Source organism: Amphibacillus sediminis NBRC 103570, assembly GCF_001552275.1.
Lineage (GTDB): Bacteria > Bacillota > Bacilli > Bacillales > Amphibacillaceae > Amphibacillus_B > Amphibacillus_B sediminis.
In genome coordinates, this window is record NZ_BCQW01000024.1 from 1 (window position 1) to 46,433 (window position 46,433).

Here is a 46,433-nt window from a genome sequence, read left to right on the forward strand (position 1 = left end):
TGCGACACGATGTCGCAAACTTAGTCAGCTTCCTCTCTCCCTCACTGAACGTTAGTTGAACCAATCGGGCCGTTACTGGCTGTTGGATCTCCCATCTAGAAATAACATGTTCCCTTATTTCTTGAAGTGGGAGGTTAACAAAAGCCCTTCGATGGGGCGAGTAATCGCAGCCCCAACCAGTTACACTGCGATAAATTAGATCTTAGACGATCGAAAATGCTGTTCAACATTTAAGTATAGATTAAATTCTCTTCCTCTAGCATAATCGTTAACATTCAATTGTTCAAGCTAGCAAGAGGCAAAACTATAAATAAAATGAAACTTCGTTCAGTGGGGGTTTCAACGCATAGGATGTGCTCGTGCAGACGTTGCGACACGACGTCGCGAACTTAGTCAGCTTCCTCCCCCCACTGAACGTTAGTTGAACCAATCGGGCCGTTACTGGCCGTTGGATCTCCCACTTAGACATGACGTGCTCCCTTATTTCTTGATGTAGGAGGCTTACAAAAGCCCTTCGATGGGGCGAGTAATCGCAGCCCCAGACAGTTACACTGTGATAAAATTATAATCAAGTTAATTATGAATTCACTTGATAGATATTGAATTCTTAGCATTCCTGAAATTTTTGTTAGATATCAGATAATTTCCACTTCTTATCGGCTCTTTTACATACTGTTTTTCAGCAAGCTAACCATCATTAAAATACTCGTTTTCTTCATTTCTTCGTTAAGTCTTTAAAAATTCTACCATCGACTAATGTTATTATTCTATCTTTATGGTTTTAGACTATCGTCAGTTTCATTTTTAAAACAACAGCTATAACTGAAAAAAGAGCCGTTCTGGCTCATTTTTCGGGTTTATCAGAATGTTGAATTAAATCCTTTAATTCATCGAGAAAAACATTGATGTCCTTGAACTGTCGATAGACTGAGGCAAACCGAACATAGGCTACCTCATCAATGGTAGCTAATCCATCCATGACTAGTTCTCCTACATCCTTACTTTCAATTTCTGCAACTCCTCGACTACGCAATTCTCTCTCCACATCAAGGGCTAGTTCTTCTAATTGCTCCAGTGAAACAGGTCTTTTTTCACAGGCTTTAATTAAACCACGAATAAGCTTTTCTCGACTAAAGGTTTCACGTACTCCTTCTTTTTTAATAACGATTAGAGGAATTTCCTCAACACGCTCAAAGGTTGTAAATCGGTAGTTACAGGTCTCACATTCACGTCGTCTGCGAATGGCACCACCTTCTTCAATCGGGCGTGAATCTAATACACGAGTATGCTTATGTTGACAACTTGGGCATCGCATTTTCTTCCACCCCCATCTCATTAACTTATCTTAGATCAACCCATGCTTTAACTTTTCATATCGATAAGTGTCATATGATTTTTTAAATCCTGATAAAGCTTTTTAATTAGATTATGACTAAAGCCCAAATCAAGAAAACTTCCCTCAGTTGTTATTGAGAAATCAACAGCCGTTCTTAATGGCTTTACCATGATAACTGTCACTATGATAAAGGCACGGCGTTTGCCACGGTAATTAATACTTATTTCACCATGTGGCTCTGAGGTTGCTAACACCTGACAGCCTGGTTTTCTTTTAAAATAATCTACTAACGTATCAAACGCTTTATCCTTAGTCGTTTTAAAATAGTGGGTTCGAAGCTCTGGATCCCAATGCTTTTCACCTGTTTCTGAATGATTGTTAAAATACTTGTTTAATGTTTCCTTAAAGCCCATTACTACACCTCATTATTATAAAATAGATTCCCTTTATGTATAGCGATATCGTGTGTTTACTTAGGGCTATTTTAACATATTTTAGCTAAGAAAACGATAACAATGCAAAAGTTCTTGGAGAAACGACTAAGTCTAATTTGTTAGCTTCACGATAGCAAAAGACCTATCTACTCATCTTATCGATCACGAGTAGATAGGTCATTGTTACGAACTTTATTATAAAGCAGCCTGTTGTTTAGGCACTTGAATCGGACCTATACCACGAGGTACTTCAATTTTTTCACACTTTTTTGCCTCAATAGCCTCTGAAATATAATTACATGCCACATTCGGGTCTATTACATCACCACATGTATAAACATCTATACTGGCATAACCATGCTCTGGAAAGCTATGAATGGTTAAATGCGACTCTGAAATAATGACAACTCCACTTACGCCCTGTGGCGCAAATTTATGAAAAGCAACTTCTCTAATCTCTGCACCTGCCTTTAAGGCGGCATTGACAAAGATTTGTTCAATCTTGCCCATATCATTCAGAATCTCAATATTACAATCCCACATCTCAGCAATAACATGTCTACCCATTGTATCCATTTTGAAACTCCCCCTACTTTTACTAATTTTAAAAATGGTTGCCTGATATGCCACGGGGGAAAGTTAGTCCAGAGAGGTCCTAACCCTTTAAGCAAATCATGTGCACACTTTTGCAGCTATATTCCATAAGATACACGTTCTAACTAAAATTATGCTCGTGCAGAAAAAGTATATATCGAAATGATAGCTTTGGCAAGATTTTTCGCGAATTTTTTCAAGAATTTTATTGCTTTAACCAAGGCAAAACCTCTACCTAGAAAGGTAGAACCATTTCTAAGCAGAGGAGTCTCTTTTCTAAAAAGCGTGATAGTAGCATAATAAAGTGAAACTTCGTTCAGTGAGGGTTTCGACGCATAGGATGTGCTCGTGCAGACGTAGTGACACGATGTCGCGAACTTAGTCAGCTTCCTCCATCCCCCACTGAACGTTAGTTGAACCAATCGGGCCGTTACTGGCTGTTGGATCTCCCCTCTTAGACTTGACATGATCCCTTATTTTAGAAGGGGGCGTCTTACAAAAGCCCTTCGATGGGGCGAGTAATCGCAGCCCCAGCCAGTTACACAGCTTAAACCTTTAATTGCCCTATGATTTGATCATATTGGTGCTCAGTTTGTTCGAGTGCACCACTATTATCAATGACAAAATTAGCCCATTGGGCTTTCAATTCAATCGATATTTGACTATTAATCCTTGCTTCAGCTTCTTGCTTGGTTAACTGATTGCGCTTCATAAGTCGTTTGACTTGGACATCCACAGGTGTATAAACAACGATAACCTGATCAACAAGGTGAGTTAACTCATTCTCATATAATAACGGAATATCCAGCACAATTAAATGAGGTTGTTGCTTTATTAAGGCATCACGCTCCGCTATTATTGCATCAGTGATCGCTGGATGGACAATCTGATTTAAGGCTTGTCGTTTGATCGGATCATTGAAAATAAGCTTAGCTAGCTTTTTTCGATCCAAGGTTTGGTCGGCTTTAAGCAAATCATGTCCAAACGTTTTGATAATTTGTTTATAGGCATCCCGATCAGGTTCAACAACTTGACGTGCAATCTGATCAGCATCTACTACTGGGATTCCGTCATTGTTAAATAGAGTTGCTACTGTACTCTTACCAGTAGCAATACTCCCTGTTAATCCAATTATCTTTGTCATCTATCTTCACCTTCGTTATCAAAATCAAATCTGCCTTGGCGTATTGGCGCCCAGATTTTATCGAGCTTCGTCCGCTAAAAACTGTCGTATCCGCCGAGCCTTTAACTTTACTCAGCAGGGATAAACAGACAAACAGACATTTATCTCACCACTTTAAAAGTGACTTTTGCTGAAAGTTAAAAAAATAAACGGCTGAGGCCCAATAAAATTAATAATAGGCCTGGTAAGTATCTTATTTGGTTAGGCATCACGACGGACGAGCATTTACACCCTACGTACAGCCCTAATCTAAGAAAAAGGATGGTCATTAATGTGATTAATCCAGCTGCTAACCAAGATGTTCCGGTCAATGCCGCCCCGATCCCTGCCGCACTTGCATCTAATGATAATGCTAAGCCAAGAAATAAGGCTTCCATACCGGAAATATGACCAGAGCGATCAAGGTCAGCTAGAATGGGCTTCTTTAAAATTTCTATAACTAAGCCTAATTTCTCCAATTCAAAGCGATAACGCATCGTTCGCTCTGCTTTTTGAACCGGTCTATCAAAGGTATAAACACTATATATGCCTAAACCTACTAACAAAAAGGCACCTAGGTAGTTAGTAAACTGTTCAGTTACAACCAAGGCGATAAGCTCACCAATACTCATCGCTAAGGCAAAAACAATTCCTGAGCAACACCCAATAATGATCATCGTCTGCCGAGATAATTGGAGTTGCTTCAAGCCATAGCCAAACGCAACCATAAAACTGTCCATACTAACTGCAAAAGCCAAAACAAATAGGGAGAGTATATTTATCATCTCCATATGCACCCTCTCCAAGCTCAATTAGTAAACCTGGGATAGTATATGGGCTTTATGGCAAGATGTGAATGTTGGCTTGGATAGTTAGACTATTTGAGAGGCTGACAACTTGGACAAAGGTGAGTGCCTCGATTTGATACTTTAATTTTAATAATGGTATCGCCACATCGTTTACATGGTTTATCGGTTTGTCCATAAGCAAAAAGCTGCTGTTGAAACATACCAATCTGGCCTTGGCTATTAACATAGCTTCGAATGGTCGTCCCACCCTGCTTTACTGCCTCTGTAATGGTAGCTTTCGCCTCCAGCAAAATCGTATTCACTTGGTCTCTTGTTAGGTCTTTCCCTTTTGTAAGTGGGTGGACTTTGGCACGATATAGTGTTTCATCAACATAGATATTGCCTAAACCAGCAATCACATACTGATCTAATAAAATATTTTTGATCGCTCGCGTGCTTTGCTTAATTTTAGGAAAGAGTTGATCAATATGATAGCTTGGCTCAAACGGATCGGGCCCTAATACACTTAATGGCTTTGTTAAATATTGCTCTCCCTTGCGATATAAGTGCATGGTGCCAAATTTACGGACATCATGATAATGTAGTGCTTTCCCACTTTCAAATTGAAAAATGACATGTGTATGCTTGTCTATTGGTTCAGTATTCGGGTAGACACCATATTTCCCCTCCATGCGCAGATGGGAGACCAGTGCATAATCCTCTAATTCAAAAATGAGAAATTTACCTTTACGTTGAATATCTAAAATAACTTGATCAATCAAGGCATGCCTAAATTGTTCAGTATCTGATGGTGTTTTAATAATTTTGGGCCAACGAATTGTAATGTCCTTAATACGCTCATTTATAACGAGTTCTTTTAAGGTTAGTCGAACGGTTTCGACCTCTGGTAATTCTGGCATGTTCTCTATCTCCCCTACTTAGCATCATACCAGGTTGATCCATAGGCATAGTCAACCTTTAATGGTACATCTAGCTTAACTGCATTCTCCATAATCTCTGGTACAAGCTGTTTTAATTTCTCAATCTCTGATTTTGGTGCTTCTAATATTAATTCATCATGTACTTGTAATATAATCCGAGCTGATAACCCCTGATACGCCAAGGCAAAATCAAGATCAATCATTGCTTTTTTTATAATATCAGCTGCACTACCCTGTATTGGTGTATTCATTGCAGTCCGCTCAGCAAAGCTACGTTGATTAAAGTTCCGACTAGTAATTTCAGGCAAGTAACGTCTACGTTGCATCAAGGTTTTCACAAATCCCTCTTGTTTAGCCTGTAGAACAATACGATCCATGTAATCCTTTACTCCTGGGTAGCTAACGAAATATCGATCAATAAATGCTTTGGCCTCTTTTCTTGTAATACCTAAATTTTGTGATAATCCATAATCACTAATGCCATAGACAATACCAAAGTTGACGGCCTTTGCTTGTCTCCTCATTAAATCATTGACTTGGTCCATCTCTACATGGAAAACATCCATTGCTGTTTGAGTGTGAATATCACGATCTTCTTTGAATGCCGCAATTAATTTCTCATCACCCGCAATATGGGCAAGGACACGTAGCTCAATTTGCGAGTAGTCTGCTGCAAACATGACCCAATCTTGTTCACTTGGAATAAAAGCTTTTCTAATTTTACGTCCTTCTTCCAATCGAATTGGGATATTTTGAAGATTAGGATCAATTGAACTTAATCGCCCAGTTTGTGTTAAAGCCTGATTAAAACGTGTATGAATTTTATTATCATCATGAATAACTTTTAACAGACCTTCAATATAGGTAGATTGAAGCTTCCCTAATTGACGATAAAGTAATAGCTTAGCAATGATCGGATGTTTATTCTCTAATTGTTCTAATACATCAGCTGAGGTAGAATAGCCTGTTTTTGTTTTTTTGATTACGGGTAAACCTAGTTTCTCAAACAAAATCGGACCAAGCTGTTTAGGTGAGTTTAAGTTAAAGCGCTCGCCTGCCAGCTCGTGTACCTCCTGCTCAATTGTTTCTAAACGTTCCTTAAGTTCAATCTGCATATCTTCAAGTTGTTGTTGATTGACACGAACGCCTTGAGCTTCCATTCGACCTAAAATTATCGCTAATGGCAGTTCTAACTCATTTAATAATGCTTCTTGTTGATTTTCTTTTAAGGCCTGTTTAGCCTTGTCTTTTAAAAGATAAAGTGCCTTGGTCTTTCTAACCACATGCTCTGCTAAAATAGGTAAATCTGGTATTTTGAGCTTTGCCCCTTTTCCATATATCTCTTCATCAAACAAAACATTTTGATAACCTAGACGATGACTAATCGCTGGAATGTCATGATTATTCTCAGATGGATTAATTAAATATGAAGCTAACAATAAATCAAATCTTATTCCTTTTACCTTTATTCCATGACGTAGCAGTGCCACGGTAACTTGCTTTGAATCAAAGCTGATTTTCGTTTGTTTCGGATCTTCTAGCCAAGTCTTAAGTGAATCTGAATTTAAGGCAATGTCAGCTGGAATAAAGTAGTGGTGATCAGCATTAACAATACCAATCCCTTCAATATTAGCAAGATGATAATTATCATCTACCATTTCAACGACTAACGCTTCATGACCTGAGAACTGAATATCTTCAACCTGTTCAATGATCTCAACTGGGATATCCGTTAACTGATTAGATTTATTGGCGTCAGCCTCTTCACTAGAACCGATGGTATCTAAGAGTGATTGAAAGCCAAGATTCTTAAATAACGAGCTTAGGCGATTAGAATCATAACCCTGGTAATCAATATCATCTACCTTTATCGTAATTGGAGAAGCACAATTGATTGTAGCAAGCTCTTGACTCATAAATGCTTCATCTTTATGCGCCATTAATTTTTCTTGAAGCTTTTTCCCTTTTACCTGATCTATATTCCCATAAATATGCTCAAGGGTTTCGAATTGATTTAATAGTTTAATCGCTGTCTTTTCACCTACTCCAGGTACACCTGGAATATTATCAGAACTGTCTCCCATTAAGGCTTTCATATCAATAATTTGTTCCGGCTTCAATGTTAACTTTTCAAGCAATAACTCGGGGGTGTAGACATCCACTTCGCTTATGCCTTTACGTGTAATGTGTACTTGGACATGGTCTGAGACAAGCTGCAGCATATCCTTATCTCCAGAAATAACACGAACATCGAACCCTTGTTTAGTGGCTTCATGTGACAATGTACCAATAATATCGTCGGCTTCATATTGGTCTAACTGATAATACTTAATCGAACTTGCATCAAGTAATTCACGGACAAGATTAAACTGTTCCGATAATTCTGGTGGCGTCTGTTGTCGCCCCCCTTTATAATCCCCATATGTTTGATGACGGAAGGTTGTCTTCCCTGCATCGAAAGCAACCAGTATATGGGTCGGCTGCTGTTCCTCTAATACACGTAACAACATTTTAGTAAAGCCGAAAACCGCATTTGTATATACCCCTTTATCATTACTTAGTAAAGGTAAAGCAAAAAAAGCACGATATAGGATGCTATTTCCATCAATTAAAATCAGCTTGTTTTTCTGCGTCATTAAAAAATTCCTCCATCTTTATTACTTTATAGTTTATTCTATCATGTTTCTTTATCATTGCCTAAAAAAAGTACGGTTCCAAATATAGTCAAAGCATAAGCAAGTAGTTATAATGAACAATTTTTCGATATCCTTTCCAGTAACTTGAATGACTCGTTCTTTTCTTAATTGACAAATATAAGATTTTCAAGCAAAAAAAAAAGCCCTTAAAGGGAGTTAGATCAAAAAGGGTTATATGAAAGGAATTTCCTCCCCCACCTTCATTATCAGGAGGTAGGGGCATCTTTTACTGATTCCAAATTATAGTACAGTTACAGTGATAGGCACTTTTTAAATCATTAGTCGATCATCCCGTAATAGTCTTCTTTTTTAGTGATTATTTAGTGTGAGGGGAATAGAAACGGTAAATGTCGATCCCGCATCAAGCTCACTTTCGACTTGGATAAGTCCATCATGAGCCTCGAGAATATGCTTAACAATAGCTAGGCCTAGACCTGTACCGCCGGTATTTCGACTACGTGCTTTATCGACACGATAAAAGCGCTCAAAAATTCGATCAATGAGTGCTTTAGGAATTCCAATACCTGTATCAGAAACTTGAACTTCTAACCACTGATCCGTCTGCTTAGCTCTAAGCAAGATGGTTCCACCTTCACTCGTATAATTTATCGCATTATAAAGTAAGTTCAGAAAAACCTGCTTTAATCGTGGCGCATCACCTGTCAAAAACAATTCATTGGCAACCTCAAACTTAATTTCGATCGCCTTTTGCTCTGCTTGACTACGGACAATTTCAACACTATCTGACAATAATTCAGTCATATTTACTTTGGCAATTTTTAAACGAAATTCTTCCTTTTCTAGTTTAGAAAGCTCAAGTAAATCATGAATGAGTGCCTGGAGACGATCACTTTCCTTATAAATGATCGTTAAAAACTTACGTTGCAACTCAATATTAGTCAGCTCGTCATCCAATAGCGTTTCAGCAAAACCTTTAATGGAGGTAATCGGTGTTTTTAACTCATGTGAAACGTTTGCTACAAAATCCTTACGCATTTGTTCAACCTTTTTTAAATCCGTTATATCATGGAATACGAGGACAACGCCACGTAGTTCTCTTGATTCATTAAAGAATGGCGCACCGACAAACTCTAAATGGCTAACTTGTCCATCCTTTGATTGGGTAATCGATCCTTTTACTGTCTGTTCGTATAAAAACGCCTCTTGTACTGCTTGGTATACTTTTTGCTGATCCATCACATGATAGTAAATTTTATTATGGTAGGCTTCTTCAGTTTTACCAAATTGCTCGATAAACTTCCGATTCACCAAATGAACATAACCTTGCTCATCTATCAGCATAAGCCCACTCTCCATATGGTCAATAACCGTATGGAGTTGGCGACCGTGCATTTTTTCCTGGCGATTTAAGTATTGTAGATTGCGAGCCAGCTGATTGACTGACTGAGCTAATCGACCGGTCCCATAATGATAGCTCTCAAAAGCTCTTGCTTTATAGTTTCCCCTAATTAATTCTTGTAATGTACCAGTTATTTGATGAACAGGCTTAATATAATTTAAATATATTTGGTAAAACAAGACAACAACAACAGCTAGTCCCCCAACCAGTATCAAGGTTGCAATAACCCGATCACCACCACTTGTCAGCGGTAAAATTAGGGTAAGTAAAATAAGAAATAATAAGGTCACAATCAAGCTATAAACAAAGAACAAATTTGCTCTTGTTTTTTTCATTTAGCAGGTTCCTCCATTTTATAACCCAGCCCTCTTATGGTTTTGATATAAATAGGTTGCTTAGTATCTGGCTCAATCTTTTCTCTTAAATGACTGACATGGACATCAACAATTCGGGTATCACCACTAAAGTCATAATTCCAGACGGCACTTAACAACTGATCTCTTGAGAGCACTTTGCCTTTGTGACGAGCTAGATATAAAAGCAATTCGAATTCTTTTCGGGTAAACGTTAGCAGCTCATCATTAATCATAGCTTCATACTGTTCAGGATAAATAGTCAAGTTACCAATACTTAAGTGAAGTGGATCTGTGTCAGATTTTTTATTCGTTCGTCTTAGAATCGCTTTAATGCGTGCCACGACTTCTTTTGGACTAAACGGCTTTGTTAAATAATCATCAGCACCAAGTTCTAAGCCTAGTATTTTATCAAATTCATCATCTTTGGCCGTCAGCATAAGAATAGGCGTGTCTACTTTTTGCTGACGAAGCTGCTTACATACCTCAGTTCCCTCCATCTCCGGAAGCATAAGATCTAATATAATAAGATCAAAGGTCTGCTGAGTGGCCATTTTCAAGGCTTCAACCCCTGTTTGAGCAACCGACGTTTTAAAGCCAGCTTTCTCAATATTATATTGTAATAAGGTTACAATTGATTCTTCATCATCCACAATTAATACCTTCTGATTCATATGAAGCCCCCCTTATCTGTTCTATTCCAATCATACCGTGAAGCAATCAAATTGTGAATAGAAATCAATTATAAATGTAACGCCCTCTCTGTTAATTTTTCTTTACAATATAAATTGTATGTAAAAATTGTTCAATTATTTTTGTTATTAACCAAATCCAACCTATCATTTCCTTATATTTTATACCGATGTTTTTTAAACAGATAATTGAAGCTACGTTAATTATTTGGACTTTTTCTAAATTAAAGTTATCATTTAAGCGTCTTTGGCTGAATGATTAGGTCTTGATTGGCCACAAACGTCTAATCCTAGTTGACTTAGTTACAAAACAAAGGTGCTAGTCTAAAACAGCTTAATACACTTGCCGATACTTATCATCTAGTATTATACATAAAGTGAAACTTCGTTCAGTGGGGGTCGCGCATAGGATGTGCTCGTGCAGACTTTGCGATACGACGTCACGAACTTAGTCAGCTTCCTATCCCCCGCTGAACGTTAGTTGAACCAATCGGGCCGTTGCTGGCTGTTGGATCTCCCACTCAGACATGACGTGTTCACTTATTTCTTAAAGGAGGAGGCTTACAAAAGCCCTTGGATGGGGCGAGTAATCGCAGCCCCAGCCAGTTACACTGCGATAATTTATTCTCTCACCACTTATAACAGTGGCAGACTTCTGCTGAATGAAGTTAAGAAACCCCCAAAAGTTAGCTTTTTTTCAGTCTAACTTTTGGGGGAACTGATATTGTCGACAGTTTTGCATTCTTTTAATTCATATTGTTAATTAAAGCATCTGCAAATTCAGATGTTTTGACTTCTGTTGCTCCTTCCATTAACCGAGCAAAATCATAGGTCACTACTTTTGAGCTAATTGTCTTGTCCATTGCAGAGGTAATTAAGTCAGCCGCTTCCTTCCAGCCTAAGTGCTCAAGCATTAATACACCAGACAAAATAACAGAAGAAGGATTCACTTTATCAAGACCAGCATATTTAGGTGCTGTACCATGAGTTGCCTCAAAAATAGCATGGCCTGTCTCATAGTTGATATTAGCACCTGGTGCAATTCCAATTCCTCCAACTTGAGCAGCAAGAGCATCCGAAATGTAGTCACCATTTAAATTCATTGTAGCAACTACATCAAACTCTTTTGGACGTGTTAGTATTTGTTGTAAGAAAATATCAGCAATTGCATCTTTAATAATGATTTTTCCAGCTTGTTCAGCTGCTTTTTGAGCTTCGTCTGCTGCTGCGCGTCCTTCTTTTTCAACAATCTTATCATATTCAGCCCAAGTAAAGACTTGATCACCATATTCTTGTTCTGCTAATTGATAGCCCCAGTTTTTAAAGGCGCCTTCAGTAAATTTCATAATATTACCTTTATGAACAAGCGTTACACTTTTACGACCTTCTTTAATCGCATAATCGATAGCTGCTCGAACAATGCGCTTTGTTCCTTCTTCAGAAACAGGTTTAACGCCGATACCAGAGGTTTCAGGGAAACGAATATTCGTTACACCCATCTCTTTTTCAAGAAAGTCAATCACTTTCTTTACTTCTTCTGAGCCTTTTTCCCACTCAATCCCTGCATAAATATCTTCCGTATTTTCTCGGAAGATCACCATATTTGTATCTTCAGGACGCTTTACTGGTGAAGGAACACCATCAAAGTAACGAACAGGGCGAAGACAAGTAAATAAATCCAACTTTTGACGTAAAGCAACATTTAATGAACGGATACCACCGCCGATCGGTGTAGTCAAAGGCCCTTTGATTGCAATTTTGTAATCACGGATTACCTCTAATGTTTCCTCAGGTAGCCATTCACCTGTTTGGTTAAATGCTTTCTCTCCTGCTAATACTTCTTTCCATACAATACTTTTTTCTCCATGGTAAGCTTTCTCTACTGCAGCTTCTAGGACACGACTAGAAGCAGCCCAAATATCAGGACCGGTCCCATCCCCCTCAATAAACGGAATAATGGGATGGTTAGGTGTTTTAACTTTTCCATTTTCTACAGTAATCTTTGTTCCATTAGTCATCATTGTTTCCTCCTATATCTATAATGTAAATGTTTTCTAACCAAGATTATCGGTTAGAAATAGGTTGATAGATTTGATCAGCTGGACCAACATATTCAGCTCTTGGTCTTATTAATCGATTATTGTTGTACTGTTCAAGCATATGGGCAACCCAGCCAGAAGTACGACTCATAGCAAAAATGGGGGTAAACAAATCATGATCAATACCCAGACTATGATAGGCAGAGGCAGAATAGAAATCAACGTTTGCCGGCAAACCTTTCTCACGCTTAATATAGTCTTCTATCTTAACCGATATCTGATACCATTTCTCTTGACCTGCACGCTCCGATAATTTCTTTGCCATCTCCTTCAAATGCTTCGTCCGTGGATCTCCTGTTTTATAAACTCGATGTCCCATCCCCATAATTTTTTCCTTATTCGCTATTTTTCGCTCAATATACGGGATGGCCTGATCAATCTCACCAATTTCCATAAGCATATTTATAACTTGTTCATTAGCCCCACCATGCAAAGGTCCTTTTAATGCTCCAATGGCTGCGGTTAATCCAGAATAGAGATCGGATAATGTTGCGACACAGACACGAGCAGTAAAAGTCGAAGCATTTAATTCATGATCTGCATGTAAGACTAGTGCTTTATTAAAGGCCTCTACTTCTAGTGGATCAACCTCTGATCCCTTTAACATATATAAGAAATTCTCAGCATAACCCAAATTCGGCTTAGGCTTGATCAACTCTTTTCCAGCTCTCAACCGAGCAAAAGTGGTAATAATCGACGCAATCCTTGCCTGTAGTCTAATCGCTTTGCTAAAGTTAGCTTCGGTCTCTATTTTGTCTGCTTCGCTATCATATAAGGCTAAAAGTGAAATGGCTGTGCGTAACGCTGACATTGGGTGTACTTCTTTTAAGTTCATCTGTTTAAAGTGTTCCAACATTTGTTCTGGTAAAGCCATTTCCTCAAATAGCTTATTTGAAAATTCAGCTAATTCGCTTTGTGTTGGCAATCGCTTGTGCCACAATAAATAAATGACTTCTTCAAAGCTAGCTTGTTCCACTAGCTCATCGATATTATAACCGACATATGCGAGTTGATCATCAATGATTGAAGTAATATCTGATTCGGCAACAATAACACCTTCTAATCCTTTAGATGTTGTCATATAGCTTCTCCCCTTTACCCAGAAAATTAATAACAGTAACTCTAGTTTTCACACGGTAAGTTTTATCTTTTTAAGTTGTTGGTTTTCAAAAGTTTCCAAATGAAAAGTATGCTAAAACCTATTATTTGGTTGGCTCTCTTAACAACCTTGTATCGTTAAGGTTGATAGGACGATTTCCTGTTTAAAAACGGTCATAGCTTATTTCTTTGACAACAAAGCTCGTGCCTACTGCCGTTTAAAGCCATCTTTAATCTAGAGATTTAATCAGATCATATACTAACCTTTATAGGTTAGCTGTTTAAACAGCACCGATCTTCTGCACTCCTATTGAGCACATTAATGAGTGTTTTCATTCCTGACTAGTTTGAGTACAAACCTTGGATAATTAACGGAACCATTTCAGGTCAATCTTGGCTTGTATGTATAATGGACGATCGTCCACCGTACCTATAGTCTATCGACAGCATGTTTGTTTTAAACAAGTGAAAGTAATAGATTAGCAGTACGTTGACCATTTCCTGATATGAAGTGAGGTATGCGATTATGGTGTGGTATTATGTCTAAAGTCACAATAAGCGATTATCAACTATATTATCATAAAAGTCACTATTAGCAAACTTTTAACATGAATAATGCGATTCAGACATAGAATGCTATATAAACCGTATGAGACAAGCAGGTGATCTCTCTGCAAAAAGAATATAAAAATAGAGTCAATCGATTTTTTCTTGTATTAGCTGTTGTATTACTGCTCTGTTTTAGTTTTTTTCTTGTCATTCGTTATTTATTCCCGATTGTCATCATTATCATCCTAAGCGCTTTGCTACAAAAACCTATACGTATCTTTCAAAAAATGTTCCATGTATCTAAACTGTTAGCGGCTATTTTAAGTCTCTTCTTGATAATTACTCTAATATCTGTCATTACAACTGTAGCCGTCCATTATTTAATTGATACAGTTAGTTCCTTTTCGCAATTTATTCCTATCTTTTTAGAAGATACTTTTGCAGCATTAACGGAATTTGTTAATTATCTCGGTGATACCTTATTTATAAGATTGGAACGCCTTTTGAATCGCTTCCATGTTAATTTAAGTGGACAATTGAATCGAAGTATCTCCAATTTTTACACAATCGCCTTAGAATGGGCACAGCAATTGTCAAATCAAATTTTTCCATTATTATCTAAATTACTCATTCAAGCTGCTCAGGTGACCTCACAGACATTTGTCATCCTAATCGGAACTTTACTTATGAGCAAGGATTGGGAATCGTATAAAGGCCGACTCACTAAATGGATGCCTGCTTATCTTTATCAAACGACGATAACGATTAAAAACAATCTTACTAAAACAACTTTTGCTTATTTTAAAGCACAGTTGCTCGTGTCAGGTATTACAAGCATTATTATGATGATTGGCTTTAGCTTCATAGGAATAAAAAATAGTATTTGGTTAGGTATTTTATTTGGAATGATTGATCTAATTCCTTTTGTAGGTGTAGGTTTACTTTTGTGGCCGTGGTTAAGTTATACCCTAATAAGTGGACAGTTCTCACTTACGATTAAACTGGCAATCGTTTACATTATTGTCGTTTGTCTACGACAATTGACAGAACCACGCTTAATTTCACAGCATGTAGGTATTAATCCTTTATATGTTATCTTGATTGGTTATTTTAACTATACCATAATGGGATTATTAGGTATTATTCTTACACCGTTCCTTCTCATTACACTTCAAGCACTTAAAGCAAGTCAACTGGACCGGATTATTTGGACATACATTAAAACAGGGACTCTTATTCGTTAACTAAAACCGCCGTATAATTGTCACCTTTCCTTTATTGAATTGATGACGGATCAGCCCTTTTATCCCATTCTTTAAGGGTAAGCGAGTTACGGGAATCAACAAGCAGAATCCTACAGCATCTGTAATAAAGCCAGGAGTTATTAATAATACAGCACCAATTAAAATGCAAATCCCGTCAAAAATTTGATCGGTCGGAAACTCGCCTCTGTCCAAGCTATGCTGAGCACGAGCTAAAACACCGAGTCCTTGTTGCTTGGCTAGAGTAGCACCAATAAGTCCCGTTAAAACGATTAAGCCAATAACAGACCAGCCACCAACCTTGGCTCCAATCCATACTAACAGACCCATTTCTAGTGCTGGCAGTAAGATAAACAGTAGTACGATCCATCTTAGCATCGGATTCACATCCTTATAGAGTATAAAAAGAGAAGGGACCAATATCCCTTCTCTATATTATAACAGATAACTATATGAATTTGCTATATCTTATAAGATACTAGCTCGTCCTGCGTATATGTCGCCTTTCTTAGCATCCATGGTTACTTCTTTACCTTCTTCAATTTTCGCCATCGCATCATCAACTCCAACAATAACTGGAATGGCTAAGTCTAGTCCTACTACAGCAGCATGAGAGGTTAAGCCACCCTCAACCGTAATAATACCACTTACTTTTTCAAGAGCTGGCATCATGTCTTTATCTGTGCCTTGTGTAACAAGGATATCCCCGGATTGTACTTTCTCAATGGCCTGTTGAGCATTTTTAGCAAATACAGCTCGACCGATTGTACTTCCTTTACCGACACCCTGTCCTTTAGTTAGCACGTCACCAATAATGTGAACTTTTAACAAATTAGTTGTTCCTCGCTCACCAACTGGAACACCAGCTGTAATGATGACACGATCACCACGCTTAAAGCAGTTAGTACTTAAACCACGCTCAATAGCTAAATCTAGGACCTCATCGGTAGTGTAGGCAAACTGACCTAAAATAGCACGCACTCCCCATACTAGCGATAAACGGCGGCTTACTTTTTCATCGAATGTCACGGCAATAATTGGAGCTTTAGGCCGATATTTTGAAATCATTCTAGCCGTATGTCCACTTACCGTAGGAGTTAGAATCGCATCTACATCTAAATTCATGGCAGTATGGTTAACTGACTGACTAATGGCATCAGTCATTGTCATCTCACTGGACTTAGAACGAATAGCTAAAATGTTTTTATGATCTAGGGCTGATTCAGTTTTTAGCGCAATGCGATGCATGGTTTTAACTGCTTCTACAGGGTAATCTCCAGCAGCTGTTTCACCAGAAAGCATAATCGCATCTGTTCCATCAAAAATGGCATTGGCAACGTCAGAAGCTTCTGCTCTAGTCGGGCGAGGGTTACGTTGCATGGAATCAAGCATTTGAGTAGCGGTAATAACTGGTTTACCTGCAATATTACATTTCTGAATCATTTCTTTTTGCACAACAGGTACATCTTCAGGTGGGATTTCTACGCCTAAGTCACCACGGGCAACCATTAAACCATCACTTACTTGAATAATGGCATCCAAGTTGTCGACCCCTTCTTGGTTCTCAATTTTAGGAATAATATTAATATCTTTACCACCATTATTATCTAGGTGCTCACGAATCATTAAAACATCAGCAGCCCGACGAATAAAGGAAGGAGCTACAAAATCTACACCCTGTTCAATACCAAATAAAATATCTGAGGCATCCTTTTCTGTCATACCTGGTAGATTTACACTCACATTAGGAACATTAACACCTTTTTTATTTTTCAATACCCCTGAATTCAGTGCTTTTGTTTTTAATTCTTTAACGTCATTGATAATTTCAACAACTTCAAGCTCAATTAGTCCATCATCTAATAAAATTTTTGAGCCAACCTGAACATCCTCAATGAGCTGTGGATATGTAACGGCAAATTTTTCACTTGTTCCTAATACGGTTTCATCCATTGAAATATTAATATATTGCCCTTTAACAATGTCAACTTGACCATCTTTCATCGTACCGGTGCGAATCTCAGGACCTTTAGTATCTAACAAAATCGCTACTGTTTTGCCAAGCTTAGCTGAGGCTTCTCTAATATTTTTAATACGTTGACCATGCTCCTCAAAATCACCATGGGAGAAGTTTAACCTTGCTACATTCATCCCTGCTTCGATAAGGTCGGTCAGTTGTTCAACTGATTCAGATGCTGGACCAATCGTACATACAATCTTTGTTCTTCTCATTGTTTTATTATCCTCCTTATAATTTAACAACTATCTATACAAATCTAGATAGATAATTCACTCATTAGCTGGTAAAGACTCATATCTAACTTGTGAGGTTTTTTCAATACGTCGATAATATCATGATGGACGAGTTGATTATTTTGAATACCTACCATTTTTCCTGCTTCGCCTTCACGTAATAAGTCAACAGCTTTTCCTGCCAATCGACTGGCAAGTACACGGTCAAAACCAGTTGGACGTCCTCCTCGTTGAATGTGCCCTAATACGGTTACACGTGTTTCAAAATCTGTAGATTCTTCGATGCGTTTACCATAGTCAATCGCACTGCCAACACCTTCAGCCAAAATAATAATGCTGTGCTTTTTACCGCGAGCACTTCCACGTTTTAAACGCTCAAGGACATCTTCAAATTGCTCATCCTTTTCTGGAATAATAACACTTTCAGCCCCATTTGCTAAACCAGCCCATAGTGCTAAATCACCTGCATCACGTCCCATTACTTCGATAACATATGTACGTTCATGCGAAGTAGCGGTATCTCTAATTTTATCTACCGCTTCAATAATCGTATTTAAGGCTGTGTCAAAACCAATGGTAAAATCTGTACCTGGGATATCGTTATCGATTGTACCTGGAACACCAATACATGGAAAACCTTTTGCTGTTAGTTTAGCAGCACCTTGAAATGAACCATCCCCACCAATCACAATTAAACCTTCAATTCCAAATTTATTTAACTGCTCAATTGCACGAGCTTGTCCTTCTTCTGTTTTAAATGCTTCAGAGCGAGCAGAGAATAATGTTGTTCCGCCACGTTGAATAATACCACCGACAGAACCCAGCTCCATTTTTTCAATTTTCCCTTCCATTAAACCTTGGTAGCCATTATATATACCATAGACTTCCATACCGTGATAGATGCCTTTGCGAACAACGGCACGAATAGCTGCATTCATTCCTGGAGCATCTCCACCACTCGTTAAAACACCGATTTTTTTCATCCTTTTCACCTCAATCTAAATGTTCACAAAACTAACCTTACCATTATATCATAATTATATTCTAATATAATTCCAATTAAGATTATACATGAAAGCACAAAGAATCACACCCCTAAATATGTCGATTTAAGGGTGAAATTATATTTTTTTTCAATTTTTTCAGCTTATTAGGATATTTATCGCAGTGTAACTGGCTGGGGCTGCGATTACTCGCCCCATCGAAGGGCTTTTGTAAGAATTCCACTCCAAGAAATAAGGGAAATTCTAAGTGGGAAATCCAACAGCCAGTAACAGCCCGATTGGTTCAACTAAACGAAATGCCACAAAGAAAATTATGAACCAATTTTTTTATATTTTTCCCATCTTTTATCTAGTAACTGATCATCTGATAGCTTGAGTAGATAGCGGAGTGATTTTTCAATATGGACATCAAGATAAGCTACCTGCATGGCCAAATCACGATGGGCACCGCCACGCGGTTCGGGGATAATTTCATCAATAATTGATAATGTTTTCAAATCCTGTGCGGTGATTTTTAATGATTTGGCTACTTCCTTAGCCTTTGCTGCATCTTTCCATAAAATGCTCGCTGCACCTTCTGGAGATATCACTGAATAGGTTGAATTTTCTAGCATATGAACATGATCGGCTAAGCCAATACCTAACGCACCACCACTGCCACCTTCTCCAATAACAATCGCTACAATAGGTACGGATAGATGAGCCATTTCTAGCAAATTACGCGCTATCGCTTCACCCTGTCCCCGTTCCTCAGCACCTTTTCCGGGATGGGCTCCTTTTGTATCAATAAAGGTAATAATCGGGCGATGAAATTTTTCAGCGAGCTTCATTTGACGCAAGGCTTTTCGATACCCTTCAGGATGTGGACTACCAAAGTTTCGATATAGATTTTCTTTCGTATTTTTCCCTCTTTGCTGACCAATAATGGTAACAGGCTTATCTTTATATTTAGCTATTCCTGTGATGATAGCTGGATCGTCACGAAATAACCGGTCCCCGTGCAGTTCAATAAAATCCGTAAATAAATGCTCAATATAATCAAGTGCCGTTGGGCGTTCAGGATGTCGCGCAATTTGAACGCGATCCCATGGCTTTAAATTCGCATAAATATCTTTTTCTAGTTTTTCTAAACGGGCTTCTAATGTGGAAACTTCAGATGTGAGATCAAGTTCACTATTAGCAGCCATTGCCTTTAATTCTTTAATTTTATCCTTTAGTTCAATTATGGGCTTTTCAAATTCAAGCGCATGCTTCATTAATCATTACCTCCCACTTGATGAAGATCAAGGATAGTGGTCAAAACAGCTTTTAATTCAGAGCGTTTAACGACACGGTCAACTTGGCCGTGCTCCAATTGAAATTCAGCCGTTTGGAAGTTATCGGGTAGTTTTTCTCGGATCGTTTGTTCGATAATCCGCCGACCAGCAAAACCAATTAAAGCACCTGGCTCTGCTAAATGGTAATCACCAATTGAGGCAAAGCTAGCTGTCACACCCCCAGTAGTCGGATTGGTCATCACAACGATCATACATCCGCCTGCTTGGCTAAATCGATCTACTGCCATCGAAGTCTTAGCCATTTGCATTAAGCTAACCACTCCCTCTTGCATTCTTGCCCCACCAGATGCGGTAAAAATAATGATCGGTAACCTCTCTTCACGCGCTTGTTCCAATGCTCGAGTGATTTTCTCGCCGACAACAGCTCCCATGCTTGCCATTCTAAAATGTGGATCCATCACGACAATTGCGGTGGCCAAGCCATTTATTTCTGCCTTACCCGTTACAACAGCTTCGTTTAAACCCGTTTTCTCTCGGTCTGCTTTTAATTTACTATCATACTCTGGAAAATCTAATACATTCTTTGATGTCATTTCCCGATCCCATTCAGTAAAGCTACCATCGTCAACTAAAGAATTAATCCGTTGAAATGCAGTCATCTTATGATGTTCGCCACAAGCCGGACAAACATTTAAATTGTTCTTCCATTCTTTTTCATAAAATATCTTCGAGCAGCTCTGACATTTTTCTACTAAGCCTTCTGGGATATCCTGTTTTGCCTTTTCAGTTGGTATCGCCGCATATTTCTTCTTCTTAGTAAAAATACTTTTAATCTGCATCGATCTTTCCCCCCGATTTACGTTTGCAAATATAAACACGATTGGTGTTCACTTCATTCATAGGTCCGCCGACGAGCTCCATACGAGCAAGTTTGTTTTATAATAACTAATATAATAAAATAATATCCATTTAATTAGAAGCTTAATATAAGCCCTCTTTTGAAGTGTAGAAAAGCTCTTTTTTTCTCATGGTGACCTATGGCATCGTCGAACATTTATTAATGAGTTTTTCTTTAACTAGATAGCCCTAGCTGATTCCTAACAAATTAGATCTGTATATTGAACCTAATGCTAGTCTTTATTTCAATTCGATCAAACACATCTATATTCCGTTACTTGATCATTCAACTGTGAATTGTATTACCCCTTTGTTGTTATTTTTTACAGTTGAGCTACACCTGAGAGCTTGGCTGCCTCCGCTACAGCAGCTGAAACCACGTCGGCTACACGCTGATCAAATGGATTAGGAATGACATATTGACTATTCAATTCATCTTCCTTAATTAAGCTGGCAAGAGCCTTGACCGCTGCTACTTTCATTGCTTCATTTATATCTGAAGCACGGACACGCAGTGCCCCTTTAAAAATCCCGGGAAAGGCTAAAACGTTATTCACTTGATTTGGATAATCGGATCGTCCTGTTCCTACCACACGAGCCCCGGCCTTTATTGCTTCTTCTGGTAATATTTCAGGAGTAGGATTTGCCATTGCAAAAACAATTGGATCTCTATTCATTGATCGAATCATATCTTGATCGACTAGACCACCAAGTGAAACCCCAATAAAAACATCAGCAGCTCGAATCACTTCTCTAAGTGAACCACCCTGTTTAGTTTTATTCGTCATCGAGGCAATTTCTTCCTTCATTTTGTTCATACCTTCTGATCTGCCTTGATAAATAGCACCTTTTGAGTCACATAAGATCATATCTTCTACTCCAAATTGAGCTAACAATTTAACAATAGCAATACCAGCAGCACCCGCTCCATTTACTACAACCTTTATTGAAGCAAAATCCTTATCTACTAACTTCAATGCATTTACCAGTCCAGCTAAGGTAACAATCGCTGTCCCATGCTGATCATCGTGAAAGACGGGAATATCCAGCTCACGTTTTAAGCGCTCCTCAATGATAAAACAGTTCGGTGCGGCAATATCCTCTAAATTTATTCCACCAAATGTTGGGGACATTAATTTAACTGCTTCAATAATTTGCTCAACATTCTCTGTATCTAAGCAAATTGGAAAAGCATCGACATCGGCAAATCTTTTAAACAGTACTGCTTTACCTTCCATAACAGGGAGTGCCGCCTGTGCACCGATATTGCCTAGGCCTAGTACAGCAGAACCATCTGTGACTACGCCGATCATATTACTTTTCATCGTATATTTATAAGCATTTTGTTTATCCTTCTCGATTTCTAGACAGGGCTCTGCCACCCCTGGAGAGTAAGCTAAGCTTAATTCTTCCTCATTAGCAACCGATACCTTAGCTTGTACAGATAATTTTCCATGTTTATCCTGATGCATTTTTAGTGCCTTAGCTTTTAATGTTGACACAAAAACTCATCCCTTCGTCGACGTATTTTTAATGGTCTGTTCAAAAAGCCAAATTAGAAAGCTAGTAGATCGGAGCGCCGAGAGACTTAAGCAACAGAGCAAAGCTCTCTTTGAGTAAACCTGCCAACATTCGGTCATTTTTGAACAACCTAAGCTGTCTTCCCTTATCTTTTGATTGGTCTATCTGAACACTGAACTTCTCCATTATACCAAATTAGTACCTGGTGTAAATAACAGCTGCTTAAAATTCCAAGTGGGAGTCATTAAATGAAGCTAGCAGTCAATGTATATGATGGATTAGAATAAACCACCTTATTTATCTTTTACATAACCATCTTTCCCCACAAAAATTAAAGTGTGTAAGTTCTATGGCAGGTTCCGATGCATAGGACTTGGTTTCTTTTATCCTGACACTGGATTTATTTGTTGCTCTGCTCCGCTTCAGAAGCATCCTTTAGAATAACCTGCTCGTGACCAAAGTCTTGCTTTAATTGATTGAGGGCATGGTAGCCTTCTCGAATATAGTAGTGCTCCGATAAACGATAAGCCTTATTTATCTCAGGCTGATAGATAATAATAGGTGTGGAACCAGGATAAAGTGAAGCAACTTGCTTAATTCTATTCAAAGCTTCCTCCATCTTATGCTCAATCAATTGAATATAAATGACCTTGCTATTCTGTTGGACGGATTCTAATTGCTCGAGATTTAGTAGCTCCAGCTGATTGATAATCAGTTGAACCTTTCCTTGTCTAGTCTCGCTGTGACCGATTAACTTTAGCATAGCTTGTGTTTTAAGCCAAGACTTGACTTTACGATATAATTCGGGAAAAATGACCCCATCAAGTTCACTCTCTTCATCAGACAAACTGACAAATGCCATCGAATCGCCGCGTTTTGTTCGAATCGATTTTAGATCTTGCAACACGGCAGCTGTATGGATCGATTTCTGATCAGGGTGATTATGAATGAAATCTAGCGACACCACACCATGGCTACGAAGCATTTTTCTATTAACTTTTAGTGGATGATCGGAAACATAAAAGCCTAATAGCTCCTTCTCATGGCCAAGTTTTTCTATTAAATTAAACGGTGCTACCTCTTGATAATCACCGGTAAAATGTAACCCATTACTAAACAAATTAATTTGATCATCAATACCACCGAATAACTCACCTTGTTCCATCGCTTGGTCCAAGGTAGCTAATAATGAAGCACGTTCAATACCAAATTGATCAAATGCTCCTGCTAATATCAAACGTTCAATGATCGGACGATTAACAACCTTTAAGGATACACGCATACAAAAGTCAAACAAACTCTTAAACGGCCCATCATTACGTGCAGATAGAATTTCTTTTACCGCTGGAAAGCTGACTCCTTTAATTAATGAGAGCCCCATTCTAATATTCGTTTGTTCAATTTTGTAACGATAGTGACTTGCATTGATTGAAGGGCCTAAAAGGTTAATTTGATGTCGTTTAGCTTCTTTTAGAAATAACAAGGTTTTGTCACGATTGCCTGTTACGGTATTGAGTAATTCAGTATAAAAGAACAGGGGATAATGTGCTTTTAAGTAAGCAAGCTGATATGAAATCATGCTATAAGCAACGGCATGACTCCTATTAAAACCATAATCAGCAAAACGGATAATCCATGAAAAAAGCTCCGTAGCTATCTCTTGCTTATAGCCGTTATCAGTACATCCTTTGATAAATATATCCTGTAGTCGATTAATTTCTGCTCGCTTTTTTTTACTAACGGCACGTCTTAACAAATCGGCCTGTCCATATGAAAGGCCTGCAAATTTATGAGCTAACTGCATGATTTGCTCCTGATAAATAAGCACACCAAAGGTTGATGACAAAATCGGCTTTAGATCAGGATGAAGAAAATGCACGGGCTCTTTACCATGCTTCCGTTTAATATAGGTTTCGATAAAGTCCATTGGACCTGGTCGATAAAGGGCATTAACGGCGACAATATCTTCAAAGCTTGTTGGCTTTAGTTGCTTTAATACACGTTTCATCCCTGCAGATTCTAATTGAAAAATACCGTTGGTCTGACCAGCCTGTAAAAGCGAAAAAGTTTCTTGATCATTTAACGGCCATTGATTGGGTTCAAGCTTTTTATTTTGATGATGCTCAATCCTATTCAAAATACGTTCAATTGTAGTAAGGTTACGTAAACCAAGAAAGTCCATTTTCAATAACCCTATGTGCTCTAAATCCCCCATGGCGTACTGTGTTAAATATTCACCTGCTTGATCGGTTGTCATTGGTACAATTTCAGTTAGCTTTTGATCGTGAATGACAACCCCAGCCGCGTGTGTAGACATATTTCTCGGTAATCCTTCCAATTCACGAGCCACTTTGAAAAATTGCTGTAAAACTTCAGACTGTTTAATGTATTCAAGTAAAGCATCAGACTGCTTTACACTATTTACCAGCGAATGTGAACCATGAGGTATTTCTTTAAGAATAAATTCTAAGTCTTGTTCAGGTAAAGCAAACACTTTAGCTAACTCCCTAATAATGGAACGTGTTTGAAATGTGCCAAAGGTTCCTATTTGGGCAACATGATCTCTACCATACTTTTCCTTTACATAGGCAATGACCTCTTCTCGACGGTGATCGGAAAAATCAATGTCAATATCCGGCATCGAAACACGCTCTGGATTAAGAAACCGTTCAAAAAGTAAATCATACTGAATAGGATCAATGGTCGTGATATCTAATAAGTAAGCGACTAACGACCCAGCCGCTGACCCTCGCCCTGGTCCAACCAAAATATCTTGTTGCTTGGCATAGCGGACAAAATCCCAGACAATTAAAAAGTAATCACTAAATCCCATTTTCTTTATCGTATCTAACTCATAGGATAAGCGTGACTCTACGTCAGAACGATCTGGATATTTTTCAAGCAATGCTTTTTGGCATAGCTTGGCTAAATAGGCATGAGCTGATTCAGATTTAGGTAAAGGAAAATGGGGCAATTTCATCTGATTAAAATCTAGCTCAACTTGGCACTGTGCAGCTAACCGATTGGTTTCTTCGATTAAGCTAGGATATCGCGAAAATGTTAAAACCATTTCCTCCTGTTCTCGCAAATAGGATGTATTCTGTTGAATTTGATCCAAAGCACTTATTGTTTGTTTTAGATCAATCGCTCTGATACATTGATATGCCCTGTCGTGCTCGGGTTCTAAATAACGGACATCTCCAAGGGCAAGCATCGGGATCTCCAAATGAGTCAGTGAAGAAACTTTGTCTTGTTCCGAATTGCCCACTCCGATATAAAGCTGATTAGGCCAATGGGATCGAAATGCAGCAATAGCCGCTGATTGATTACTATTTATGTAAGTAGAGATCAGCTTGGATTCTGTCGGTAGAATAATAAAACAATGAGAGAGTAGCTCAGTTAATTGCTGAAATGGCAAAGACTTTGTTTCATTTATTTGAATCATCGAACTAATTCTTAATAAGCTCTGATAGCCTTGTTGATTTTTAGCAATAAGAAGGATATCGTTCAATTCTTGCTCTAATTCAATCGTGGCAATCATACCAATGATCGGCTTAATCCCAGCCTTTTGGCAAGTACGATAAAATTCAACCGCTCCATGCAACACGTTATAGTCGGTAAGTGCAACAGCAGACATATTTAACTGCTTAGCTTTTTGAACGAGCTGATTAATCTTAACCGTGCTATTCATAAAGCTATAACCACTACGAACTCTTAGGTGAACAAACGACATCCATAACCCCCCTCTCAAATCTATGGTTTAGTTCTATTATAGCTGATTGATCTACGATTTGAAAAATAAAACATTATTGTCATTGGGGCAACATAGACTAGCAGTAGCTATATGCCTCAGTTAAAGGAGCAAAGAAAATGGGAGAACGTTTTTTCGCAACATTAATTCAGTGCTTTTTTATTGCATTAGGCGTTATCATCGGGGGAGCTTTTATTGGTAGTATCGGGGCATTTGCGAGTGGGGAGCCGCCGTTAACCTTAATGGGTCGGATTGCCCGAAGTTTACGAATCTGGGCTATTGTCGCAGCAATTGGTGGAACATTTGATGTTATTTCAAATTTTGAACGCGGTATAATGGAGGGTTCGACACTCGATATTGTTAAACAAATATTAATTATTATTACAGCAATGGGGGGCGTCCAATTGGCTATGCTTATTATTGAATGGTTGATCCAAGAGGAGCTAAGTTAATGCATATTCCACCACTATATCGACGAAAAGATTGGCAAAGACTTATGGTTGGTTTTTTTTTAGGTGGAGTAATCGCCTACCTTATCTTTATTTATATGTATGGTCAGCTAATTGAAAAGCGGATCGAAGAAAACCTGAGATTAAGAACTGAATATCAAGAACTACAATTAGCCTATGATACATTAGAATCGAACTTATCTGAATTAAATCAAAAGTATCAACAGAAACTCCTTATAAATAGCATTGACATCATTATTGTAAATGCTGACACGTTTAAACTGGATCGTTTTATTCTGCATGAGTTAGAGGACATGATTAAGGAGGAGGTTAAAGACATTTTAGGGAAAGAGGCTGCAACACTAAACGATCATTACCCACTGCTGATCAGAATGATAGAAAACAAGTCCTATACCATTGATGGCTTTACCTATCAGGCTAAGGTTAACCATTTATTTATCAATGAAAATAGTGAAATACATATCGAGCTTGACTTACAAAGATAACCTCGGTCCGTCAGGCACGATACATTCACACTTAGCCTTGCTGTTAGACATATGGTGGATCAGTCTTTATTTGATGGAAAGATAAGCCATACCTTATATTGACTGACTTTGTTTAAAAGAAGTGATAAAAAATGATCAAATGAGAGTAAGCGCTTTGGGACATTGAAGTGAGGTAAAAAAATAGAAAACCATAAGTATCCGCCGGTTCTACCGGCGGTTTTAATTTTGCCACCTTAACAACATGCTACTAAAGTGGACCCTTAAGTGACCGTTCTCCCTCTCTATTTTGAATCGATCTACGTATGCGCGTTTGCTCATGTTGTCTCACAATCGATTCTTTGCCTCTTACTTACGAATATATATAGCTATTCAATATTGTTTAGCAAACTCTTCTATTGGCGGAGACGTAAAACCGCAGGTGTTAAACAGACGGATTGCAAAAAGAGGCTGGAACCCGTATGTTCTACCCTCTTTTTGCTATTATAGCTTGCATCAAGCTAACTTGACCCGATAATTACACGAAAGCATGTACCAAATCTGCATCAATACTATAGCCGAGATTAACTCTTTCCCTTTGCTGGTCTGTTTTATCCCAGTGTAACTGGCTGGGGCTGCGATTACTCGCCCCATCGAAGTTTTGTAAGCCTCCCACTTCAAGAAATAAGGGAACACGTCATGTCTAAGTGGTTGATTCAACAGCCAGTAACATCCGATTGGTTCAACTAACGTTCAGCGGGGGATAAAAACCCCCACTGAACGAAGTTTCACTTTATAGGAGCATACGGGAACCGAGTTATTCTTCAATGAATTTATAGCAAATATTCAGAAAAGATCCCCCTTGTTTCTCATTTTTACTTGTTAAGATAAAGCTGTAAAAAACACGAGAAGTGAGGGAATACAAATGGCTAAACTATATATATCGCTTATTAAGACGAAATCACCTATTGGTAGATTAATTACGCTTATAAAAAGAGATGAAGTAACACATGCTGCGATTTCATTGGACAAAAAGCTGTACACATTACATGGATTTGGGCGTCGGTCTAACTGGATCCCGATAATAGCCGGTTTTCGGAAAGAAACATATTCGGCTGGATATTATGGACGGTTAAAAACTTTACCCGGTATTGTTTTGGAAATGGATGTGACTGAGGCACAATACAATAAAGTTGCGCAAATTGTAAGCTCTTTTGCTCAGAACCAAAATAAATACCATTACAGTATAACGAAGCTGATTAGTAATCTTTTCAATAAAGAAATACAGAGCACTAGCAGCTTTATATGTTCGGAATTTGTCGCTTATGTGTTAGAAAAAGCTGGTATTATGCATTTCACAACACCCTTGAATTTAGTGCGACCACAGATATTATTGCAAGAGCTTAGAAAGCGCCAGGCAATTCCAGTTTATCAAGGGGATATGAAGCATTACCGGGCTATGGCATGAGTTTATTCACTCTTTAATTGAACTTAAGTAGCAGCAGTGCGCTATGATTTTGTCGCCGACGTTATTAGCATGGTGTACTCATAAACCCATTATCGCAGTGTAACGACTCCCACTTCAAGAAATAAGCGAACACGTCATGCTAAGTGGGAGATCCAACAGCTATTAACGGCCCGATTGGTTCAACTAACCTTCAGTCAGTGAGAGAGGAAGCTGAGACTAAGTTCGCGACGTCGTGTGGCAATGTCTGCACCAGCACACCCTATGCGTCGGAACCCCCACTGAACGAAGTTTCACTTTATTTTAGGGATGGGTGCTAACAGATTGGCATACTTGTAGCGGCAATTCTTTATTAACAATAGTTGTGGAGGTACTTTTTATGAGAAATACAACAAAACGAAAAATGCTCATGCTTATTATTGGCACATTAGCTATTGTGTTGTTGGCAGGGTGTAATAAGGAAAATATGAAGAATATCGACTTATCAAACATTAATAATATCACGATCGTTTATAATTCCGAGGATATCACTTTTATAGAAAGTGATGAAGATGATTTAATAATAAAGGAATACTTGAGCGAATGGAAATCTTCGTATGAGGCAAAAGTATCTGTTACAGAAAACAGCGTCAATATAAACGTAGGCAAGCGTCCACTTGTTACTACTTTTGGCGCTTACGTTGAAATTTATCTCCCTAAAACATATTCTGGAAATTTAACCGTTGAAACAACCAGTGGAAAAATCAGTATGGATGCAGCATATTCTTTCGATGCAATCCACATTAAAAGTACAAGTGGTAACCTTGAATCTGAAAAAGTATCCGCAAATACGATTGATTTCATCACAAACAGCGGCGAAATCTTATGTCATTCAATCTATGGACATATAAGCACTAAAAGCAACAGTGGCAGAATTTCAGTTTCAGATGCAAGTGGAGCAGGGAATTATGAGTCTAATTCTGGGGAAATAGAACTTGAATATATAGAAATTGGCGGGGATATAACAGTCTATTCCCAAAGCGGTGGGGTCTACCTTACAATGCCAAAAGACAGTAATTTTATCTTTGATGCTAATACGCATAGCGGCAATATCAGAACGACTTTTCCTGAGTTTCTAGCCAGCACAGAAACAACAGCAAATGGCATGATTGGTGACGAAGCAGGGATAACTATAGACCTTTCAACATCATCCGGGAATATTGAGGTTACGCGATGAATGGGAAACTAGGCAAACTTAGCAAAACACAAAAAAGAGCGATTACCTTGTCTGTTTTAGGTATCGTATTAATCATAGCAATCACCCTGTTATTTTTGCCTTATTATAAAAGGCTGTACATGCCGGAATTTCAAGACAAAATCAAAGAATGGATTAACTCTTTAGGTGTCGGTGGATGGTTGATTGTCTTCGGTATTCAGGTTTTACAAATTGTCATCGCGTTTATTCCGGGTGAGCCTATTGAGGTTATTGCTGGTATTTTATACGGGACTTGGGGAGGCCTGCTATTATGTCTGTCAGGTTGTGTAGTAGCTTCCACTTTTATTTTTTTGATTTCTAAGAAATTTGGAATGCCTCTCCTATACAAGATATTTAGAAAGGATAAAGTCGAAAATTTTGCTTTTATGAAAGATAAAAAAAGGGTCGAAACCGTCAGCTTTATTCTATTCCTTATTCCAGGTACTCCAAAGGATATGCTGACATATATAGTAGGGGTCAGTAATTTGAAGCTAAGGAGCTTTTTACTGATATCTACCTTTGCCCGTATCCCGTCCGTGGTATCCTCTACTATGATAGGCTCCTCCATACAGCAAGGGGATTGGACTATAACCATCACTATTTTTATTATTACAGCAATGATTGGAATATTAGGGATTTGGTTTCATGATCACATAATAGACTTTTACCAGAATAGCAGACACAAGGACCCGGAATAGGCTGTTTTCAGTCTGCAAAATACAATATTAGCAACAGAAGTTATACTATATTTGATAAAGACAATAAGGAGAATGCACGATGAACAAAATTCTATTGATAGAAGATGATGAAGCTATTGCTCGTTATTTAGAATTAGAGCTTAAACATGAAGGGTACGCACTTGTGATTCAAGATAATGGAAAATCCGGTTTGAATTGTGCTTTAGAAGAAGATTTTGATTTGATATTGCTTGATATTCTGTTACCTGAAATGAGTGGTCTGGAAGTGTTACGAAAAATTAGAAAAGAAAAAAACACGCCTATTATTATGCTTACGTCTAAAGGAGAAGTTTCCGATAAGGTGGCCGGGCTGGACAGTGGTGCAAATGATTATATTGCGAAGCCTTTCTTCATGGAAGAATTACTGGCAAGAATACGCGTTGTTTTCCGAAAAGACGAAACGGATAACATTCTCCAGTATGGAGCGCTGAAAGTACATGTTTCTTCCCGGACTGTTACCGTAGCCGATGAAGAAGTCCAACTGACAAAGAGAGAATATGACCTTCTTGTATACCTGCTGAAAAATAAAAATATCGTCCTCTCACGGGAAAAAATCATTGAAAGTGTTTGGGGGTTTGATTTCTATGACAATACAAATATCGTGGACGTATACATTAAAAGTATTCGTCAAAAATTGGAACCTTTTATGCCGGAGCGGATGATACAGACAGTCAGGGGGATAGGATATGTTATCAAGGATAAGAGCTAAAGTTAATCAGTCCATTGTCGTAAAATCCACAATTACCAATATTGTGCTGTTCGGCCTTATATTTTTAGCGTTAGGTTATGGTATATATCAAGCATTTTCCAGCATTATGTTTGAAGGGGCAATTCTTGTATTGGAAGACCATTCACGGGTAATTAGTGATTTTGTAAAGGATGGGTATATTGATATCATTCCCTCCTATGCTGAAGATAGCGCCATTTCCGTAACCATGTCACCCGCAAGCGGAGCAGTTAACTCCTCGGAAGTTGTCATTGACGGTGTAGAGATTATATATCGATTTATCGTACCAGGCTTAACGGAGAGCTACGATGTAGTTATCACAAAAACATTGGAAAAAGAATGGGAATCTATCCGAACTATGCTTATTTTTCTGATTGGCGCATCTGTCATTCTTGTTGCATTTATTCTGTTTATTACAACCATCACCACAAGACGTACAGTAAAGCCCATTCAAGAAATGATTAACACAATAAACAACGGCGGCTTAGATGTACGTCTGGATGTGGCAAATTCTCAAAATGAACTAAAACGATTAGCTGAAACATTCAATAAACTGCTCGATGGAATTTGGAAAGTCTATCAAAATCAAGAGCGATTTGTTTCAGATGCGTCACATGAACTGCGAACGCCGTTGCTTGTCATTCAGGGATATTCGGACTTGCTAGAACGGTGGGGTAAAAATGATGAATCTGTACAAACAGAGGCGGTTGCTTCCATTAGGCAGGAAGCGGTATACATGAATAAACTGGTAGAGCGCCTGCTCTTTCTCGCTAATGCTGACCAAAACCGTCTGAAAGTAGACCTTAAAGAAGTAGAGCTGCTGGAGTTACTAAACAGTATCATTCACGATTCCACACTTATTGATGATTCACACACCTACAGGCTGGAAGCAGAAAAACTTCATATTAGGGCTGACGCTTCTCTTATTAAGCAGTTAATCCGTATTCTGCTAGATAATAGTGCAAAGTATTCTATCGTTGGTGGAGAGATTACCGTCAGAGCTTATCAAAAAGACCAAGATACCATTATTGAAGTGGAAGATCATGGTCCCGGTGTATCGGAAGAAAATCTGTCCCATATTTTTGAACGTTTTTACAAAGCCGACAATTCTCGAACGCGAAAAAGAGGGGGGACGGGGCTTGGCTTATCCATAGCAAGGCGGATTGTAGAGGAACACAGTGGGAAAATCTTTGCAAGTAACACATCTAAAGGATTATTGATCACAATTTTATTCCCACGTATTTCCTAAAGTATATTAGCCTTAATTTGGATATGGATAATGGTTACCACTTCTTTCACACAGGTCTCTTCCTGTGTGAAAAAAGACGTGATAAGTAAGTGGTCTGGAAATTTCCAGATCACTTACTAATTAACAAGCTCTTCTAATGCATCGATTAATTGATCGGCTTCCTCCCAGCTATAGACAGTCGCACCTGAAGCAAGTGGATGTCCTCCACCGTTGTACCTTGCTGCGACTTGATTGATTACCGGTCCTTTTGATCGTAGCCGCACCCGAATACTCTCTTCATCCTCGACGAACATTGCCCAGCATTTAATCCCCTCAATGTCCCCATATAATCCAACGAGCATACTTGTTTGATCAGGTGTCACCTGATAGCGTTCTAAGATATCCTTAGATAGCTTCACTGCACAAACACCTGATTCACTGACATTAAGCTGCTCTAATAAGTATCCTTTCAGCCGAGCGATAGGGATACTTATCCTATACATGTCATGATACAGCTGAGTACGGTCAAATTGATACTGAATGAGCTGGGCTGCGATATGAAATGTTTGTTCAGTTGTACTTGGATAAAGAAAGCGACCTGTATCGCCTACAATCCCGGCATATAATAATCGAGCAACCTCATCAGTTAAATCCAATCCTTGGTTGCGACTATAATCAATGAATTGAAAAATCATTTCTGAAGTAGAGCTTGCATTCGTATCTACCCAACTTATATTTCCATATACATCTACTTCTGGATGGTGATCAATTTTTATGACTTCTTGAGCAGATTGATAACGTGTGTCATCTATTCTTGGTCGATTTGCTGTATCACATACAATAGCAAGAGCTTCAGTAAAAGTCCGATCATCGACTTGATCCATTTTAGCCAAAAAGTTTAATGACGACTCATCTTCCCCCGTGCAATAAACAGCTTTATCAGGAAAATTAGCTTGAATAAATTTAGCAAGTCCGACCTGAGAGCCGAATGCATCAGGATCAGGGCGAACATGCCGATGAATAATAATCGTTTGATAGTGTTCAATTTTTTTTAAGATAGCTGTTAGCAATTCCAATTCCTGCACCTCTTTTTTTATTAGTAACGTTCAATGAGTTGACCCATTAATACGGCTTTACCGACAATATCTTTATCATGATGAAGCTCTATGTCAATCTTAACTGATTTTCTACCTATCTCAAGAATCCGTGGTGTAATTTCAATGGTGTCTTCTAACTGTACAGGCTTAATAAAATAGACCGAAATATTCTCGACCACTAGATCGCCCTTTTTCAAGTAAGTCATTAAACGACTACTTACCTCACTAATAAATGAAACGAAGACGCCATTCGAAAGGGTGCCTAATGCATTGGTCATTTGTGGTGTTACCTGTGACTTAAAGGTAAAATGTGAGCCTTCCTGCTGAACAGTTAAACCACTCGTTACGATATCATCAATGGTTTCACCAACTTGCGGCTGCCGTTGCACATGCTGGAGCGCCTTTAAAACATCTTGCCTAGAAATGAGCCCTACTAAACGATGATTTGGGCTGACAACGGGGACAATTTCAATCCCTTCCCATACCATCATATGGGCCGCATAGGCAAGCGATGTTTCCTTCAACACGGTCATTGGACTTTTTGTCATAACTTTATCTATGGTAAGATCCTTCGTCTTACCGATCACATCTTTTGAAGTGACAATGCCGACCACTCGCATTTGTTCATCTACTACTGGATAACGAGAATGTGTTGTCGTGTCTTTCAAATAATACCAGCGTGATAAGGTATCCGTTCGCTTTAAATAGTGCGTCTTTTCATACGGTGTATAAATATCACTTACTAAGACAATTTCTTTTTTTATCAGTTGGTCATAAATTGCTCGATTTATCATGGCGGCCACTGTAAAGGTATCATAACTCGTTGAAATAATTGGCAATTTTCTTTGATCTGCTAACCGCTTAATGTGCTCATCAGTATCAAATCCACCCGTTATAAGAACGGCTGCTCCTTCTTCTAAGGCTAACTGGTGAGCCTCAACTCTATTCCCAATAATCAAGAGAGAATCTTTTTCTAAATAACGCATCATTGCCTCTGTCTTCATCGCTCCAATTACAAATTTATGCAGCGTCTTATATAAACCTTCTCTCCCTCCTAGCACTTGACCATCGACAATACCGATTATTTCTGCAAATGTTAAATGTTCAAAATTTTCTTTCTTCTTCTGTTCTATCCGAATCGTTCCCACACGTTCAATCGTGCTTACTAACCCTTGATTCTCAGCTTCTTTAATCGCTCGATAGGCTGTTCCCTCACTAACTCTTAACTCTTTGGCAATCTGTCTTACTGATATCTTGTTTCCCACTTTAAGAGATTCTATGTATTTCAGTATTTGTTCATGCTTTGTTGCCATATATCATCACCGTACTTTCTTATCTGTACTAATATTATTATTAATAGTGTTATTATACAGCTCAATGACTAAAGTAGCAATTCCATTAATCAGTATTCCATACCATTTACCCAAACTTTGGTATACGTTTAGCATCTAATGTTCCAGGATTTTATTCGTGTGGCAATGTGGGTTTTCACAGTGTGAGGAAGATTGAAATTGAAAGACTCACCACTTATCGACCTAAAGGTTTGATTGAAGCGGGAGGCTTACAAAAGCCCTTGGATGGGGCGAGTAATCGCAGCCCCAGCCAGTTGCACTGCGATAAATTAAGATCATTAGCTGCTTTCCTTCTTATCATACGCAGTGATATAACGATGAAGAGTTGGTTTGCTTCAGATTCATTAACTTTTTTTTCTTATCTTAGCAAAAAAAGCATAAACTTAGTTTGAATAGGTTTTTCAATTAGCTTTTAGTGGTATATTATAATATATTGGTTAAGGAGTGATGAAAAATGCCATCAGAAGAGTATAAGCGCATTGTTGTTGCAGTAGATGGTTCGCAAGCATCTTTGAAAGCCTTTACAAAAGCTATTCAAGTTGCCAAGCGCAATAACGCAACTCTGATTATCGCCCATGTTGTCGACACTAAAACCATTTCAACAGCAGAGATTTACGACCAGTCCATGATTAACCGATCAGAAAGCTATGCTAATCAGCTGCTTAATGAATATAAAGCAAAAGCTGAAAAGGAAGGGTTAAAGCATGTTAAAACACATATCGATTATGGTTCTCCAAAGGTTCGTATTCCTAAATATGTTGCAAAGGCATATAAGGCAGACTTAATCATGTGTGGGGCTACCGGTCTCAATGCTGTAGAACGCTTTCTGATTGGTAGTGTTTCAGAAAACATTACACGATACGCTCCGTGCGATGTTCTGGTAGTACGCTCTGACGAAGAAGATAAGGAATAAAGTGAAACTTCGTTCAGCAGGGGGTTCGACGCAGAGGATGTGCTCGTGCAGACGTTGCGACACGATATTGCGAACTTAGTCAGCTTCCTCTCTCCCACACTGAACGTTAGTTGAACCATATTGGCTGTCGGATCTCCCACTTAGACATGACGTGTTCCCTTATTTCTTGAAGGCGGGACTTATAGCCAGTTACACTGCGATAAAATTGGAAAAATAGCTTAGTATAAAATGAAGAGCCGATCAATTTTTGTCTGATTGATTGGCTCTTTTCATACTATTTAGGATATTGTTCTAGTAGTTCATGCTTAAGAGCCATAAGGGCTGCTAAAGCTTCATCTGAGCTAACGAAGAATTCATTATCTTTCACAGATACATATGGCACGTAGCGATCATCTTCGGTCACGGACAAGATCGTATGATCCTTATCTTGATAATTAAAAATAGGTGGGATAATAAATTCTGGTAGTAAATAGATCTTTTCCTCCGGATCAAGTGTTTCAAGCTGTTCATCTAAAAAGATTAAATACTCTTCTCCAGGTTGCATAACATTGATAAAATTTAAGTTAGCTGACATATTATCAAAGAAAAGACACCAATCCGTTGACATGACACCTATCTGGTCGCCTCTCTTTAATTCAGAACTACGGTAGACCTCTTCTATTTCAACAAACTGGATATTATTTTTAAAAGTATAATCCATCGCTCCATTCGCGCTCACTCTTATAATTGATTTACTTTTTGGTAGCTCTTTTCGCATCGATTCAATTAAATTTGGTGACATATCAAAATCCCACAAAGCCACAGAAAAATGTTCAAGTGGATTAGCTTCAGCTGTCACATTCGTGTAGGTTTGCCGAAAAAAAATACCAGTCCCAGCCGCAACCACTATTGCCCCTCCTAATAAAGACAACAAGATTTTATTCAGCATGATGAATCACCTCATTGCTTAGTCGACCTGCGTCAAGATAAAAGACATGGTCCGCCAGCAACTGGATATCTTCTTTATTGTGACTTGCTAATAAAACCATAGCACCTCGTTCCTTTTCCTCTGTAATAACTTGACGAATTAATCTAACGCCATCTTCATCCAACGAATTTGTCGGCTCATCCAACATTATAATATCAGGTTGTTCCATAATAGCCTGCGCCAACACAATTCGCTGTTTCATTCCCAACGAATACTTACGAAAGGTGCGTTTGTCATCAGGATCTAAGCCAACTCGTTCAATAGCTCGTCTAATTTGAGTGTTATCAATTTTGGCATTTAATTTAGCTAACAACTGCAAATTTTTAAACCCTGTAAACTCAGGATATAGCCCAGCATTTTCAATCGTTAACCCTAAGTTCGGCAATACAGGGAAATCCACGTGTAATCGTTTGCCCTGATAAATGATTTCACCCGAATTTATTCTCATCAGCCCCGATAACGCTCGAAATAACATCGTTTTACCAGAACCATTTCGACCAACAAAACCGTAAACAACACCAGCAGACAACGATAGATTAATGTCAGTCAAAATCGGTTTATTCTTGATCATCTTATTTATCTGTTTAACTTGTAACACGTTCATAGCCCCCCGCTTTCTGTATTTGAATCCACCCATTCTTGTCTTCTCACGATATAGCTACCTATACCAATCACCACCAAAGCACTGATTAAAAAAACAAGTGCGGACTCATTTAGATTAAAGTCGATATTAAACTGATTTAGTTTATCGTTTACCATTGCAATTGAACTACTTTGCCACGGCAGGATCAGCCGCGCAACAGGATTAAATTTTAGTAAAAAGACGTGTAGGGCTTGATTAGGTGTATTTACCAACGGCCAAACGTTTTCCCACAATAGAAGTAGTCCGATACTAGCCATTTGAACAACTACAATGATAATGAAACCGTGACTACTGTCAAGTTTGATAGCGATGATATTTACCAATAAAGCTGTGATAAATAACCATAGTGAATGAATGACAACATAATACAGGAGTAACATAAAGGCTCCTTGATCGTAGCTGAACTGACCTATAGCCGTTATTAACAAGGTTGCGGTCAGCACCATCACTAATGGGTAAATAAATGAAAAAAAGTACAGTTTACCACTTTCCTTAAGAAACCAACTTACACGATTGGGACAACGAGAAAAGTAATAAACACTAGCCGAACAAAAACGCCGATACACATAAGTCCCGAACACAATTTGAAACAGAAAGAAAGGTAGGAAATTTAGCGACAGATCAATGATATAGACTAGAATGATTTCAGTATCAACAAAACCAAACCACAAAATGATGTCCGAAAACATCAGCTCATGATTAACACTCAAATAAGGTAAGGTCTGAATTACTCCCCATGCTAGAGCAATGACTAAAGACTTGATTATATCCCTCCACATCTCACATTGCATCCCTTCTCATTTTGACTACAATAATTAAAATGGAAAGCAAACAGAGTGAGACGGTAAAAGTTACCCACGCCATTAAGCTACCCGTTGGATTATAAAACAAATTAAACAACGGGAGATATAAAAAATAATTGGTATCGACTGGAATAGTAGGAATAAGTTGTTTTGATAGACTAACCAGATAAAGCAGGAGATAAACTGGTAAAAACAATAACACTTTAAACTTGATTGGAAATGTTGACACTGCAACCGTGAATAACGCTAAAACCCCCGAAAAAACACCAAAAAACAGTGTAAAGACTACCGCATACAAGTATGGTGACTGAATATAAAGTCCAGAAAACAACTGCATGTGAACTCCACTTATATAAGAGACATCATAGATTCCTATATTTGAAGGATCGCCAACTGCCGACACTGGGAAGGCGATTAGGTTTAATAAAATTTCAATTAAAAATGGAACAGAAAACACAAAAAAAGTTACCGAAAAAACAACGATCATTTTTCCTAACAAATAGTAACGCGCTCCTAGTCTTGATTGTATAAAAATATACTGGTTCAATTGCTTGTCTGTAAATAACGCAAAACCAGCTGGTACCACAACTAAGAGCGGAAAATATTGCATTAAATAAAAGCTGTACTTACTCCAGTTTGAAAGTGTTAAAAGTTTCATTGGGTGATACATATCAACAACATCCGTCCCTTGATAAGTCCAGACGTTGCTAAAGTAGTTAACTAAGACTAACGTCATTAATAAAAAGAAAATAACGGTAGCTACTTTTTTTTGCCAAATCACACTAAGCTGCATCTTTATTGAGTTGAGCAACATATGTCGACAGAACCTTTCCAGATAGATTAATAAAGATATGAGATCTATTTGATACTAGTTATCTAGCACTATAGTATACATCCGCTTTAGCGCCATAATTAGGGTTATTCCCCCTAAATTGGAACTTAACACTCTTGGTATTTAGCGATCCATTGTAGATTTTTATACTCGTATTCCCCTTGTTTGTTTCATTTAGGGTATAAATATCTGACATGTTCTTTCCACCTGATGAGGTGAGTTTCACCTGAATTCTAGTGAAATTATCCTCCCCACCATTTGTAGGGTAAACAGCGTAAAGTCGAGCATGGACATTTGAATAATCACCAGACCTGGTCGCACTTCTGGAAACCCACGTCTGATTTTTTGGTAATGTTAAAGTCGTTCTAGCAGCAAAAACATTTGTACCAAGAAGTAATGAACAAACAAAAATAACTGAAAGCACTTTTGAAAATGTGTTTTTCATAGGTCATTCTCCTTAAAATTGGATTATTTAGATCTCAATATCTTTATGAATAGATTATAATTGTAATAAAATGAGAAGTAAATATATTTTTTGTAATTTTTTTAAATATATTTACAATTATTAACGTATTAAATGGTTGGTAAAAACCATGCTTAGCTCTGATATTAATCAGAACCATTTAATGTATTAGAAAGAAGCTTTTATGTCAAATATTTTTTTAGAGCATTTTACATGATAATGGTAAGAATTAAGCCCTGAACGACAAAAAAAGAGCAGCCTACTAGAAATAAGCAGCTGCACAGACGCTTTAATCCAAGCTTATGGTAAATCAATTGATTGATCTAATGTTTAATATAATTACCGTCTTTAGTGTAAAGGTATTGCGAACCTGTGTTGAAAGTCACGATAATGTCAGAACCATTGTGATTACAAAAATTAATGTTACTTAATTCAAACGGACTTCCTTCCTCTTGTTGGTGGCGGGCATTGACAAACCGAATCAACAATTGACTTTGCTCATCTAAGTGGTTGAAATTCATCAATATAACCTCCTTTATATTATTTATATGTGAATAGCTAAAAATGTTAGTCTAGTTATGGTTAAAATCAGCAAACAACTTTTATAACTTAAGTATATGCTATTTATGGTTACTTATTAAGCAACCCGAAAGCGATCTTTTCTTAGCCAACAGAGCAATAGTGCTTTTCACAATCCTTTCAACCAAATCAAATGTACCAAAGTGTATTTGTTCCTGAATTTTATCAATAAAAATAAATTTCTTCGGCAATCAATGGCATCCGCCGAAGGCTTTAACTTTACTCAGCCGCATTTGAAGCCCGCAGAATGGCATACAATAGACATTCATCTCACCACAGATAGAAGTGGGAGGCTTCTGTTTAATGAGGTGAAGCTCTAAGATGCAGATCACATGATCTAACAGACTTTTTCTTCTGAATGGTAAGATAAGCTTTGCTAAGCTTGAAAGCTAACAAATATTGAAAAAGGTGAGAAAAGTTAACTATGACTTTTCTCACCTTTATTATACCCTGTATTTATTTAGCTAAACGCTGAACATCTCTTGCAATCATCACTTCTTCATTGGTTGGAATGATCAATACTTTAACTGGAGAATGTGGATAATTAATAAATGCTTCCTTACCACGGACGTCATTGCGTGCAGGATCCCAATAAACGCCCATAAATTCTAACCCCTGCAGCACACGCTCACGAACCGCTTTACTATTTTCGCCGATACCAGCAGTAAAGATAATAGCATCAACACCATGCATTTTAGCTGCATAAGAACCAACATATTGATGAATTCGACCAGCAAAAATCTTTAATGCTAATTCAGCACGTTGATCACCTTTACTTGCTTTATCCTCAATATCACGTAAATCACTTGAGAAACCTGAAAGTGCAAGCATTCCACTTTCTTTATTTAAAACATGTAAAACTTCATTTACATCTTTACCAGTTTTGTCCATGATATATGGAACTAACGCTGGGTCTAAACTTCCAGAACGTGTTCCCATTGTTACCCCTTCAAGCGGAGTAAAGCCCATTGTTGTATCAATTGATTTACCATTTTGAACGGCAGCAACACTAGCCCCATTACCGATATGACATGTAATCAAGCGTAAGCTCTCTAATGGTTTATCTAATAAATCAGCAGCTCGCTCAGACACATATTTATGGCTAGTACCATGGAAGCCATACTTACGAATACCAAAATCCTCATAGTATTCATATGGTAAGCTATACAAATAGGATTCTGGTGGCATCGATTGATGGAAAGCAGTATCAAAAACAGCAACTGCTGGTACATTTGGTAAGATTTCTTTAAATGCCTTTATTCCTGTTAGGTTAGCCGGATTGTGTAATGGTGCTAACTCAGATACCTTTTCAATTTCTGCGATAACCTCATCCGTTACAAGGACAGAATCACTAAAGCGTTCACCACCATGAACAACACGATGACCTACACCATCAATTTCATCAAGTGATTGGATTACACCAGATGCTTGAAGCTTTTCTAATAATAGTTGCACAGCCTTTTCATGGTTTGGGATATCGGTTGTGATCACATCTTCTTCTTCACCATATTCTAATGTGAATACTGAATTGTCAATTCCGATACGCTCTACTAGCCCTTTTGCCAGTAGCGTTTCTTCTGGCATCTCAATTAGCTGAAACTTTAATGAAGAGCTACCAGCATTAATAGAAATAATTTTACTCAAAATAATTCAATCCTTTCGGTTACCCTATAGTCTATTTACATACCACTTATATTCTAACGAACAATCGACATAAAATGCAACTTGAAACTTAAATGGAAACGATAACAGCTGATAATTTTTAATTTTGCGAATAGTTAATATCCCTCTTCTTCAAACCATTGATTCATTTTCATGACCATACGTTTAGTCGCTTGGCTGTCTTTAAATGAAGGTAATTGAGCCATTAAAGCTTGTTTAGGGGCTTTAACACCATCTGCTTTCTTCTGTAAAATGAACAAGCTCTTGGCTTGACGTTCTGATTTAAAAACGGTCGCAGGTAACTGAAGTAAGCCAATAACATAGGCTTCCTGCTGAATTAATGTATGTATTTGTTTCGCCTGTGCACTATTAAATAAATGATTAGGGATGACAAAAATCAGGTAACCAGCTGGCTTTGTATAATTAAGGCTCTGTTCAATTAACAAATGATGGGCATAGGTATGGTCATCTGTAACACTGACCTGATACTGTTTTGCTAGCTGATCATCTGGATAGTAGCCGACAGGCAGGTCAGCAATAACCAAGTCAACTGGATCTAACAATAGTGGTTTTAAGCTATCTTGATGAAAAAATTCAATTTCATGTTCTTGCATACTAGCGTTTAATGCAGCCAGCTGAATATAGGTTGGATCAATCTCACTTCCATATGCTTTTATTGGCATATTCAAATGGTTCATAACCGCTGTTAACAAATTAGCTGTACCTGAAACAGGGTCAAATAGAGTTAAGTTTTTTTGTTTGCCTAGTAGTTTTTCCACGAGATAACTGACATAGAGAGCTACTGTGTCTGGTGTCATGACATGTTGATGCTGAACCGCACCCTTCATACTCTTTAATAATAATAAGTGAATTAATTTACGAATTTGCTCACGATCAAGTTCATCAATAGAAATGGCTTTAGCTAATTTTTTTAGCTCATTAGTCGTTTCTGGATCATTTTCATCTACTATTGCTAGTAAAAGCTCCATACTTTTAGTTAATGCGTCCATGTATGTTAAATCATAAGCTGTTGATATCCGCTCGATCAGTGAGTCCCATTGTTGAAAATGTTGTTCAATTACGTCCATGTTTCAATCCTCCTTTTCCAATAAGTTAGTATAACATAGTGTTGCTGGAACGTCTTGTCTTGAACCTATATTAATAGAAGATGTTTTGCTCAAGGTACTTGATAGTTTAGCTCGTTTATCACAATGTCAGAATATTTGTGACCTTATCTCTAGCCAGGCTTTGATCTAACTTCTTACATATTAAGCATTAAAGTGAAACTTCGTTCAGTGGGGATCGTATCAAGAATCAAGGCATTATTCATTTTCGCCGTGCTGGAACTGAGGTATACGCGACAATTATTAAAGGAAAAAAAAAAGACACCATTGCTTAATGATGTCTCGATCTTCGATTATCCATAAGTTCTTTGATTTTTTCAAAAGCCTGTGGGGCAACTTCGATTAGTTTTTCATAAATATGTGAGTGCTCTTGTAGATGAATTAATTCATTTCCTTGTTTATGCATAACTAGAAAGGCTATAGGTGTAATCGAAACACCACCACCACTTCCTCCGCCAAAAGGGAGCACTTCCTCATTCGATTGATCTTGACTTGACGATTGGCCATTAGAAAATTCACTACCACCAGCTGCAAAGCCAAAGCTTACTTTTGATACGGTTATAATTGTACTTCCATCAGAAGTTTGGATGGGGTCACCTATGATTGTGTTAACATCAACAATTTGTTTAAGCTGCTCCATAGCAGTTGACATTAAGCCTTCAATCGGATGATCTTGATGCATTAAATCAACAACTCCTTTTTCCGTTTTCGTTTAAGATATATATAGATAGCATTTCCCAGCGAAACAGAAAACATGCATTGACAATGACTATCAAAAGTTGTCGTTCGGTAATAAGGAGCAACAGAAAAATTTATTTCGCTTAGCTTTGGGAAAAAGTATAGCAAAGCCGCCTTAACAAGACCTTTAAAGCTCAAGATTAAAGCGGTCAAATTTGCCGTATAGGCAGCATTTTCTACACCAATTTTAGTTTGCCAGCATAGCTCTTTACATGTCATTTTTTCAAATGCACCTGAAGGCAGGAAAGAGAAATCTGTTTGTTTTGTACCAGCTAAATCTACTAATGAGCTTATCATTTCATCGAATGAAAAATGATACGTTTTATCATAAATTGGCATAAACAAAAACTGATAACTTAACTTGAATGTAATCTCATCTGATACATGTAAGGTTAGCCTGATAATCAAAGGAGCAAATAGGCAAAGTATGATAACAACGACTAAAATCACGCCTAGCAACAAAATGAACACTTCAATCAACTCCTGGCCTATTTTACAGCTACTTTGATTAGTTTTAACCAATATTGCGATTCAATACTAGTATTTACTATTTAATCAATGCAGGCTTTGGCGTACCTGTGCCCAGATTTTATCAAGCGTCGCTCGATTTTCACTGTATGGCTTTGGCGAAGGCTTCAGTCAAGGGTTTACACCTTACTGAATCGAAATCAAATAGGCATTCATCTCACCACTTATAAAGTAAAACTACATTCAGTGGGGGCTTCGACGCATAGGATGTGCTAAGTTGAAAGATGTTGTCCAAAAGCCAAAGAAGTTACAGATTTTGATAAACAATGGCTTCGTCAACCACGGTCATTGCCACATCAATATCATGAATCGATTCAGGATCAACCTTAAATGGGTCAGCCTTTAATACTGTAAAATCTGCTAAATAACCTGGCTTAATTTGGCCAGTCCGTTGTTCGTTGCCAATCGCCCACGCACTTCCTCTTGTGTACATTGAAATTGCCTGAAAAACGGTTAAACATTGTTCAGGATTATAGACATGTCCATCCAAATTTGACCGACGTGTTACAAATGCCTCGATACCATAAAGCGGGTTGACCTCTTCAATTGGTGCATCTGACCCACCAGCACAACGAATTCCTGCATCTAAGAAACTTTTCCAAGGATAGGCATGACGTACTCGTTGCTCTCCCAGTCGATCAATAACCCACGGGAAATCTGATGAGACAAACGTCGGTTGAACATCGACCGTCATATGAAGACCTTGCATTTCTTTAATAATGGAATCATTAACAACCATACCATGAATAAGGCGATCTCTTCGGTTCTTATCTGACAAGGGGTGTTTTTTGAGCAATTTCAAAACGGTCTGAATGGCTTGATCTCCAATGGCATGAATCGCTACCGGTAAATCCATTTGACGGGCTTGACTTATTAATGCTTCAAGTCTTTCCGGTTCATGAATAGCCAACCCATTATGACTGGGGTCATCAGTATACGGTTCATTTAACCATGCTGTCCGTCCCCCTAGTGCTCCATCGGCAAAAATTTTCATCGCTCCATATTCAAGGTAATCTGACCCATCTTTATATTTCAATCCTCGCATGGCAAACTGATCAATGACAGCATGATGAACCAATAAATGTGTGCGAAACCTCCGCTTTTGATCTGATAAACTCATTTGGTATGCGGAAGAAACTTTAGCAAAGCTATCATGACCGTAATAAGCTAAATCCTCTGTATGCCCACCTACTAAACCAAGGCTTAATAAGTGATCGATAGAAAGGTCAATTAATTGCTTTAGCTGATCAACTGACCGTTCAGGAATCGCTTGTTTAATTAAATCTTGTGCATTATCTAAAAAATAGCCAGTCATTTCACCCTTGTGATCACGGACAATTTTGCCACCTTGAGGGTCTGATGCACCAGCTGAGATTTGAGCCAAATCAATGGCCAAACTATTGGCGATCAAGGCATGACGACAAATTCGAGTTAAAACAATTGGATGATCACGTGATAGCTGATCAAGCTCATGACAACTGATGATTCGCTGTGTCTCCCATTGATTATCGTTCCAGCCCTCGCCAAATAGCCACTGACCTTTAGGGAATTGATTTAGTCGCTTTTTTATTAATTCCAGAACCTGTTCAGCACTTTGACAATTTGATAAATCAAGGTGTTGTAACTTCTCCCCTTGGCCAATGATATGTAAATGGCTATCAACAAAACCTGGAAATGCTGTTGCGCCATTCAGGTTAATTTCCTTGTCAATTTGAATCCGATACTGACTTTTTAAAGTCCGATAATTACCTGTTTGTACGATCTTGCCTTGATCGGTAAAAACAGCTTCAACCCTCTCAGCAAAATCGCTCATCGTATAAAAAGTACCTCCATACCAAAGTGTCCCCATGTTAGCATCAACCTCTCTCATCAAGTTAATCTTTATCGCAGTGTCATTGGCTGGGGTTGCGAATACTCGCCCCATCGAAGAGCTTTTGTAAGACTCCCACTACAAGGAATACGTCATGGAAGTGGGAGATCCAACAGCGTTCAGTGGGGAAGAGAGGAAGCTGACTAAGTTTGCGACGGCATGTTGCAACGTCTACACTAGCACTCCCATGCGTCTAAACCCCACTGAACGAAGTTTCACTTTATTATCCACCAATAACTTATATCGAGTTTAGATGGCATTGCTTTCTACTATTTTAAATTAAACATTAAAAATAAGGTACCCTAAATCAACTGGAAAACAAGGCTGAATTTAGGTAATATTGTCTCTGTTGTAATTATTTAGATACATAACCACTTTGTCATTAGCAACGATAGCTCTAGCATAGACAGGTTATAAAAAACAAGTTTTAGATATGATCCTTGGCATCTGTGGAACTGATTTTTAAACGAAAA

The 46,433-nt window shown here is 38.1% G+C and carries 40 protein-coding genes; 9 read left to right on the plus strand and 31 right to left on the minus strand.

Going from position 1 to position 46,433, the window contains the following annotated elements; translation table 11 throughout:
* Positions 1-844: 844 nt before the first annotated feature.
* The 11 genes from nrdR to citZ form a co-directional block, all read right to left on the minus strand.
* The gene (gene nrdR, locus ASE01S_RS12495; RefSeq protein ID WP_067842898.1) at positions 845-1,315 is read right to left on the minus strand and encodes a transcriptional regulator NrdR; all 471 of its coding nucleotides are present in this window, start codon (positions 1,313-1,315) and stop codon (positions 845-847) included.
* Positions 1,316-1,362: 47 nt separating this feature from the next.
* Complete coding sequence (locus ASE01S_RS12500; RefSeq protein WP_067842901.1) at positions 1,363-1,749, minus strand: cytosolic protein; 387 nt, start codon at positions 1,747-1,749, stop codon at positions 1,363-1,365.
* 216 nt (positions 1,750-1,965) lie between these two features.
* Complete coding sequence (gene speD, locus ASE01S_RS12505; RefSeq protein ID WP_067842904.1) at positions 1,966-2,346, minus strand: adenosylmethionine decarboxylase; 381 nt, start codon at positions 2,344-2,346, stop codon at positions 1,966-1,968.
* A gap of 565 nt (positions 2,347-2,911) precedes the next feature.
* Entirely contained in the window at positions 2,912-3,508 is a 597-nt protein-coding gene (coaE, locus tag ASE01S_RS12510; protein ID WP_067842907.1) for a dephospho-CoA kinase, read from the minus strand.
* Between the two features lie 176 nt (positions 3,509-3,684).
* Positions 3,685-4,317 (minus strand): sporulation membrane protein YtaF, encoded by a 633-nt coding sequence (gene ytaF, locus ASE01S_RS12515; RefSeq protein WP_245630378.1) that lies wholly within the window; start codon positions 4,315-4,317, stop codon positions 3,685-3,687.
* Between the two features lie 86 nt (positions 4,318-4,403).
* Positions 4,404-5,234, minus strand: a complete 831-nt coding sequence (gene mutM / locus ASE01S_RS12520; RefSeq protein ID WP_067842910.1) for a DNA-formamidopyrimidine glycosylase — start codon at positions 5,232-5,234, stop codon at positions 4,404-4,406.
* A 14-nt stretch (positions 5,235-5,248) separates the two neighbouring features.
* Positions 5,249-7,891 carry a DNA polymerase I gene (gene polA, locus ASE01S_RS12525; protein ID WP_067842912.1) on the minus strand — a complete coding sequence of 881 codons (2,643 nt, stop codon included), beginning with the start codon at positions 7,889-7,891 and terminating at the stop codon, positions 5,249-5,251.
* A 369-nt stretch (positions 7,892-8,260) separates the two neighbouring features.
* The gene (pnpS, locus tag ASE01S_RS12530) at positions 8,261-9,646 is read right to left on the minus strand and encodes a two-component system histidine kinase PnpS (protein WP_067842915.1); all 1,386 of its coding nucleotides are present in this window, start codon (positions 9,644-9,646) and stop codon (positions 8,261-8,263) included.
* Positions 9,643-10,338, minus strand: a complete 696-nt coding sequence (locus tag ASE01S_RS12535; protein WP_067842918.1) for a response regulator transcription factor — start codon at positions 10,336-10,338, stop codon at positions 9,643-9,645. The genes pnpS and ASE01S_RS12535 overlap by 4 nt, the downstream gene beginning before the upstream one ends.
* A 764-nt stretch (positions 10,339-11,102) precedes the next feature.
* Positions 11,103-12,374, minus strand: coding sequence for an NADP-dependent isocitrate dehydrogenase (gene icd / locus ASE01S_RS12540; protein ID WP_067842920.1), 1,272 nt, complete (start codon positions 12,372-12,374; stop codon positions 11,103-11,105).
* A 46-nt stretch (positions 12,375-12,420) separates the two neighbouring features.
* Positions 12,421-13,536 (minus strand): citrate synthase, encoded by a 1,116-nt coding sequence (gene citZ / locus ASE01S_RS12545; protein WP_067842924.1) that lies wholly within the window; start codon positions 13,534-13,536, stop codon positions 12,421-12,423.
* Between the two features lie 679 nt (positions 13,537-14,215).
* On the opposite strand from citZ, the gene ASE01S_RS12550 reads away from it, so the two are divergent.
* Positions 14,216-15,346, plus strand: coding sequence for an AI-2E family transporter (locus ASE01S_RS12550; protein WP_067842927.1), 1,131 nt, complete (start codon positions 14,216-14,218; stop codon positions 15,344-15,346).
* On the opposite strand, the gene ASE01S_RS12555 is transcribed toward ASE01S_RS12550, so the two are convergent.
* From ASE01S_RS12555 to dnaE, 7 genes are all read right to left on the minus strand, one after another.
* Positions 15,347-15,742: an FxsA family protein gene (locus ASE01S_RS12555; protein WP_067842930.1), complete on the minus strand. Its 396-nt coding sequence runs from the start codon at positions 15,740-15,742 to the stop codon at positions 15,347-15,349.
* Positions 15,743-15,832: 90 nt separating this feature from the next.
* Positions 15,833-17,596 carry a pyruvate kinase gene (gene pyk / locus ASE01S_RS12560; RefSeq protein ID WP_067842932.1) on the minus strand — a complete coding sequence of 588 codons (1,764 nt, stop codon included), beginning with the start codon at positions 17,594-17,596 and terminating at the stop codon, positions 15,833-15,835.
* 44 nt (positions 17,597-17,640) lie between these two features.
* A complete protein-coding gene (gene pfkA / locus ASE01S_RS12565; RefSeq protein ID WP_067842935.1) occupies positions 17,641-18,600 on the minus strand; it encodes a 6-phosphofructokinase in 960 nt (319 codons plus the stop codon).
* A gap of 332 nt (positions 18,601-18,932) precedes the next feature.
* Positions 18,933-19,877 carry an acetyl-CoA carboxylase carboxyltransferase subunit alpha gene (locus ASE01S_RS12570; RefSeq protein ID WP_067842938.1) on the minus strand — a complete coding sequence of 315 codons (945 nt, stop codon included), beginning with the start codon at positions 19,875-19,877 and terminating at the stop codon, positions 18,933-18,935.
* A complete protein-coding gene (gene accD, locus ASE01S_RS12575) occupies positions 19,877-20,737 on the minus strand; it encodes an acetyl-CoA carboxylase, carboxyltransferase subunit beta (RefSeq protein WP_067842941.1) in 861 nt (286 codons plus the stop codon). The genes ASE01S_RS12570 and accD overlap by 1 nt, the downstream gene beginning before the upstream one ends.
* 381 nt (positions 20,738-21,118) lie before the next feature.
* Positions 21,119-22,297, minus strand: a complete 1,179-nt coding sequence (locus ASE01S_RS12580) for an NAD(P)-dependent malic enzyme (RefSeq protein ID WP_067842944.1) — start codon at positions 22,295-22,297, stop codon at positions 21,119-21,121.
* Between the two features lie 419 nt (positions 22,298-22,716).
* Positions 22,717-26,049, minus strand: coding sequence for a DNA polymerase III subunit alpha (dnaE, locus tag ASE01S_RS12585; RefSeq protein ID WP_067842946.1), 3,333 nt, complete (start codon positions 26,047-26,049; stop codon positions 22,717-22,719).
* A gap of 137 nt (positions 26,050-26,186) precedes the next feature.
* Between dnaE and ytrH the strand changes: the two genes are divergently transcribed.
* The 7 genes from ytrH (at position 26,187) to ASE01S_RS12620 (ending at position 32,410) form a co-directional block, all read left to right on the plus strand.
* On the plus strand, positions 26,187-26,519 hold the full coding sequence (gene ytrH, locus ASE01S_RS12590) for a sporulation membrane protein YtrH (protein ID WP_067842947.1): 333 nt from the start codon (positions 26,187-26,189) through the stop codon (positions 26,517-26,519).
* On the plus strand, positions 26,519-27,022 hold the full coding sequence (gene ytrI / locus ASE01S_RS12595; RefSeq protein WP_067842948.1) for a sporulation membrane protein YtrI: 504 nt from the start codon (positions 26,519-26,521) through the stop codon (positions 27,020-27,022). Before ytrH ends, ytrI begins: the two co-directional genes overlap by 1 nt.
* Before the next feature lie 901 nt (positions 27,023-27,923).
* A complete protein-coding gene (locus ASE01S_RS12600) occupies positions 27,924-28,466 on the plus strand; it encodes a hypothetical protein (RefSeq protein ID WP_067842951.1) in 543 nt (180 codons plus the stop codon).
* 376 nt (positions 28,467-28,842) lie between these two features.
* Positions 28,843-29,679, plus strand: coding sequence for a DUF4097 family beta strand repeat-containing protein (locus ASE01S_RS12605; protein WP_067842953.1), 837 nt, complete (start codon positions 28,843-28,845; stop codon positions 29,677-29,679).
* A complete protein-coding gene (locus ASE01S_RS12610) occupies positions 29,676-30,395 on the plus strand; it encodes a TVP38/TMEM64 family protein (RefSeq protein ID WP_067842956.1) in 720 nt (239 codons plus the stop codon). The genes ASE01S_RS12605 and ASE01S_RS12610 overlap by 4 nt, the downstream gene beginning before the upstream one ends.
* A gap of 79 nt (positions 30,396-30,474) precedes the next feature.
* Positions 30,475-31,143 (plus strand): response regulator transcription factor, encoded by a 669-nt coding sequence (locus ASE01S_RS12615; RefSeq protein WP_067842960.1) that lies wholly within the window; start codon positions 30,475-30,477, stop codon positions 31,141-31,143.
* The gene (locus ASE01S_RS12620; RefSeq protein WP_067842963.1) at positions 31,121-32,410 is read left to right on the plus strand and encodes a sensor histidine kinase; all 1,290 of its coding nucleotides are present in this window, start codon (positions 31,121-31,123) and stop codon (positions 32,408-32,410) included. Before ASE01S_RS12615 ends, ASE01S_RS12620 begins: the two co-directional genes overlap by 23 nt.
* 116 nt (positions 32,411-32,526) lie before the next feature.
* Here the strand turns inward: ASE01S_RS12620 and ASE01S_RS12625 are convergent, their stop codons facing one another.
* The gene (locus tag ASE01S_RS12625) at positions 32,527-33,465 is read right to left on the minus strand and encodes a DHH family phosphoesterase (protein ID WP_067842966.1); all 939 of its coding nucleotides are present in this window, start codon (positions 33,463-33,465) and stop codon (positions 32,527-32,529) included.
* A gap of 20 nt (positions 33,466-33,485) precedes the next feature.
* Positions 33,486-34,799, minus strand: a complete 1,314-nt coding sequence (locus tag ASE01S_RS12630) for a DRTGG domain-containing protein (protein ID WP_067842969.1) — start codon at positions 34,797-34,799, stop codon at positions 33,486-33,488.
* 493 nt (positions 34,800-35,292) lie between these two features.
* On the opposite strand from ASE01S_RS12630, the gene ASE01S_RS12635 reads away from it, so the two are divergent.
* A complete protein-coding gene (locus tag ASE01S_RS12635; protein ID WP_067842972.1) occupies positions 35,293-35,751 on the plus strand; it encodes a universal stress protein in 459 nt (152 codons plus the stop codon).
* A 274-nt stretch (positions 35,752-36,025) separates the two neighbouring features.
* On the opposite strand, the gene ASE01S_RS12640 is transcribed toward ASE01S_RS12635, so the two are convergent.
* The 11 genes from ASE01S_RS12640 to ASE01S_RS12690 all read right to left on the minus strand — a co-directional run bounded on the left by ASE01S_RS12640 (position 36,026) and on the right by ASE01S_RS12690 (position 45,960).
* Positions 36,026-36,679 carry a hypothetical protein gene (locus tag ASE01S_RS12640; RefSeq protein ID WP_157065217.1) on the minus strand — a complete coding sequence of 218 codons (654 nt, stop codon included), beginning with the start codon at positions 36,677-36,679 and terminating at the stop codon, positions 36,026-36,028.
* Positions 36,669-37,322 carry an ABC transporter ATP-binding protein gene (locus ASE01S_RS12645; RefSeq protein WP_067842977.1) on the minus strand — a complete coding sequence of 218 codons (654 nt, stop codon included), beginning with the start codon at positions 37,320-37,322 and terminating at the stop codon, positions 36,669-36,671. Before ASE01S_RS12645 ends, ASE01S_RS12640 begins: the two co-directional genes overlap by 11 nt.
* Complete coding sequence (locus ASE01S_RS12650) at positions 37,319-38,140, minus strand: hypothetical protein (RefSeq protein ID WP_067842980.1); 822 nt, start codon at positions 38,138-38,140, stop codon at positions 37,319-37,321. Before ASE01S_RS12650 ends, ASE01S_RS12645 begins: the two co-directional genes overlap by 4 nt.
* Before the next feature lies 1 nt (position 38,141).
* Positions 38,142-38,945 carry a hypothetical protein gene (locus tag ASE01S_RS12655; protein ID WP_157065218.1) on the minus strand — a complete coding sequence of 268 codons (804 nt, stop codon included), beginning with the start codon at positions 38,943-38,945 and terminating at the stop codon, positions 38,142-38,144.
* 91 nt (positions 38,946-39,036) lie between these two features.
* Entirely contained in the window at positions 39,037-39,441 is a 405-nt protein-coding gene (locus tag ASE01S_RS12660; protein ID WP_067842986.1) for a hypothetical protein, read from the minus strand.
* 341 nt (positions 39,442-39,782) lie between these two features.
* Entirely contained in the window at positions 39,783-39,980 is a 198-nt protein-coding gene (locus ASE01S_RS12665; protein WP_067842990.1) for a hypothetical protein, read from the minus strand.
* Positions 39,981-40,494: 514 nt separating this feature from the next.
* Positions 40,495-41,682: an acetate kinase gene (locus ASE01S_RS12670; RefSeq protein WP_067842993.1), complete on the minus strand. Its 1,188-nt coding sequence runs from the start codon at positions 41,680-41,682 to the stop codon at positions 40,495-40,497.
* A gap of 134 nt (positions 41,683-41,816) precedes the next feature.
* A complete protein-coding gene (locus ASE01S_RS12675) occupies positions 41,817-42,788 on the minus strand; it encodes a class I SAM-dependent methyltransferase (protein ID WP_067842998.1) in 972 nt (323 codons plus the stop codon).
* 307 nt (positions 42,789-43,095) lie between these two features.
* Complete coding sequence (gene ytfJ, locus ASE01S_RS12680) at positions 43,096-43,506, minus strand: GerW family sporulation protein (RefSeq protein WP_067843002.1); 411 nt, start codon at positions 43,504-43,506, stop codon at positions 43,096-43,098.
* Positions 43,506-44,033 (minus strand): DUF2953 domain-containing protein, encoded by a 528-nt coding sequence (locus tag ASE01S_RS12685; RefSeq protein ID WP_067843005.1) that lies wholly within the window; start codon positions 44,031-44,033, stop codon positions 43,506-43,508. Before ASE01S_RS12685 ends, ytfJ begins: the two co-directional genes overlap by 1 nt.
* A gap of 304 nt (positions 44,034-44,337) precedes the next feature.
* Positions 44,338-45,960, minus strand: a complete 1,623-nt coding sequence (locus ASE01S_RS12690) for an amidohydrolase (RefSeq protein WP_245630379.1) — start codon at positions 45,958-45,960, stop codon at positions 44,338-44,340.
* Between the last annotated feature and the right edge of the window lie 473 nt (positions 45,961-46,433).

Excerpts from the sequence above, each read along its gene's own strand:
- nrdR (WP_067842898.1), bottom strand. The coding sequence starts at position 1,315 with ATGCGATGCCCAAGTTGTCAACATAAGCATACTCGTGTATTAGATTCA.
- ASE01S_RS12500 (WP_067842901.1), bottom strand. The coding sequence starts at position 1,749 with ATGGGCTTTAAGGAAACATTAAACAAGTATTTTAACAATCATTCAGAA.
- speD (WP_067842904.1), bottom strand. The coding sequence starts at position 2,346 with ATGGATACAATGGGTAGACATGTTATTGCTGAGATGTGGGATTGTAAT.
- coaE (WP_067842907.1), bottom strand. The coding sequence starts at position 3,508 with ATGACAAAGATAATTGGATTAACAGGGAGTATTGCTACTGGTAAGAGT.
- ytaF (WP_245630378.1), bottom strand. The coding sequence starts at position 4,317 with ATGGAGATGATAAATATACTCTCCCTATTTGTTTTGGCTTTTGCAGTT.
- mutM (WP_067842910.1), bottom strand. The coding sequence starts at position 5,234 with ATGCCAGAATTACCAGAGGTCGAAACCGTTCGACTAACCTTAAAAGAA.
- polA (WP_067842912.1), bottom strand. The coding sequence starts at position 7,891 with ATGACGCAGAAAAACAAGCTGATTTTAATTGATGGAAATAGCATCCTA.
- pnpS (WP_067842915.1), bottom strand. The coding sequence starts at position 9,646 with ATGAAAAAAACAAGAGCAAATTTGTTCTTTGTTTATAGCTTGATTGTG.
- ASE01S_RS12535 (WP_067842918.1), bottom strand. The coding sequence starts at position 10,338 with ATGAATCAGAAGGTATTAATTGTGGATGATGAAGAATCAATTGTAACC.
- icd (WP_067842920.1), bottom strand. The coding sequence starts at position 12,374 with ATGACTAATGGAACAAAGATTACTGTAGAAAATGGAAAAGTTAAAACA.
- citZ (WP_067842924.1), bottom strand. The coding sequence starts at position 13,536 with ATGACAACATCTAAAGGATTAGAAGGTGTTATTGTTGCCGAATCAGAT.
- ASE01S_RS12555 (WP_067842930.1), bottom strand. The coding sequence starts at position 15,742 with ATGCTAAGATGGATCGTACTACTGTTTATCTTACTGCCAGCACTAGAA.
- pyk (WP_067842932.1), bottom strand. The coding sequence starts at position 17,596 with ATGAGAAGAACAAAGATTGTATGTACGATTGGTCCAGCATCTGAATCA.
- pfkA (WP_067842935.1), bottom strand. The coding sequence starts at position 18,600 with ATGAAAAAAATCGGTGTTTTAACGAGTGGTGGAGATGCTCCAGGAATG.
- ASE01S_RS12570 (WP_067842938.1), bottom strand. The coding sequence starts at position 19,877 with ATGAAGCATGCGCTTGAATTTGAAAAGCCCATAATTGAACTAAAGGAT.
- accD (WP_067842941.1), bottom strand. The coding sequence starts at position 20,737 with ATGCAGATTAAAAGTATTTTTACTAAGAAGAAGAAATATGCGGCGATA.
- dnaE (WP_067842946.1), bottom strand. The coding sequence starts at position 26,049 with ATGTCGTTTGTTCACCTAAGAGTTCGTAGTGGTTATAGCTTTATGAAT.
- ytrH (WP_067842947.1), top strand. The coding sequence starts at position 26,187 with ATGGGAGAACGTTTTTTCGCAACATTAATTCAGTGCTTTTTTATTGCA.
- ytrI (WP_067842948.1), top strand. The coding sequence starts at position 26,519 with ATGCATATTCCACCACTATATCGACGAAAAGATTGGCAAAGACTTATG.
- ASE01S_RS12600 (WP_067842951.1), top strand. The coding sequence starts at position 27,924 with ATGGCTAAACTATATATATCGCTTATTAAGACGAAATCACCTATTGGT.
- ASE01S_RS12605 (WP_067842953.1), top strand. The coding sequence starts at position 28,843 with ATGAGAAATACAACAAAACGAAAAATGCTCATGCTTATTATTGGCACA.
- ASE01S_RS12610 (WP_067842956.1), top strand. The coding sequence starts at position 29,676 with ATGAATGGGAAACTAGGCAAACTTAGCAAAACACAAAAAAGAGCGATT.
- ASE01S_RS12615 (WP_067842960.1), top strand. The coding sequence starts at position 30,475 with ATGAACAAAATTCTATTGATAGAAGATGATGAAGCTATTGCTCGTTAT.
- ASE01S_RS12620 (WP_067842963.1), top strand. The coding sequence starts at position 31,121 with ATGTTATCAAGGATAAGAGCTAAAGTTAATCAGTCCATTGTCGTAAAA.
- ASE01S_RS12630 (WP_067842969.1), bottom strand. The coding sequence starts at position 34,799 with ATGGCAACAAAGCATGAACAAATACTGAAATACATAGAATCTCTTAAA.
- ASE01S_RS12635 (WP_067842972.1), top strand. The coding sequence starts at position 35,293 with ATGCCATCAGAAGAGTATAAGCGCATTGTTGTTGCAGTAGATGGTTCG.
- ASE01S_RS12640 (WP_157065217.1), bottom strand. The coding sequence starts at position 36,679 with ATGCTGAATAAAATCTTGTTGTCTTTATTAGGAGGGGCAATAGTGGTT.
- ASE01S_RS12645 (WP_067842977.1), bottom strand. The coding sequence starts at position 37,322 with ATGAACGTGTTACAAGTTAAACAGATAAATAAGATGATCAAGAATAAA.
- ASE01S_RS12650 (WP_067842980.1), bottom strand. The coding sequence starts at position 38,140 with ATGTGGAGGGATATAATCAAGTCTTTAGTCATTGCTCTAGCATGGGGA.
- ASE01S_RS12660 (WP_067842986.1), bottom strand. The coding sequence starts at position 39,441 with ATGAAAAACACATTTTCAAAAGTGCTTTCAGTTATTTTTGTTTGTTCA.
- ASE01S_RS12665 (WP_067842990.1), bottom strand. The coding sequence starts at position 39,980 with ATGAATTTCAACCACTTAGATGAGCAAAGTCAATTGTTGATTCGGTTT.
- ASE01S_RS12675 (WP_067842998.1), bottom strand. The coding sequence starts at position 42,788 with ATGGACGTAATTGAACAACATTTTCAACAATGGGACTCACTGATCGAG.
- ytfJ (WP_067843002.1), bottom strand. The coding sequence starts at position 43,506 with ATGCATCAAGATCATCCGATTGAAGGCTTAATGTCAACTGCTATGGAG.
- ASE01S_RS12690 (WP_245630379.1), bottom strand. The coding sequence starts at position 45,960 with ATGAGAGAGGTTGATGCTAACATGGGGACACTTTGGTATGGAGGTACT.